50 protein-coding genes and 4 pseudogenes (1 of these 54 running past the window's edge) are annotated in these 56,915 nt (G+C 69.8%); 25 read left to right on the plus strand and 29 right to left on the minus strand.

Features of this window, described 5'->3' with window-relative positions:
* Positions 1 to 299: 299 nt before the first annotated feature.
* The 4 genes and pseudogenes from ABZ707_RS29080 to ABZ707_RS29095 form a co-directional block, all read right to left on the minus strand.
* Complete coding sequence (locus tag ABZ707_RS29080; RefSeq protein WP_360180545.1) at positions 300 to 590, minus strand: hypothetical protein; 291 nt, start codon at positions 588 to 590, stop codon at positions 300 to 302.
* Positions 591 to 686: 96 nt separating this feature from the next.
* Positions 687 to 761, minus strand: a pseudogene (locus ABZ707_RS29085) (hypothetical protein); the annotation flags it as partial.
* Positions 758 to 1,369, minus strand: a complete 612-nt coding sequence (locus tag ABZ707_RS29090; RefSeq protein ID WP_360180547.1) for a ferritin-like protein — start codon at positions 1,367 to 1,369, stop codon at positions 758 to 760. The pseudogene ABZ707_RS29085 and the gene ABZ707_RS29090, both read right to left, overlap by 4 nt.
* Positions 1,370 to 1,721: 352 nt before the next feature.
* The gene (locus tag ABZ707_RS29095) at positions 1,722 to 2,177 is read right to left on the minus strand and encodes a VOC family protein (protein ID WP_360180549.1); all 456 of its coding nucleotides are present in this window, start codon (positions 2,175 to 2,177) and stop codon (positions 1,722 to 1,724) included.
* A gap of 409 nt (positions 2,178 to 2,586) precedes the next feature.
* Between ABZ707_RS29095 and ABZ707_RS29100 the strand changes: the two genes are divergently transcribed.
* A complete protein-coding gene (locus ABZ707_RS29100) occupies positions 2,587 to 3,324 on the plus strand; it encodes a class I SAM-dependent methyltransferase (RefSeq protein WP_360180551.1) in 738 nt (245 codons plus the stop codon).
* Between the two features lie 108 nt (positions 3,325 to 3,432).
* Here ABZ707_RS29100 and meaB read toward each other — a convergent pair whose 3' ends face one another.
* The 3 genes from meaB to ABZ707_RS29115 are packed head-to-tail and all read right to left on the minus strand — an operon-like array spanning position 3,433 to position 8,523.
* A complete protein-coding gene (gene meaB, locus ABZ707_RS29105; protein ID WP_360180553.1) occupies positions 3,433 to 4,422 on the minus strand; it encodes a methylmalonyl Co-A mutase-associated GTPase MeaB in 990 nt (329 codons plus the stop codon).
* A gap of 4 nt (positions 4,423 to 4,426) precedes the next feature.
* On the minus strand, positions 4,427 to 6,649 hold the full coding sequence (gene scpA, locus ABZ707_RS29110; protein WP_360180555.1) for a methylmalonyl-CoA mutase: 2,223 nt from the start codon (positions 6,647 to 6,649) through the stop codon (positions 4,427 to 4,429).
* Complete coding sequence (locus ABZ707_RS29115) at positions 6,649 to 8,523, minus strand: methylmalonyl-CoA mutase family protein (protein WP_360180557.1); 1,875 nt, start codon at positions 8,521 to 8,523, stop codon at positions 6,649 to 6,651. The genes scpA and ABZ707_RS29115 overlap by 1 nt, the downstream gene beginning before the upstream one ends.
* A 386-nt stretch (positions 8,524 to 8,909) precedes the next feature.
* Between ABZ707_RS29115 and ABZ707_RS29120 the strand changes: the two genes are divergently transcribed.
* Complete coding sequence (locus ABZ707_RS29120; RefSeq protein ID WP_360180559.1) at positions 8,910 to 9,782, plus strand: undecaprenyl-diphosphate phosphatase; 873 nt, start codon at positions 8,910 to 8,912, stop codon at positions 9,780 to 9,782.
* A gap of 175 nt (positions 9,783 to 9,957) precedes the next feature.
* Positions 9,958 to 10,122: a hypothetical protein gene (locus tag ABZ707_RS29125; protein WP_360180561.1), complete on the plus strand. Its 165-nt coding sequence runs from the start codon at positions 9,958 to 9,960 to the stop codon at positions 10,120 to 10,122.
* A gap of 32 nt (positions 10,123 to 10,154) precedes the next feature.
* Here ABZ707_RS29125 and ABZ707_RS29130 read toward each other — a convergent pair whose 3' ends face one another.
* From ABZ707_RS29130 to ABZ707_RS29140, 3 genes are all read right to left on the minus strand, one after another.
* Positions 10,155 to 11,138, minus strand: a complete 984-nt coding sequence (locus ABZ707_RS29130; RefSeq protein WP_360180563.1) for an aldo/keto reductase — start codon at positions 11,136 to 11,138, stop codon at positions 10,155 to 10,157.
* On the minus strand, positions 11,135 to 11,968 hold the full coding sequence (locus ABZ707_RS29135) for an amidohydrolase family protein (protein WP_360180565.1): 834 nt from the start codon (positions 11,966 to 11,968) through the stop codon (positions 11,135 to 11,137). The genes ABZ707_RS29130 and ABZ707_RS29135 overlap by 4 nt, the downstream gene beginning before the upstream one ends.
* Before the next feature lie 109 nt (positions 11,969 to 12,077).
* Positions 12,078 to 12,401, minus strand: coding sequence for an L-rhamnose mutarotase (locus tag ABZ707_RS29140; RefSeq protein WP_360180567.1), 324 nt, complete (start codon positions 12,399 to 12,401; stop codon positions 12,078 to 12,080).
* 455 nt (positions 12,402 to 12,856) lie between these two features.
* On the opposite strand from ABZ707_RS29140, the gene ABZ707_RS29145 reads away from it, so the two are divergent.
* The 7 genes from ABZ707_RS29145 (at position 12,857) to ABZ707_RS29175 (ending at position 22,740) form a co-directional block, all read left to right on the plus strand.
* Positions 12,857 to 13,705, plus strand: coding sequence for an FCD domain-containing protein (locus ABZ707_RS29145; RefSeq protein ID WP_360180569.1), 849 nt, complete (start codon positions 12,857 to 12,859; stop codon positions 13,703 to 13,705).
* 164 nt (positions 13,706 to 13,869) lie between these two features.
* Positions 13,870 to 17,136, plus strand: a complete 3,267-nt coding sequence (locus tag ABZ707_RS29150) for a discoidin domain-containing protein (protein ID WP_360180571.1) — start codon at positions 13,870 to 13,872, stop codon at positions 17,134 to 17,136.
* A gap of 127 nt (positions 17,137 to 17,263) precedes the next feature.
* Positions 17,264 to 18,361 (plus strand): enolase C-terminal domain-like protein, encoded by a 1,098-nt coding sequence (locus tag ABZ707_RS29155; protein WP_360180573.1) that lies wholly within the window; start codon positions 17,264 to 17,266, stop codon positions 18,359 to 18,361.
* A 99-nt stretch (positions 18,362 to 18,460) separates the two neighbouring features.
* Positions 18,461 to 19,849 (plus strand): extracellular solute-binding protein, encoded by a 1,389-nt coding sequence (locus tag ABZ707_RS29160; protein WP_360180575.1) that lies wholly within the window; start codon positions 18,461 to 18,463, stop codon positions 19,847 to 19,849.
* Positions 19,846 to 20,778, plus strand: coding sequence for a sugar ABC transporter permease (locus tag ABZ707_RS29165; protein WP_360180577.1), 933 nt, complete (start codon positions 19,846 to 19,848; stop codon positions 20,776 to 20,778). Before ABZ707_RS29160 ends, ABZ707_RS29165 begins: the two co-directional genes overlap by 4 nt.
* Complete coding sequence (locus ABZ707_RS29170; RefSeq protein WP_360180579.1) at positions 20,775 to 21,689, plus strand: carbohydrate ABC transporter permease; 915 nt, start codon at positions 20,775 to 20,777, stop codon at positions 21,687 to 21,689. The genes ABZ707_RS29165 and ABZ707_RS29170 overlap by 4 nt, the downstream gene beginning before the upstream one ends.
* A gap of 127 nt (positions 21,690 to 21,816) precedes the next feature.
* The gene (locus ABZ707_RS29175) at positions 21,817 to 22,740 is read left to right on the plus strand and encodes an alpha/beta hydrolase (protein ID WP_360180581.1); all 924 of its coding nucleotides are present in this window, start codon (positions 21,817 to 21,819) and stop codon (positions 22,738 to 22,740) included.
* Positions 22,741 to 22,820: 80 nt separating this feature from the next.
* Here ABZ707_RS29175 and ABZ707_RS29180 read toward each other — a convergent pair whose 3' ends face one another.
* On the minus strand, positions 22,821 to 23,792 hold the full coding sequence (locus tag ABZ707_RS29180) for an aldo/keto reductase (RefSeq protein ID WP_360180583.1): 972 nt from the start codon (positions 23,790 to 23,792) through the stop codon (positions 22,821 to 22,823).
* Positions 23,789 to 24,538, minus strand: a complete 750-nt coding sequence (locus ABZ707_RS29185) for a pyridoxamine 5'-phosphate oxidase family protein (RefSeq protein ID WP_360180585.1) — start codon at positions 24,536 to 24,538, stop codon at positions 23,789 to 23,791. The genes ABZ707_RS29180 and ABZ707_RS29185 overlap by 4 nt, the downstream gene beginning before the upstream one ends.
* Positions 24,539 to 24,774: 236 nt before the next feature.
* Between ABZ707_RS29185 and ABZ707_RS29190 the strand changes: the two genes are divergently transcribed.
* Together ABZ707_RS29190 and ABZ707_RS29195 are read left to right on the plus strand one after the other, a co-directional pair.
* On the plus strand, positions 24,775 to 25,620 hold the full coding sequence (locus ABZ707_RS29190; protein ID WP_360180587.1) for an oxidoreductase: 846 nt from the start codon (positions 24,775 to 24,777) through the stop codon (positions 25,618 to 25,620).
* Between the two features lie 4 nt (positions 25,621 to 25,624).
* Positions 25,625 to 26,260, plus strand: coding sequence for a TetR/AcrR family transcriptional regulator (locus tag ABZ707_RS29195; RefSeq protein ID WP_360180589.1), 636 nt, complete (start codon positions 25,625 to 25,627; stop codon positions 26,258 to 26,260).
* Positions 26,261 to 26,355: 95 nt separating this feature from the next.
* Here the strand turns inward: ABZ707_RS29195 and ABZ707_RS29200 are convergent, their stop codons facing one another.
* From ABZ707_RS29200 to ABZ707_RS29210, 3 genes are all read right to left on the minus strand, one after another.
* Complete coding sequence (locus tag ABZ707_RS29200) at positions 26,356 to 28,425, minus strand: glycosyl hydrolase family 28-related protein (protein ID WP_360180591.1); 2,070 nt, start codon at positions 28,423 to 28,425, stop codon at positions 26,356 to 26,358.
* Between the two features lie 316 nt (positions 28,426 to 28,741).
* Positions 28,742 to 29,179, minus strand: a complete 438-nt coding sequence (locus ABZ707_RS29205; RefSeq protein WP_360180593.1) for a TIGR03618 family F420-dependent PPOX class oxidoreductase — start codon at positions 29,177 to 29,179, stop codon at positions 28,742 to 28,744.
* A gap of 85 nt (positions 29,180 to 29,264) precedes the next feature.
* Positions 29,265 to 32,015 (minus strand): AAA family ATPase, encoded by a 2,751-nt coding sequence (locus ABZ707_RS29210; RefSeq protein WP_360180595.1) that lies wholly within the window; start codon positions 32,013 to 32,015, stop codon positions 29,265 to 29,267.
* Between the two features lie 367 nt (positions 32,016 to 32,382).
* Between ABZ707_RS29210 and ABZ707_RS29215 the strand changes: the two genes are divergently transcribed.
* The 3 genes from ABZ707_RS29215 to ABZ707_RS29225 all read left to right on the plus strand — a co-directional run bounded on the left by ABZ707_RS29215 (position 32,383) and on the right by ABZ707_RS29225 (position 36,700).
* On the plus strand, positions 32,383 to 33,354 hold the full coding sequence (locus tag ABZ707_RS29215) for a helix-turn-helix domain-containing protein (protein WP_360180597.1): 972 nt from the start codon (positions 32,383 to 32,385) through the stop codon (positions 33,352 to 33,354).
* 323 nt (positions 33,355 to 33,677) lie between these two features.
* The gene (locus tag ABZ707_RS29220) at positions 33,678 to 34,652 is read left to right on the plus strand and encodes an alpha/beta hydrolase (RefSeq protein ID WP_360180599.1); all 975 of its coding nucleotides are present in this window, start codon (positions 33,678 to 33,680) and stop codon (positions 34,650 to 34,652) included.
* 353 nt (positions 34,653 to 35,005) lie between these two features.
* Complete coding sequence (locus tag ABZ707_RS29225) at positions 35,006 to 36,700, plus strand: alpha-keto acid decarboxylase family protein (RefSeq protein ID WP_360180601.1); 1,695 nt, start codon at positions 35,006 to 35,008, stop codon at positions 36,698 to 36,700.
* 141 nt (positions 36,701 to 36,841) lie between these two features.
* On the opposite strand, the gene ABZ707_RS29230 is transcribed toward ABZ707_RS29225, so the two are convergent.
* On the minus strand, positions 36,842 to 38,293 hold the full coding sequence (locus ABZ707_RS29230; RefSeq protein ID WP_360180603.1) for a multicopper oxidase family protein: 1,452 nt from the start codon (positions 38,291 to 38,293) through the stop codon (positions 36,842 to 36,844).
* 280 nt (positions 38,294 to 38,573) lie between these two features.
* Here ABZ707_RS29230 and ABZ707_RS29235 point away from each other — a divergent pair, with 280 nt between their 5' ends.
* Entirely contained in the window at positions 38,574 to 38,942 is a 369-nt protein-coding gene (locus ABZ707_RS29235; protein WP_360180605.1) for a DUF488 family protein, read from the plus strand.
* 76 nt (positions 38,943 to 39,018) lie between these two features.
* On the opposite strand, the gene ABZ707_RS29240 is transcribed toward ABZ707_RS29235, so the two are convergent.
* Entirely contained in the window at positions 39,019 to 40,725 is a 1,707-nt protein-coding gene (locus ABZ707_RS29240; protein WP_360180607.1) for an MOSC and FAD-binding oxidoreductase domain-containing protein, read from the minus strand.
* 250 nt (positions 40,726 to 40,975) lie between these two features.
* On the opposite strand from ABZ707_RS29240, the gene ABZ707_RS29245 reads away from it, so the two are divergent.
* From ABZ707_RS29245 to lnt, 5 genes are all read left to right on the plus strand, one after another.
* Positions 40,976 to 41,572, plus strand: a complete 597-nt coding sequence (locus tag ABZ707_RS29245; protein WP_360180609.1) for a sulfite oxidase-like oxidoreductase — start codon at positions 40,976 to 40,978, stop codon at positions 41,570 to 41,572.
* Positions 41,542 to 42,294: a ferredoxin reductase gene (locus ABZ707_RS29250; RefSeq protein WP_360180611.1), complete on the plus strand. Its 753-nt coding sequence runs from the start codon at positions 41,542 to 41,544 to the stop codon at positions 42,292 to 42,294. Before ABZ707_RS29245 ends, ABZ707_RS29250 begins: the two co-directional genes overlap by 31 nt.
* Before the next feature lies 1 nt (position 42,295).
* Entirely contained in the window at positions 42,296 to 42,577 is a 282-nt protein-coding gene (locus tag ABZ707_RS29255; RefSeq protein ID WP_360180613.1) for a DUF6510 family protein, read from the plus strand.
* Between the two features lie 84 nt (positions 42,578 to 42,661).
* Positions 42,662 to 43,117 (plus strand): nuclear transport factor 2 family protein, encoded by a 456-nt coding sequence (locus tag ABZ707_RS29260; RefSeq protein ID WP_360180615.1) that lies wholly within the window; start codon positions 42,662 to 42,664, stop codon positions 43,115 to 43,117.
* Between the two features lie 134 nt (positions 43,118 to 43,251).
* On the plus strand, positions 43,252 to 44,877 hold the full coding sequence (lnt, locus tag ABZ707_RS29265; protein WP_360180617.1) for an apolipoprotein N-acyltransferase: 1,626 nt from the start codon (positions 43,252 to 43,254) through the stop codon (positions 44,875 to 44,877).
* Here lnt and ABZ707_RS29270 read toward each other — a convergent pair.
* Complete coding sequence (locus tag ABZ707_RS29270) at positions 44,801 to 45,706, minus strand: Gfo/Idh/MocA family oxidoreductase (RefSeq protein ID WP_360180619.1); 906 nt, start codon at positions 45,704 to 45,706, stop codon at positions 44,801 to 44,803. The genes lnt and ABZ707_RS29270 overlap by 77 nt on opposite strands.
* Positions 45,707 to 45,935: 229 nt before the next feature.
* On the opposite strand from ABZ707_RS29270, the gene ABZ707_RS29275 reads away from it, so the two are divergent.
* Positions 45,936 to 46,457: a DinB family protein gene (locus ABZ707_RS29275; RefSeq protein ID WP_360180621.1), complete on the plus strand. Its 522-nt coding sequence runs from the start codon at positions 45,936 to 45,938 to the stop codon at positions 46,455 to 46,457.
* Between the two features lie 684 nt (positions 46,458 to 47,141).
* Here the strand turns inward: ABZ707_RS29275 and ABZ707_RS29280 are convergent.
* The 9 genes and pseudogenes from ABZ707_RS29280 to ABZ707_RS29320 form a co-directional block, all read right to left on the minus strand.
* Complete coding sequence (locus ABZ707_RS29280; protein ID WP_360180623.1) at positions 47,142 to 47,621, minus strand: hypothetical protein; 480 nt, start codon at positions 47,619 to 47,621, stop codon at positions 47,142 to 47,144.
* A gap of 114 nt (positions 47,622 to 47,735) precedes the next feature.
* Entirely contained in the window at positions 47,736 to 48,419 is a 684-nt protein-coding gene (locus tag ABZ707_RS29285; RefSeq protein WP_360180625.1) for a uracil-DNA glycosylase, read from the minus strand.
* Between the two features lie 134 nt (positions 48,420 to 48,553).
* A pseudogene (locus ABZ707_RS29290) lies at positions 48,554 to 48,802 on the minus strand (peptide-binding protein); the annotation flags it as partial.
* A gap of 127 nt (positions 48,803 to 48,929) precedes the next feature.
* Complete coding sequence (locus ABZ707_RS29295) at positions 48,930 to 49,691, minus strand: SDR family oxidoreductase (RefSeq protein ID WP_360180627.1); 762 nt, start codon at positions 49,689 to 49,691, stop codon at positions 48,930 to 48,932.
* Between the two features lie 16 nt (positions 49,692 to 49,707).
* Positions 49,708 to 50,469, minus strand: a complete 762-nt coding sequence (fabG, locus tag ABZ707_RS29300; protein WP_360180628.1) for a 3-oxoacyl-ACP reductase FabG — start codon at positions 50,467 to 50,469, stop codon at positions 49,708 to 49,710.
* 162 nt (positions 50,470 to 50,631) lie between these two features.
* A complete protein-coding gene (locus tag ABZ707_RS29305) occupies positions 50,632 to 51,015 on the minus strand; it encodes a DUF3037 domain-containing protein (protein WP_360180630.1) in 384 nt (127 codons plus the stop codon).
* Positions 51,012 to 51,872, minus strand: a complete 861-nt coding sequence (locus ABZ707_RS29310) for a HipA family kinase (protein WP_360180632.1) — start codon at positions 51,870 to 51,872, stop codon at positions 51,012 to 51,014. The genes ABZ707_RS29305 and ABZ707_RS29310 overlap by 4 nt, the downstream gene beginning before the upstream one ends.
* A 559-nt stretch (positions 51,873 to 52,431) precedes the next feature.
* A pseudogene (locus ABZ707_RS29315) lies at positions 52,432 to 53,216 on the minus strand (IS481 family transposase); the annotation flags it as partial.
* An 89-nt stretch (positions 53,217 to 53,305) separates the two neighbouring features.
* A complete protein-coding gene (locus ABZ707_RS29320) occupies positions 53,306 to 54,235 on the minus strand; it encodes an NUDIX domain-containing protein (RefSeq protein ID WP_360180634.1) in 930 nt (309 codons plus the stop codon).
* Positions 54,236 to 54,476: 241 nt separating this feature from the next.
* Here ABZ707_RS29320 and ABZ707_RS29325 point away from each other — a divergent pair, with 241 nt between their 5' ends.
* Positions 54,477 to 54,638, plus strand: a complete 162-nt coding sequence (locus ABZ707_RS29325; RefSeq protein ID WP_360180759.1) for a hypothetical protein — start codon at positions 54,477 to 54,479, stop codon at positions 54,636 to 54,638.
* 82 nt (positions 54,639 to 54,720) lie between these two features.
* Here ABZ707_RS29325 and ABZ707_RS29330 read toward each other — a convergent pair.
* Together ABZ707_RS29330 and ABZ707_RS29335 are read right to left on the minus strand one after the other, a co-directional pair.
* A pseudogene (locus ABZ707_RS29330) lies at positions 54,721 to 55,074 on the minus strand (type III polyketide synthase); the annotation flags it as partial.
* A 197-nt stretch (positions 55,075 to 55,271) separates the two neighbouring features.
* On the minus strand, positions 55,272 to 55,883 hold the full coding sequence (locus ABZ707_RS29335; RefSeq protein ID WP_360180636.1) for a helix-turn-helix domain-containing protein: 612 nt from the start codon (positions 55,881 to 55,883) through the stop codon (positions 55,272 to 55,274).
* 144 nt (positions 55,884 to 56,027) lie between these two features.
* Here ABZ707_RS29335 and ABZ707_RS29340 point away from each other — a divergent pair, with 144 nt between their 5' ends.
* Both ABZ707_RS29340 and ABZ707_RS29345 read left to right on the plus strand, forming a co-directional pair.
* Positions 56,028 to 56,762, plus strand: coding sequence for an SDR family oxidoreductase (locus ABZ707_RS29340; protein WP_360180638.1), 735 nt, complete (start codon positions 56,028 to 56,030; stop codon positions 56,760 to 56,762).
* Between the two features lie 33 nt (positions 56,763 to 56,795).
* A protein-coding gene (locus ABZ707_RS29345; RefSeq protein WP_360180640.1) for an NAD(P)-binding domain-containing protein crosses the window boundary here: on the plus strand, positions 56,796 to 56,915 show its 5' end (the start). 504 nt of this gene lie beyond the right edge of the window; the window shows 120 of its 624 coding nt (coding positions 1-120); the start codon lies at positions 56,796 to 56,798; its stop codon lies beyond the right edge, outside the window.

A 56,915-nucleotide genomic window follows, 5' to 3' on the forward strand; every position in this document is an offset into this window, starting at 1 on the left:
GCGAAAGGGCAGCCACTTCCTTGCCTTCCTCGGCCTCGCCGCAGCCCTCACCTGCTACAAAAGACTCGCGAAGCTCGCCACGTGAGACATCCTCTTAGTTCTGTCCCGTAATCCCCGGCGGGCGCGCGATGACAGCTACGGCGCCTCGCCGCGTTCCCGGAGCGCCCGAATACATCCCGTATGCGAGCGCCCCTCCGACGCGCGACGCACCGCATCCGACGCCGCGCGCTGATCCACCAGGAAGTACGGGACAGCCCTTACTGTCGAAACACAGCAAGAGGGGAGGCGCGTTGAGCCCTTCAGGAGCGGCCTTCGGGTCCGACGTACTCAAAGGTCGGGCCTGCCGTTGTGCCCTCGCCGTCAGGCATCTGCATCAGGCTCTGAGCCTGCGCCTTGAGCGCGTACATCGTGCCCGTGGCGGCCCCGAGCATGTTCGGACTTCCGTTGAATGCCTGCTCCAGTTGCTGTAGCAACACGCAGTATGTCCGGTTGCACTCCTCCTGGGCAGTTCGGATCGGACTGCCTTGAGGGTGGTCTGCCAGCAGCGGATTGGGGCGCATCGGCAGGACACCGGAGAGGTCGATTGCCACGGCTTCACCCGTTGGACCCGACTGCGGCGTGTCCCCGCGCAGGTATCGCCGACCGAGCTTGAGTTCCTGGAATCGGTAGTAGTGCGAAACCTCGTCACGGTCCGGGTGAAAGATGTCGTGGTCGCCGTCCCAGACTTCGCCCCGTGCCGTTCCCTCGCCCTGTTCGACTATTCCTCCAGCGCGGCCAGTGCCGAGCGGAGATCAGTGACCGCGGCGAGATGTCCGCCGGTGTGGGCGAAGGGGCCGCCTGTCACTTGTCGAGCCGCGTCCCCACTGAAGACCTCCTGCTCACCGAGTTCAGTGGACAAGTGGTGCAGCCCCTGTTCGATCGCGTCATAGAACTGACCGATCGTCTTGTAGTTGTCGCCCTCGGCCGGAGCGCCGGGCAGCGCCGGCTGTTCGAGGCGGAGGAACATCTCAAGCGCCTCTTTCCCGAAGGGAACCAGCGACAGTCGCAGGGAGCGGTCGCCGTGAGGCAGAGGCCGCGGATGAGGCCGCAGCAGGGTCGTCGGGTTCAGGCGCGGCCGTCCGCCGACAGCGTTGAGGAGATTCGCCGCCAGCGCCAGATGGATCATCTCCTCAACGAAGACACCACCCAGTGCTTGGGCGGCATCCGGGTTCCGCGACGGGTCGAGAGAGTAGAGGGCGCAGAGATACGGCGGCAGAGTGGCGTGTTCCAGTTCGATCGCCCATTGGAGGTGCTCGCGGAGACTTTCGAGCGTGGTGATTCGCGCTGTCGCGGGCGTGTGGCCGGACTGAAGGTCGTGTCGCTCATTCACAGTTGTTCCCCATTCGGATGTGGAGTGGTTGAGTGCGGTGATCCCGGAAGCGTCCTGTTGTTTTCCCAACTCGGTCAGGACGTCGCGGTGTCAACCGGTGGGATGGGTCCGCCGGCAGTCGTATCCGGTTCAGTCGCGGAACACCGCGGGCCGGTTGCCGATCTGACCAGTACCGCCGGGTACCCATTGACGCGGCCGAAGGCGCGAATCAGTGGATGCGGTGCGGTTGGGCGTGCCCGCCCCTGCTCCACCCCTCGTGGCGGTCAGAGGTTGGAACTCAAAAGGCCGGCTATCGCGACACGCGGTCGACAAGTAACGCAACGCCCAGTCGAAATGGGAGCGGTCTTGGCGATCACCCCTGGCCCGTGGGCGGTCCGGCCTGGATTCCCCTGATGAGCCCGGTGGACTGACCCACCTCGATGAGATAGCCGTCGGGGTCGCGCAGATAGCAGCGCAGCTCGGACGTGCGGTCAACGGGTTCGGTGAGAAAGTGGGCTCCCCGCGCGACGGCGTGCTCGTAAAAGGCAGCCATGTCGGCCACACGTACATTGAGGAAACTGGACACGCGCTCGCTGCTCCGGGGCGCTTCCAAGGTGACTCCCGGCTTGTCAGGCGTGGGCCCGCCGCCGGGATTCATGATGATCCAGCTGTTGGCGACCTTCACGATCGCCGGATTCTCCTCCATCACGACCTCGCCGCTGAAGACGTCGGCGTAGAAGCGCCGGGAAACGGTCACGTCGCGCACGGTCAGGAAGTGCGTGAGGAGGAGGCCATTCTCGGGTGCGGGGAGGTCACCATGGGGTGTCATCGTTCGTCATTCCTCGACTGCGTCAGGTGGTCATGGATCAAGATCAGGGCGATATGCCTGCCCGTCAGGGCGCGGCGCTCGCATGGGATAGGGCAGTTGCCGCGGCCGGGGCGGTACTCTGCCGCCCTATAGACCGAGCGCGTCGCCGTTCTGTGACATGCGGGCGAAAGCACTCAGTGACCCAGCTCTCTTACGTTCACACCTGCGAAGCGCCGTCAGCCCGTCCTCGCGGGACCGCCAGGAAGCGAGGCTGTGACCGCGACGCGCGAGCGGGGTCCATCAGCCGCTGCGGGCGATCAGGGCCACGTCGGACAGGGCGCTTGAAACACCGGAGGAAGCGAGCTGCTGTCACAAATACATCGCTCGGCCTGTCTTGCTGAATATGCTCAACGTCATATCCAGAACATCAATGACCGCGTCGGCGCAGCATGACGCGTATGCCGTCAGCGCCGAGTTCTACGACATCCTGCAGGCGCAGGAGGACGAGACAGAGGTGCAGCGCCTGTACGGCCACGACGTCGCGAAAGCACGTCTCGGGGTGCTTGATGTCGGCGCCGGAACCGGACGGGTCACAGTGATGAGCCTTCTGCGCTCGGGCGCTGACGTGCACTCCGTGGAGCCGGCACGCGCCATGCGCGCCGCCTTGATGACGCGCCTCGCGTCCTTGCCTGCCGAGCTGAGGGCACGAGTCACTGTGCACCCCGAGAAACTTGATGAGGCGGAGCTGCGTGACGTCGCAGACGTAGCAATCTGCCACAACACGATCGCCTGTCTGGCACCCGCCGCACGCCGCGCCCTGTGGCCGGCACTCGCCCAGGCGCTCGTTCCCGATGGCTCACTGCTTCTTCAGCTGCCGCCCGCTCACCTTCCCGCTCAGGAAACCGTGCGTGTTTTCGCGAAACAGTGGGTTGGGCAGCACGAGTACGGAGGACGGATGGTGATGTCGGTCGAGGCGGGCAGGATCCGCACACGATGCGACTACTGGGTACGAGGCTCGGCGGGGGGGCTGCGTGAGCACACCGAAACCTTTTGGCTGTGGCCGGCCTCTCGCATCGAAATGATCAGCGAACTGGCGGAGCACGGGTTTGTTTTGCGACCCGCCCGGGACGATCCGGCCGTCGTCGCTATGACTCTTGTCCGCAGGTGAGGAGCTTCTGAGCACCTCACCGCGCATCATGGCCCGGGCGCTCCACCGTGAGCAGAGGCATGGGGACGCCCCCGCCGTACGGCATCCCCACAGCCCCGCACCCCCCCGTCAGTCCGGCGAGGACATCGCCTCAATGATCCGCTCCGCCGCCAGCGTCGCCGTCAGCGTGCCCTCCCGTACCTGCTGTTCGAGCACCGGCGCCACCTCCCGTACACCGGGATGCTCGCGCAGCCGGTCCAGGAGGTGGTCGCGGACCATCGACCAGGTCCAGTCGACCTGCTGGTCGCGACGCTTCCGCGCCAGCCGTCCGTCGGCCCCGAGCACCGCGCGGTGCTGTTCGAGCCGCTCCCACACGACGTCCAGACCGGTGCCCTCCCGGGCACTGCAGCTCAGTACCGGCGGTGTCCAGGCCGCGTCCGCCGGATGCATCAGCCGGAGCGCTCCGGCGAGTTCACGCGCGGCGGAGCGGGCGTCGCGCTCGTGCGGGCCGTCGGCCTTGTTGACCGCGATGACGTCCGCCAGCTCCAGGACGCCCTTCTTGATGCCCTGGAGCTGATCGCCCGTGCGGGCGAGGCTGAGCAGCAGGAAGGAGTCGACCATATGGGCGACGGCGGTCTCGGACTGGCCGACTCCGACCGTCTCGACGAGCACCACGTCGTAGCCCGCCGCCTCCATCACGACGATCGTCTCCCGGGTCGCCTTGGCGACCCCGCCCAGCGTGCCCGCCGTGGGCGAGGGACGGACGAACGCCGCCGGGTCCACGGCCAGCCGCTCCATCCGGGTCTTGTCTCCCAGGATGGAGCCGCCGGTCCTGCTGGAGGACGGGTCGACGGCGAGCACCGCGACCCGGTGGCCGAGGCCGGTGAGCAGCGTCCCGAGCGCGTCGATGAAGGTGGACTTGCCGACGCCGGGGACCCCGCTGATACCGATCCGGCGGGCCTTGCCGGAGTGCGGCAGCAGTTCGGTCAGCAGTCGCTGGGCGAGCGCCCGGTGGTCGGGCCTGGTGGACTCCACGAGGGTGACGGCACGGGCGACGTACGAACGGGAGCCGTCCAGGACACCCTTGGTGTAGCTGTCGATGTCGATCCGGGGCGGCACGCGCTCACCGCTCGGGGCCGGAAGCGGCGGGCTCGTGCCCGAGGGCGGCCGCCAGCGACGTCAGCAGATCGTGCGCGGCGTCCGGGATCACCGTGCCGGGCGGGAAGACCGCGGCGGCTCCCGCGCGGCGCAGCTCCTCGATGTCCTGGGGCGGGATCACCCCGCCGACGACGATCATGATGTCCTCCCGGCCCTCCGCGGCGAGCTCCTCACGCAGCGCCGGGACAAGGGTGAGGTGCCCGGCGGCCAGCGAGGAGACGCCCACGATGTGGACATCCGCCTCGACCGCCTGCCGCGCGACCTCACCGGGCGTCTGGAACAGCGGGCCGACGTCGACGTCGAAGCCCAGGTCGGCGAAGGCCGTCGCGATCACCTTCTGGCCGCGGTCATGGCCGTCCTGGCCCATCTTGGCGACCAGGATGCGGGGGCGGCGGCCCTCGGCCTGTTCGAAGGCGTCGACCGCGGCGCGGGTGCGCTCCACGGACGGGGAAGTGCCTGCCTCGTTCCGGTACACACCGGAGATCGTACGGATCTGCCCCGAGTGGCGCCCGTACACCTTCTCCAGGGCTTCGGAGATCTCCCCGACGGTCGCCTTCGCACGGGCCGCGTTCACCGCGAGAGCGAGCAGATTGCCGTCACCTCCCGACGAGGAGCCGGCCCGCGCCGCGGCGGTGAGCGCGCGCAGCGAGTCCTGGCAGGCGCTCTCGTCGCGTTCGGCCCGGAGCCGGCGCAGTTTCTCGATCTGCTGGGCGCGCACCGAGGAGTTGTCGACCTTGAGCACCTCGATCCGCTCGTCGGTCTCCACCAGGTACTTGTTGACGCCGATGACGGGCTGGCGCCCCGAGTCGATCCTGGCCTGGGTACGGGCCGCGGCCTCCTCGACGCGGAGTTTGGGGATACCGGCGTCAATGGCCTGCGCCATCCCGCCGGCCGCCTCGACCTCCTCGATGTGCTTCCAGGCGCGGCGCGCGAGATCGTGGGTCAGTTTCTCGACATAGGCGCTGCCACCCCACGGGTCGATCACCCGGCCGGTCCCGGACTCCTGCTGGAGCAGAAGCTGTGTGTTGCGGGCGATCCGGGCGGAGAAGTCGGTGGGCAGGGCCAGCGCCTCGTCCAGCGCGTTGGTGTGCAGCGACTGGGTGTGGCCCTGGGTGGCGGCCATCGCCTCCACACAGGTGCGGGTGACGTTGTTGAAGACGTCCTGCGCGGTGAGCGACCAGCCGGAGGTCTGCGAATGGGTGCGCAGCGAAAGCGACTTGGGGTTCTTCGGGTCGAACTGCTTGACCAGCCTGGCCCAGAGCAGCCGGGCCGCCCGCAACTTGGCGATCTCCATGAAGAAGTTCATGCCGATGGCCCAGAAGAAGGAGAGCCGGGGCGCGAACGCGTCCACGTCGAGGCCGACACCGAGGCCGGCGCGCAGATATTCCACCCCGTCGGCGAGGGTGTAGGCCAGTTCGAGATCGGCCGTCGCGCCGGCTTCCTGGATGTGATAGCCCGAGATGGAGATGGAGTTGTAACGCGGCATCTTCTGCGAGGTGTACTCGAAGATGTCGGAGATGATCCGCATGGATGGTTTCGGCGGATAGATATAGGTGTTGCGGACCATGAACTCTTTGAGGATGTCGTTCTGGATGGTCCCGGCCAGCTTCTCGGGCGGTACGCCCTGTTCCTCGGCGGCGACGATGTACAGGGCGAGAACGGGCAGCACCGCGCCGTTCATCGTCATCGACACGCTCATCCGGTCGAGCGGGATGCCGTCGAAGAGCTGACGCATGTCATAGATCGAGTCGATGGCGACACCGGCCATGCCGACATCGCCCGTCACCCGTGGATGGTCGCTGTCGTAGCCGCGGTGGGTCGGCAGGTCGAAGGCGACGGACAGGCCCTTCTGCCCGGCGGCGAGGTTGCGCCGGTAGAAGGCGTTGGACTCCTCGGCGGTGGAGAATCCCGCGTACTGCCGGATGGTCCAGGGCTGGTTGACGTACATCGTGGGATACGGGCCGCGCAGATACGGCGCGATGCCCGGGTAGGTGGCGAGGAAGTCCAGCCCCGCCAGGTCCCGCTCGGTGTAGAGGGGTTTGACGGCGATGCCCTCCGGGGTGTCCCAGTCGAGCGCGCCGCCGGCCTTGCCGGTGCGCTCCTCGACTGCCGTACGCCACTGGTCCTCGGTGACCTCGGCGCCTTCGCCGGGGCCGAGGTCGATCTCGGAGAAGTCCGGGATCCGCATCACGCCACTCCCATCCTGTCGAGGACGGAGGTGAGGACGGCGACCGCGTCGTCTCCCGCCGCCACGAATTCGTCGACTCCGGCCCGTAGCCAGGTCTCGCGGTGCTCGCCCGGACGGCCGGCGAGGAACACCCGTCGCGCGCCGGCGGACTTGAGGGTTTCGGCCACGGGGCCGGCCTGCTCCGCGTAGAGCGCGTCGCTGGAGCAGAGGCAGGCGATGTCGGCCCCGCTGCGGGTGAACGCTCCGGCGGCCGTGCCCGCGTCGACGGACACGGGGTCATGGACCGGCTCGATCCCGCCCGCCTGGAAGAGGCCGGCGGCGAAGGCGGCGCGCGCCGTGTGCGCGGCGGCCGGTCCCAGCGCGGCCAGGAAGACCCGTGGCCGGGCGCCGGTGGTGGCGAGATGGGCGTCGGAGCGGGCCCGCAGCGCCTCGAACGCCTCGTCGCGGCGGACCACGGGCAGCCCGCCGCCGGGTGGCGCGGGCGCAGGGTCGCGCTCCACCGGGGGCTGCGAGAGCTGCGGGAACTCACTGACGCCCGTGATGGACTCGCGCCGCCTGGCCAGCCGACCGGACCGGCTCTCCCAGGTGGCGGCGATCCGTTCGCCGATCAGCCCGCCGCGCAGCGCGGCCCGCTGGCCTCCCGCGCGCTCGATCTCCTGGAACCACGCCCAGGCCGCGTGGGCCAGTTCGTCCGTGAGCCGCTCCACGTACCAGGAGCCGCCCGCCGGGTCGATGACCCGGCCCAGGTGGGACTCCTCCAGCAGGATCGTCGAGGTGTTGCGGGCGATCCGGCCGGCGAAGGCGTCGGGCAGTCCGAGTGCGTGGTCGAAGGGCAGTACGGTCACGGCGTCGGCGCCGCCCACCCCGGCGGCGAGTGCGGCGACCGTCGTGCGCAGCATGTTCACCCAGGGGTCACGGCGGGTCATCATCACCGGCGAGGTCACCGCGTGCTGGCGCTGCGCGCCGGCGGAACCGGCGCCGCAGACCTGCGCGACCCGGGCCCACAGCCGGCGCGCGGCGCGGAGTTTCGCGATCGTCAGGAACTGGTCGGCGGTGGCCGCGTACCGGAACTCGAGCTGTCCGCAGGCCGCTTCGGCCGAGAGGCCGGCGGCGGTGAGGTCGCGCAGCCAGCCCACGCCGGTGGCGAGCGAGCAGCCCAGCTCCTGGGCGTCGGAGGCGCCGGCCTCGTGATAGGGCAGCGCGTCCACGGCGATGGCGCGCAGCCCCGGGTAGTCCCGGTGGCAGAGCGCGGCCAGTTCCGCCGCCTCGCCGGTGTGGGTGTCCGTCTCGCGTCCGGTGCGGGCGAGTTGGCCGACGGGGTCGGCGCCGAGGGTGCCCCGCGCCTCGCGGCGGGCGACCCCGCGCTCGTCGTACAGCCGCAGCAACTCCCGTGCGGCGGGGTCGAACTGGTCGCCCGCGTCGAGCGCGATCGGAGCCAGTTCGAGATAGACACCGTCAAGTGCCTTGGCCAGCGAGGACACCGGCACCCCGGCGGCCCCCACCACCAGCCACAGCGAGGTGACGCCGTTCGCCAGGTCGGCCAGTATCGATTCGTTGGTGTCGGCCGGATCGGGCCGCGCGTGACGCTGGCGTACGTCCCAGCCGGAGACGGTGCCGCCCTCCGGCCTGCCGCCCCGGGTGAAGGGCGCGAATCCGGGATGACCGCCCTGCCCGGGAGCGTCCTCGGCGGTGTACAGGGGGCGGGTGGTGAGGCCGTCCTGGAGTGGGGTGGAGAGCGCGTCTTCGGCCGCCGGCCCCGAGACGTCCCGACCCGATTTGCGCAGGACGCCTGCCACCAGGCTCTGCCACTGCTCGCGGGTCGCGTCGGGGAACTCGGCGGCCAGGGGGAGCCCGTCGTCGGGCAGGACCGTCATGCCCCGGATTTTAGGGCAGCCCGCCGAACGAGCATCAGGCCACGCCCATGTGACCTTGCCCTCTCAGGGCGCTCCGGTTCCGGGGTGTCCATCATGCGCCGTGCCCGCGGCGACCGGAAGAGGGCGGGGGGCTGCCGTGGGCGGTGAACCCGCAGACGCTACGCTGCCTCCCGTACGGCACGTGATCGCCACCGCCTGCGCCTGGACGGGATCACTGGACATGTCACCGGCCTCAATGGGCCACGTCAGTGAAGAGCCGGCGTGAGCAGGAGCACACAACCATCCATATGATCGAACCCGCGCATCGCCCGTCAGCCCTCAGTCCGCCACTGCGCCGCGGTTCCACCGGCCAGTGCACGATCATTCCTTGGATGGCGTAGTACCTCATGTCTTGGTTCGAATCTTTCATTCTCGGGCTCGTTCAGGGGCTGACCGAGTTCCTGCCCATTTCCTCCAGCGCGCATCTGCGCCTGACCGCGGCGTTCGCCGGCTGGCACGACCCGGGTGCGGCGTTCACCGCGATCACCCAGATCGGTACGGAAGCAGCCGTCCTGATCTATTTCCGCAAGGACATCGCCCGGATCGTCTCGGCGTGGTTCCGCTCGCTGACGAACAAGGCGATGCGCAGTGATCACGACGCCCAGATGGGCTGGCTGGTCATTGTGGGCTCGATCCCGATCGGTGTCCTCGGCATCACCTTCAAGGACCAGATCGAGGGCCCGTTCCGCGACCTGCGTCTGATCGCGGTCACGCTGATAGTCATGGGCGTCGTGCTGGGTGTGGCCGACCGTCTCGCGGCCCGCGACGAGACCGGCGGCAAACACCGCGCCGTCAAGGTGCGCAAGTCGCTCCAGGAACTGGGCGTCAGGGACGGTCTGATCTTCGGTTTCTGCCAGGCGCTGGCCCTGGTGCCGGGTGTCTCCCGGTCGGGCGCCACCATCAGCGGCGGTCTGCTGATGGGGTACACCCGTGAGGCGGCCGCGCGCTACTCGTTCCTGCTGGCGGTGCCCGCGGTGCTCGCGTCGGGCGCCTTCGAGCTGAAGGACGCGGGCGAGGGCCATGTGTCGTGGGGCCCGACCATCTTCGCGACGGTCATCGCGTTCGCGGTGGGATACGCGGTCATCGCGTGGTTCATGAAGTTCATCACCACCAAGAGCTTCATGCCGTTTGTGATCTACCGGCTCCTGCTCGGTATCGCCCTGTTCGTCCTGATCGGCACGGACACGCTGAGCCCGCACGCGGGCGAGTCGGCCGGCTGAGCGGGGAGACAAGCACACGATCACAGCCGCGGAGGACGGATCCGGGCCTCCGCGGCTTGATCATCTCCCATTCATCTCCCATTTCTCTCCCTCGGGACACCACGGACGACGAGTGTGAGCAAGGACGCGCTCGGATCGGTGTTCGGGCGCCCACCCCTGCCCGTAGGCTTGTCATATGACTTCCGCATCCGCATCTTCGGCCTCCGGTGCCGTCGCCGCCAACGAGCGGATCCGTGCGCTCGTCGACGCGGCCGACGGGACCTGGCCCGCTGAGGCGTACGAGGTTCTGCTGCTGGAATGGGCCGCGGCGCTGCGCGACGGCGTCGACGAAGCCGCCTGACGGGCCGTCGGCCCGCCCGGTGAAGACCCCTGCTATCGGCCCTTCTCCTCGGGCGCTCGGGCAGCCGCGTCGAGGTCCGGCCACAGAGCGTCGGGCAGTTCTTCGCCGGCCCAGCGGGCGGCGGTCATGACCTCGTGGGGGGCGCGGAAACCCGCGACCACGCCGGTCACGACGGGATCGCGCAGCGGAAAGCGGACAGCGGCGTGCGGCAGGACGGTGCCGTGCCGAACACAGACGTCGGCGAGACGCCGGGCCCGGCTCAGCACCGCGCCGGAGGCGGGACCGTAGTCGAAGAAGGCGTCATCGGCGGGGCGGGGGCGGCTGAGCAGACCCGAGTTGAACGGCGCCGCGGCGATCACCGAGACCCCCCGGCGCGCGCACGCCTCCAGCAGCGGACGGGCGGTGCGGTCGATCAGTGTCCATCGGCCGGCCGTCATCACGGTGTCCACATCGGCTTCGGCGACGACCCGCAGCAGCGGCGCCACGGTGTTCGTGCCGACGCCGACGGCGCCGATGACGCCCTGGTCGCGGAGGTCCACCAGGGCCGGCAGCGCCTGGTCGACGGCCGCGTCCAGATGGTCGTCGGGGTCGTGGACATAAACGATGTCCACCCGGTCCAGGCCCAGCCGGGTCAGGCTGGAATCGAGGCTTCGCAGGACGCCGTCACGCGAGAAGTCGGGACGGCGGATCAGTGTGTCCGGCACGGCGAAGCCACCCGCGGCCAGGTCCGACCCGGTGGGCGCGGGGTGGGGTGCCAGCAGGCGGCCGACCTTGGTGGAGACGGTGTACTCCGACCGGGGCCGCTGGGCGAGGGCCGCGCCGAGCCGCCGTTCTGAGAGTCCGAGGCCGTAGTGCGGCGCGGTGTCGTAGTAACGCACACCGGCGTCCCAGGCGGCGTCGACCGTGGCCCGCGCCTGGTCGTCGTCGAGCGGGGTGTAGAGATTGCCGAGGGGGGCGGCGCCGAATCCCAGGGAGCTGACGCGGACGCGCGTACGGCCGAGCCGGCGGCCCGTCATACGGGGATCCCGTACCAGCGTGCGGCCGTCGTGCCGAAGACCGCCTCGCGCTCGCCGGCGCTCAGGTCGCCGGTGAGGGCCTCGGCGACGGCCAGGACGTCGTCGTACTCCGCCGCGAGCAGGCAGACGGGCCAGTCCGAGCCGTACATGAGGCGGTGCGGGCCCACCGTCGTGAGGAGTACGTCCGCGTAGGCGCGCAGGGCGGGGACGGGGGCGGGCCCGGTGCGGGTGACCAGGCCGGAGAGTTTTACGGCGACGTTGGGGCAGCCGGCGAGTTCGGTCAGCAGTGACGTCCAGGGCTCCAGGCCGTCCCCGCCGATGACCGGGTTGCCCGCGTGGTCCAGGACGAAGCGGACGCCGGGCAGTTCGCGTACGGTCCTGACGGCGGCGGGCAGTTGGTCGGGCCGGACGAGCAGGTCGTAGACGAGGCCCGCGGCGCCGACCGCCTCGATACCGCGCCGGACCTCGGGGCGCGCGGTCCAGTCCGGGTCGGGCTCGTCCTGGACCCCGTGCCGGATGCCGACGAGCGCGGAACCGCCGGGCCCCTCGCGCAGTTCCGCCAGGCGGTCCGCGATGCCGGGGTCGGTCAGGCTCGTCCAGCCGACGACCGCTCGGACATGCGGGTCCCCGGATGCCAGGGCGAGCAGCTCCGGTGTTTCCTCCGGCACGGGCATGGCCGCCACGACGACGGTCGCGTCGATGGCGTGCCGGTCGAGCGCCGGCCGCAGTTCGCCCGCGGTGAAGGTCCGGCGCAGGACGGGGATGTCGCGGGTCCATGGCTGGTCGCGTACCGCGAGGTCCCAGAGATGGTGGTGAGCGTCGATACGCACCGTTGATCCTTATGGCTCAGTGAATGGTTTTCCGGACGGTGGCACGCGCCTTCCGTCCGTGCCGGGCGCCGTTCTCACACGGTCGCCGCCATGGCCCCGGCGGGCTGCCTCAGTCGAGGTGGAAGATCTCCTCGGCGGGGGCCCACCACTCCCCCTCGGACGCGCTGTCCAGCGGCTGCTGGCACGGGTCGGTCATCGCCCACCACTCGCGTGAGACCGGGTCGGCCGCGATCAGCGCGGTGTCGGACGCGTAGTCCGTTCCCGTGTACTCCAGGTAGCTGAACAGCAGGCCGTCCCGGAGAAAGATGGAGTAGTTGCCGATGTTGGCCCGCTTGAGGGCCATGAGCACGCCCGGCCAGGCGGCGGCGTGCAGTTCGCGGTACTCCGACTCCTTCTCGGGCCGCAGCCGGATCACGGCGGCGAAGCGCTGCACCGCTCAGCCCTCCTTCGCCGGTGGCAGCCCGCCGGCGATCAGGGGGTGTCCGGCTCCGGCCGGGTCGTGCGCTGCCAGTCTCATAGCGGTCTCTCCCAGGGGGTGCGCGCTCGGAAATCCCACCGCGTGGCGCACCGGCGGGCCGTCCGGCCCCGCGCTCCTGCCGCGGCTCACGCCGGAGGCGGATTCTGGTGGCGACTATGCCGGGCGCCCGTCCCGGCGCCGCCGCACTTCCCCACAAAGGATCTGCTTCATCCGACAGGCAGGACCATAAGGATCAGATCCCTTCCGCGCAATACTTCGGGGTTGGATATCCCTTTTGCCATATTGCGAGCGGTAACGAGGGGGTGCCTGGACGAAGTTTCATCCGGGCTCTTCTCAACGCGTAACGCGGATGTCATAGTTGCCCCGCCGATGAACCTGATTAATTCGAACGCATACGAGGGGGGTACGCCGTGGCAGCTCCATCACAGGTCCCTGGCGGAGGGGACGACGACGCGTCGAGTCGCTACCGGCCCGGTTACGAGCTGGTCGCCGAGCAGCTCCTGAACTACATCGCCGAGCAGAATCTGCGGTCCGGCGACCGGCTGCCCACCGAACAGGGGCTGGCCCAGATCCTGGGCGCCTCCCGCAATGTCACCCGCGAGGCGGTGAAGGTGCTGGCCGCCATCGGCCGGCTGAGCGTGCGGCGCGGCGCGGGCATCTTCGTCGCCGACTCGGCCGGCGGGCTGGTGGACGATCAGCTCTCGCACTTCCGGCCCACCAGCATGGAAGACGTCCTGATGCTCCTGGACTACCGGACCGTGATCGAGTCGGAGACGGCGCGCCGCGCCGCCTCCCTCGCCACGCCGATCGAGGTCAGGGCCATCCGGGAGTGCGCCGAGACATCCCTGGTGGCGGCCAGGGCGGGCGACGGCTACGGCTTCGCCAAGGCCGACACCGCGTTCCACGACGCGGTGGGCGCCGCCGCGCACAATGTGTTTCTGAGGTCGAGCGTCGCCGGTGTGCGGCGCCTGGCGTCACAGTCGGATGTGCTGCTCTTCCACGGTGACGCGCCCGGGTCCCTGGAAGTTGCGGCGGCACAGCACCTCGCCATAGCCGAGGCGGTCGCCGCGGGGGAGGCCGCTCTCGCCGGGGAGCTGATGGTGGAACACATCGCCACCACGCAGAGCCAGTTCGAACGAAAGATCCGCGACAGGCTGTTCAACCTCGACTCCCGCGGCGCCTCCGGCGCACCCGCGCGGCCGTCGAAACCGACCGGTGTCGCGGACGGTCCGCTGTCGGCGGAGACGTCCGCCTCGTAGGGCGCCCCCCAGGGCGGAAAACACGCCCCGGGGTGTCACACCACCGCACGGCTCGCGGACCGAGCCGCCCAACGCCAGAGGGACCCGGAGGACGACCGGGTTCCCCGACGTCACTTCATTCAGGCGATTGGATTTCCGTGTCTGTACCGTCTGCCCGTAAAGGCATGTTCATACCGCTCCGAAGAGCGCTGGTAGCCGCCCTGTCCCTGGCCGCGGCCGCGGCGCCGCTGGCCGCCGTACCGGCCCAGGCGTCCCCGTCGCGCGCACCGGGCCTGGACGTCTATGTCTCACCGTCCGGCCGGGACTCCGGCTCCGGCACCGCCGCGCGTCCGTTCAAGACGCTGGAACACGCACGGGACTATGTGCGTGAGGCCGGGAAGAGGGTCCGCGGTGATGTCCGTGTACGGCTGATGTCCGGTACGTACCAGCTCAGCCGTACCTTCAGTCTCACCGCCCAGGACTCCGGCCGGGACGGCCACCAGGTCGTCTACGAGGCCGCGCCCGGCGCGCACCCGGTGATCAGCGGCGGCAGGCAGATCACCGGGTGGACCCCGGCCGACGCCTCGGGGCGTGTCTACAAGGCCAGGGCCGGTGACCTCGACACCCGGCAGCTCTATGTGAACGGCGAGTTGCAGACCCGGGCGCGCGGCGCGAAGAACCCGCCCGGCTTCAACAAGACGTCCACCGGCTACACCTTCACCGACACCAGCATCAGCGGCTACCAGCGTCCCTCGGACCTGGAGGTCGTCAGCAGCTGGGGCTGGAAGCTCCAGCGCTGCGGTGTGCAGTCCATCTCCGGCAACACGATGACCATGGAACAGCCCTGCTGGCACAACGCACACCTCCAGCAGGGCCAGGAGATCCAGAATCCGACCTGGCTGGAGAACGCCCGCGAGCTGCTGGACAGCCCCGGTGAGTGGTATCTCGACAGGAGCCGGGGCGAGGTCTACTACATGCCCAAGCCCGGCCAGGACCTGTCCACCGCGACCGTCACGGTGCCGCAGGTGCAGGACCTGGTCGATCTGAACGGCACCAAGGGCCACCCGGTCGCCAACGTGTCCTTCCAGGGCATCACCTTCTCCTACTCGACCTGGCTCGCGCCCAGTTCGCCCGACGGCCTCATCGAGGGCCAGGCGGGCTTCCGGATGGTCGGCGAGGGCAACCCCGACTTCGACTCCACCCGGCTGAAGTGGCAGAAGACGCCAGGCGCGGTCAATGTGAGCTACGGCCACAACGTCGGCTTCCGGGACAACACCTTCACCCACCTCGGCGCGGTCGGCCTGAATCTGAACACCGGCACCCAGTCCGCCGCCATCACGGGCAACGTCTTCCGCCAGATCGCCGCCACCGGCATCCAGATCGGCGGCACCGATGTGATCGACGCCCACCCCGACGACCCGCGCGACATCACCAAGGACGTCACGGTCGACAACAACGTCGTGACCAAGGTCGCCGACCAGTACAACGGCTCCCTGGGCATCCTGGCCGGTTACACCGACCACACGGTGATCACCCACAACAAGGTCTACGACCTGCCCTACAGCGGTATCTCCGTGGGCTGGGGCTGGGGTCTGACCGACAAGGGCGGCGACACCAACTACCCGGGCAACTCCGGCGTACCGGTCTGGGACACCGACACCACCAGCCGGGACAACATCGTCACGCACAACGAGATCTCCGACATCATGAAGTCGCAGGCCGACGGCGGCGCCATCTACACACTCAGCACCAACCCCGGCGGGCTCGTCGCAGGCAACTACATCCATGGCGTCCCGGAGCCGGCCTACGGTGCCATCTACCACGACGAGGGCAGCCGCTACTGGCGGAACACGGGCAACGCCCTGTGCGACGTGTCGTACCAGTGGATGCTGATGAACCACGGCATGGACATCACCGCCACCGGCAACTTCACCACGCAGCCCGCGTTCACCACCCAGGCCAACAGCACGGGCAACACCGTCACCGGCAACACCACCGTCGGCTCCTGCGACCAGCTCCCGGCCTCGATCGTGAACAACGCCGGCCTCCAGCCGCGCTACCGTCACCTCGACCCGGGCCCGGACGTCACCGACCACAAGGCGCCGACCGCCCCCGGCACTCCGGCCGCGGTCACCGACTTCCCGACCGTGGCGGACCTCGACTGGCCGGCGGCCGACGACAACACGGGCGTCACGGGCTACTCCGTCTACCGCGACGACACGCTCGTCAGCGCCTCCGGAAAGACATCGGTGCGCCTGTCCGGCCTGACCGCGGGCAAGACCTACAGCTTCCGGATCACCGCCCGTGACGCGGCCGGCAACGAGTCCTCGCAGAGCCCGGCGCTGAAGGTCACCATGCCCTCCGGCACCGACCTGGCGCTGAAGAAGCCGGTCACCGCGTCGTCCGACTCGGAGGGCAATGTCCCCGAGAAGGCGGTGGACGGTGACCTGTCCACCCGCTGGGCCCAGGGCCTCGGCCTGCCCGACCCGTCCTGGATCCAGGTGGACCTCGGCGCCCAGTACGACGTGAACGGCGCGATCACCACCTTCGAGAAGAGCAAGGGCTACAAGTACCGCGTCCAGGTGTCACCGGACGAGGTCAACTGGAAGACCCTGGCGGATCACACCTCCGCGAACACCACGGAGATGACCGACTACGCGCACACCGCCGAACCGGTCGCCGGCCGCTTCGTGCGGCTGACGGTCACCGGGACCAGCGGAAACGGCGGCAGTGTCGTCGACTTCCAGGTCTACGGCACCCGCAGCGCGCCCAGCTCGGACACCACGGCGCCCTCGGCCCCCGGACGGCCCGGTGTCAGGCCCCTGCTGCCCGGCCTGCTGGACCTCGACTGGCCGGCCGCCACGGACAACACGGGCGTGACCAGCTACGTCGTCTACCAGGACGGCAAGCGGATCGCCGTCACCGACGCCACGACCCTGCGGGTCTCCGGTCTGACCCCGGAGAAGGAGTACTCCTTCACCGTCGTCGCCCGGGACGCCGCGCTGAACACCTCCGGGCCCAGTGCGGCGGCCGTCGTCACCACTCCGGCCGACAACGACCTGGCGCTGCGCAAGCCCGTCACCGCCTCGTCGTTCTCGGAGGACAACACACCGGAGAAGGCGGTGGACGGTGACCTGTCCACCCGCTGGGCGCAGGGCCTCGGCCTGCCCGACCCGTCCTGGATCCAGGTCGACCTGGGCAAGGACACCAAGATCTCCAGCGTGGTGACCACCTTCGAGAAGCCCAGCGGCTACACCTACCGCCTGGAGTACTCGACCGACGGGAAGACGTGGTCCAGGCTCGACGACCACACGTCAGAGAACACCGTCTCGGCGGCCAACTACTCGTTCGCCGACGAACCCGTCACCGCCCGCCACCTGCGGCTGACCGTCACCGGCTCCAGTTGGAACGGCGGCAGTATCTACGGGCTCCAGGCGTACGGCGACTTCTGACCCGCACGCGCCCGGGGCGTGTCACGAGTCCCGCCCGGCCCCCGGGCGGACGGCGCTCCTGCCGCGACACGCCCCGGGTCCTCACCCGCTCCCGGGCCGGCCCGCCCCCACAGAAATGAAAGCCAGAATGAAGATCACCCATGTCGAAGTACACCGGATCGATGTTCCGGCGGCCAGTCCGCCCTTCCGCTGGAGGGACGGACTGAGCGGAAGCGCTCCGGTGGGCGACGGCGCGGTCCTGCGGATCGGCACCGACGAGGGGGCCGAGGGCGTGGCTCTGTTCGCCAGGCCGGGAGCCTTCACCACCCTGCGGGACCTGGTGGAGCGGGTCTTCCGTGACGAACTGGTCGGGGCCGACCCGTTCCAGCGGGAATGGCTGTGGCACCGGGTGTGGGAGCTGGACCGTATCCACGAACTCCCGCTCCCCACCCTGGGCCTCATCGACACCGCCCTGTGGGACCTGGCCGGCCGTTACCACGGCCAGCCGGTCTGGCGGCTGCTCGGCGGTTTCCGGGAGGCGATCCCCGCGTACGCCTCCACCTCGACGTTCTCCAGCACCGCGGAGTTCCTCGATGTGGCGGACCAGTGCCTGGAACTGGGCTACCGCGGTATCAAACTGCACGCCTGGGGCGACGCCCGCCGTGACGCCGAGCTGTGTCTGGCGCTGCGGGAACACGTCGGTCCCTCGGTCCCGCTCATGTACGACGGATCGGCCGGTTTCGACCTGCCCGACGCGATCCGGCTGGGGCGTGCGCTGTCCGAGGCGGACTACCTCTGGTACGAGGAACCGATGCGCGAGTTCAGCATCTCGGCGTACCAGAAGCTGGCGACGGCCGTGGACATACCACTGCTGGTGGCCGAGACCTCCGACGGAGCGCATATGAACTCCGCGGACTTCATCAGGGCCGGCGCCGCCACGTTCGGGGTGCGGGCCGGCACCACCCTCCGGGGCGGGATCACCGGCGCCATGCGCACCGCACACCTCGCCGACGCCTACCGGCTGCGTGCCGAGGTGCACGGTTCGGACATCCCGAACCACCACCTGTGCATGGCCATCTCCAACACCACCTATTACGAGTCCCTGGTGACCGCGACGAAGGTTGTCCGCGAGCGCCATGTGGACGCTCAGGGTCTGGTGCACGCCCCCACGGGGCCGGGCATTGCCCTCCCGCTCGACTTCGGCTACGGCAGCGCCCTCCAGCCCTTCGTCGAGCAGCCGCGCTGACCGGAGCGGCGGCCGGCCGGCAGCAGTCCGCCGTCACCGCACCCGGGGCCCCCATCCGGCGCGTTACCTGTCCCACGCAAGAACAAGAAAGGCAAGACAATGAGGTCTTCCGGATCTCCCAGAGCCGGCCGACGCCGCACCGTGCTGCGCACCGCCGCGGCCGCGCTCTCCCTGGCCGCGGCGGCCGTACTGGCCGGCTGTGCCAGTGCCGACACCACCACCGGGCCGTCCGCCTCCTCGGCACCGGCGTTCAAGCCGGCCGCGCAGAAGGACGGTTCACAGATCACGGTGTGGGCCGACTCGACCCGGCTGCCGTCGGTGCAGGCGTACCAGACGTCGCACCCGGACGTGAAGATGAAGATCGTCACGTACGACGGCGGCGCCGACGGCTCCACATATCTCCAGTCGAAGGTGCAGCTCTTCGACCGGACCGGCAGCGGCTGGCCGGACGTGGTGTTCGGCTCGCCCACCGACGTGACCTGGGCGTCCGAGCCCACCAAGCCCGGCGCGCAGCCGTTCGCCGCGCCTCTGGACGACAAGCTCGTACCGAGCGCCACCCTGGACGGTTTCGCCAAGGGCTCTCTGACGCCCTGCCAGTTCAACGACCACACCTACTGCCTGCGCAATGACATCGCGCAGGTGGTCCTCTGGTACAACAAGACCCTCATGGACACGTGGGGATATCCGGTCCCCACCACCTGGGAGCAGTACCAGGCGCTGGGCAAGCGGGTGGCCAAGGAGCACCCCGGCTACCTGGTCGGCTCGGTCGGCGACACCAACTCCCACGAGTCGTACTTCTGGTCCGGCCAGTGCCCGGCGTTCAGCCTGGTGAAGCCGAACACTCTGCGCAGCGACCTGAAGGACGAGAAGTGCGTCCGCATGGCGAACCTGCTGGACGAGCTGATCTCCGCCAAGGCCGTCACCACCAAGGGTTTCTTCAGCCAGGGCTTCGCCAAGGACAGCGGCGACAAGGTGCTGATGGCGTACGGCCCGTCCTGGTACGGCCAGTATCTGTTCAAGGCGGCCTTCAAGGCTCCGGCCAAGCAGATCGCCGTGGCGCCCCCGCTGACCTGGCCGGGGGAGACCGAGCAGGCCACCGGCAATGTCGGCGGCGGTGTGTGGATGGTGTCCTCGCACAGCGCCAACCTGAAGGCGTCCTCGGATCTGGTCACCTGGCTGACCACCTCCGACGAGAACCAGGCGTCCGCGCCCACCTACCCGGCCTACACCAAGGCCGCCGAGGCGTGGCTGGCGAACCCCGCCAACAGCGACTACTTCGCCAACGATGTGAGCAAGCCCTTCCAGCAGGCCGCCGACGAGGTGTGGACCGGCTGGTCGAACACCAAGTTCTCGGATGCCACGGCCTGGTCCAGCGTTGTGCTGCCGGCCCTGACCTCGGGCAAGAGCCTGGCCTCCACGCTGCCGGCCTGGCAGCGGGAGATCGGTAACCAGGCTCGGGCCGAGGGGTACCAGGTGGTCGGCGAATGACCCTGCTGGAGACTGAGCGCGTCGCCGTCTCCACCCTCCGCCGCGGCACTGTGCCGCGGCGGAGGGGCCCCGGCCCCGCGGGCTACTTCTTCGTCGCCGGCTACGCGCTGCTGCTGCTCGCGTTCGGTGTCTTCCCGACCGCCTATTCGTTCTATCTGGCGCTCACCAACGACCGGGGCCAGTTCACCGGGTTCAACCAGTTCGTGAAGGTCGCCCAGGACTACCGTTTCGTCCCGGCCTTCAGCCATATGCTGCTCTACCTCGTCATGTGGCTGATCGTCCTGGTCGTCCTGGTGGTGCTGGTCGCGGTGGTCCTGCGCAGCCGGGTGCGGCCGGGCACCTCGGCGCTCTTCCGCTTCCTCTACTACATCCCCGGCGCCCTCGCCGGGGTCGCGAGCGTCCTGGTCTGGCTGTTCATGCTGGACCCGGACGTCAGCCCGGTGTCCTGGCTGCTCAACAGCATGGGCATGCACAGCTTCGCGGCCGTGCTCGCGCCCGGCAACCTGCCGCTGATCCTGATGCTGATCGCCTTCTGGACCGGCGCCGGCGGCTGGATGGTGGTGATGTACGGCGCGCTGAACAACATCCCGGACGAAGTGCTGGAAGCCGCCCGGATGGACGGCGCGGGGCCCTGGCGCACCGCCTGGCACATCCAGATCCCGATGATCCGGCAGTGGATCGTGTACATGGCGATCATGGCCTTCGCCACCGGCACCCAGCTCTTTGTCGAGCCCCAGTTGCTCCAGACGGCCAGCCTCGGGCGGGTGAGCCCCACCTGGTCACCCAATCAGCTCGCCTATGTCTACGCGTTCCAGCAGGGCGACTTCAACGGCGCCGCCGCCATCTCCGTCTTTCTGCTGGCGCTGGGACTCGTGGCCGCCGGTCTGCTGGTCGCCCGATCGAACCTGTTCAAGTTGGACGAGAAATGACCCAATCCGCTCTCCCGTCAACAGCCGCAGGCCGGCGCGTCCGGCCCTCCCGGGCCGTGTCCTTCCTGGTCGTGGGCGTTCTGCTGGCCGTGCTGCTGGTGTTCTTCGTACTGCCGGTGATCTGGCTGCTGCTCGCGCCGTCGAAGACCGCCGGCCAAGTGGTGCAGGACAATCCGCTGTCCTTCGGCTCGTTCCAGCAGATCGGCACCGCCTGGCGGCACCTGTTCGATTTCCAGGACGGCGCCATGGCCACCTGGCTGCGCAACTCGGCCGTCTACTCCGGCGGATCGCTCGTCCTGACGCTGGCCGTCAGCGTGCCGGCCGGCTACGCGCTGGCCCTGACGAAGTTCCGGGGCCGCAAGACCCTGCTGACAGTCACTCTGGTCACGATGATCATGCCGCAGGCCACCCTGGTCCTGCCGGTCTTCCTGGAACTGAACCGCTTCCATCTGATCGGCACCGTCTGGTCCGTGATCCTGCCCTTCTCCTTCTTTCCGTTCGGCGTGTACCTGGTCTACATCTACTTCGGCAGCAGCCTGCCCAGGGATCTTCTGTCGGCCGCGCGGATCGACGGCTGCACGGAGTGGCAGCTCTTCTCCCGCATCGCGCTGCCGCTGGCGAAACCCGTGGTGGGGCTGGTCGCGTTCTTCAGCTTCGTGGGCAACTGGAACAACTTCTTCCTGCCCTATCTCGTCCTGCCGAGCAGCGAGCAGTTCCCCGTCCAGGTGGGTCTGAACCAACTGCTGACCTCCACCCCGGCGTTCAACCCGGTGGCCGGTGCCGGTCTGAACATCACCATCCCGGAGCTGTCCCTGGCGATTCTCGTCGCCATCCTGCCCGTTCTGGTGCTCTTCCTGTTCTCCCAGCGCACGCTGGTGTCCGGGATGCTCGCCGGATCGACCAAGGAATGAGCGCCTTACGAGCGGACCCGCCGCTGGCCCCCGCCCGGCACCGGCTGCCGCTGGCCCCCGCCCGGCACCGGCTGCCGCCGGGCCCGGGTCGGCGGCGCTCCCCCGCCCGACGACTTCTGGAGCACCCTTGGAATCCGAGCCCGGCCACATCACCTGGCCACCGCCCGAACTCGCCGTACCACCGGTACAGCTTCCACCGACCGCCCCCGCCACCGGCGCCGACGGTGTACGCAGGTACGACGGCCTGAGTTATGCCACCAACTCCGGTTACCGGGCGCGGCTGCTCGATCTGTCCGTACCCGCCGTGACCGGACCCGCGCCGGTGGTGGTGTGGATCCACGGCGGCGCATGGATGGAGGGCGACCGGCGCCATCCCCCGCCGACCGTCAGCGCGGACCTGCTGTTCGGCTCCCTGCTCCGGGCCGGACTGGCCGTGGCCGCCATCGACTACCGCCATGCCCGCGAAGCGCCGTTCCCCGCCCAGTTGCACGACGTCAAGGCCGCCATCCGCTATCTGCGCCACTACGCCGGGCAGCTCGGGATCGACGGGACACGCATCGGTGTGTGGGGCGAGTCGGCCGGTGGTCACCTGGCCGCGCTCGCGGGACTGACCGGCGCGGGCCGTCCTCCGCTGGAGGGCACGGAGGGAGTCGCGGAGGGCGACACGACGGTCGCGGCGGTCGTGGACTGGTACGGGATCTCCGACCTGAGCCCGCTGCTGCCGGACGACCCCGGCCCCGACGACCCCTTCGCGACGCTGCTGGGCGGCGACCGGGCCGACCGGGCGCGCCGCGCGGCGGCGGCCAGCCCCGTCAGCTACGCGCGCTCGTCCGCGCCGCCCTTCCTGCTGATCCACGGAAGCCGGGACACACTCGTCCCGTTCGAACACAGCGAGCGGCTGGCCGGGCTCCTGCGGGCCGCCGGCAACGAGGTGGAACTCGTCTCCGTACCGGGCGCGGAACACATCTTCCTCAACGCCGATGTCGTGCCCCTCGTGGCCCGGAGCGTCGCCTTCCTCGCCCATCACCTGCGCCGTCCCGCGACCGCCTGAGCCGCGATCCGCTCGCCTCGGGAAGGGGCCTGGTCATGAGGGGAGCCGCCCGGCTTCCCCGGCGCCGGGCGGGCCCGCCGTCAGCGATTCAGCGGCGTCATGTCCGCATAGCGATTGCCCAGCGGGGCCGCGATCGAGCTCAGCCGGTCGATCTGCCCGGGGGTCAGCCGTACCCTGTCGGCTCCGGCGTCCTCCTCCAGACGGGACACATGCTTGGTCCCGGGGATCGGGGCGATGTCGTCGCCCCGGGAAAGCAGCCAGGCGAGCGCGACCTGGGCCGGCGTCACCCCGGCGTCCCGCGCCACGCTCTCCACCTCGTCGACGATGCGCAGGTTCTGCTCGAAGTTCCCTTCGGCGAAGCGCGGGTTGGTCCTGCGGAAGTCCCCGTCGGCCAGCTTCTCGGTGGAGCGGATGCGCCCGGTCAGAAAGCCCCGGCCGAGCGGGGAGTAGGGGACAAAGCCGATGCCGAGCTCCCGCAGCGTCGGCAGCACCTCCGCCTCGGGGTCCCGGGTCCACAGTGAGTACTCCGACTGGAGCGCGGTCACAGGACACACCGCGTGGGCGCGGCGAATGGTCTCGGGACCGGCCTCCGAGAGGCCGATGTGCCGGATCTTCCCTTCCCTCACCAGGTCGCCGAGCGCTCCCATCGTCTCCTCGATCGGCGTATCGGGGTCGACCCGGTGCTGGTAGTAGAGATCGATGTGGTCGGTGCCGAGCCTGCGGAGCGATCCTTCGAGAGCGAGCCGGACATTCTCCGGCGAACTGTCGAACCGCTGGGCGTCCGCGTCCGGGTGCGAGATGTAGCCGAACTTCGTGGCCAGCACCACCTGGTCGCGCCGACCGGCGATGGCCCGGCCCACCAGCTCCTCATTGGTGTAGGGGCCGTAGACCTCCGCGGTGTCCAGAAAGGTCACACCGAGGTCGAGCGCCCGGTGGATGGTGCGGATGGATTCCTTCATGTCTGTTCCGGCGCCGGTGTAGTACGCCGACATTCCCATGCAGCCGAGCCCGATGCGGGAGACGTCGAGACCGGCGAGCGAGATGTGTTTCATGAGTGGTGTCGTCCTTGGCGATCGGTGAGCCGTGTGCCGCCACCGCGCTTGCCCGGACGGGTCGACGCGGTGTCTATGCGACGGCCGCTGATACGGGCGGGGAAGATCGACAGCCACAGCGGACGGTCTCCTCCTGCCCAGGGTTCGGTGTATGCCTGCTGGTCCAGGCCGCGGGCGGCGGCGTCTCCGGTGACGGCACGCGCGGTGCCGACGACATTGACGCTCCAGCCCTTGCTCATCGCGTCGTCGATGTGGTCGACCTCGAAGGCGACTTCCTTGTCCGCCGCCTGGGCGGCCGCGGTGCCGGGTGCTGTTCGGTAGGTGACGGCTCCGTCGACGACGATGTAATTGACGGGAATGACGGCGGGGCCCTCACGAGTGGCCACCGCCACCCGGCCGACGCCATGGGTCGACAGCAGCGCCCGGCACTCTTCCTCGCTGAGTGTGATCAGCTCGGCATGGCGGGCCGCCCGGCCGATCCCGGAGGGCAGATCCGTCCCCGTGCCCGTCAATTCCCCGACGGTGGTCTCCAGTGCCTGGGCCAGCCTCAGCAGGAAACCGGTCCCCGGTGCGGCCTGCTGATCCTCGACGTACTGGATGTACTCGGGCGCCGATCCGGCGCGTTCGGCCGTCTCCTCACGGGTGAGCCCCAGTTGCTCACGGCGTGCCACGACCCGTCTGCCCAGGTCGCTGCGTGTCGGACTGGGCGTCCAGTCGTGTGTGTGGCGCTGCGTGTGGTCCGGCATGGTGGGCAACCACTTCCTTCGGGCCGTGTTGCCGCCTCCCCCGATCTCTCCAGCTTCTCGCACCGCATGCCGTGTCGCATGTCAGCGGAGCCCGGCCGTCGAGCCGTCGGCGCGCCGTCCGCTCCGAGTGGCCCGCGGCCCGGACGCGAGTAAACTGGTCGTACAGTTCAGTACCGTTCTGGATGTCGTTCAGCACAGCCGGCACGGCCGGGCCCTGTCCGGCCAAGGAGGTCATCATGAGTGTCTGGTTCATCACGGGAGCGTCGCGTGGTTTCGGGCTGGAGCTCGCGCGGCAGGCGCTCGCCGCGGGCCATCAGGTCGTCGCGACGGCACGCGACGCCGCGTCCATCAAGGATCAGCTTCCCGAGGGCGGCGACGCGCTGCTCGCCGTGGATCTCGATGTGACGGACGAGGCGCAGGCCGGGCAGGCCGTCCGGGCCGCGGTCGACGCCTTCGGCCGGATCGACGTCGTCGTCAACAACGCGGGCCGGGGGCTGCTGTCCGCCGTCGAGGAGGCGAGCGACGAGGCCGCGCGCTCGGTGTACGACGTCAATGTCTTCGGCACGCTCAATGTCCAGCGCGCGGTCCTGCCCGTACTGCGCGCCCAGCGTTCGGGACATCTCATCAACATCAGCTCGGTGGGAGGGCTCGTCGGCTCGCCGGGATGGGGCCTCTACAACTCGACGAAGTTCGCCGTCGAGGGCTTCACCGAGGCCCTCAGCAAGGAAGTCGCTCCTCTCGGAGTCCGGGTCACCCTGGTCGAGCCCGGTTACTTCAGGACGGACTTCCTCGACGGCACGAGCCTGCACACCGAGGGGTCGGTGATCCACGACTACGACGGGACCTCCGGCGCGATGCGCCGCACCGCCACACAGCGCAACCACGAGCAGCCGGGCGACCCGGTGAAGGCCGCCGCCGCGATTCTGCGGATCACCGAGGAGGAGCAGCCCCCGCTGCGCCTGCTCCTCGGCTCCGACGCGGTGACGAATGTGGAGGCCAAGGTGGACCAGTTGCGGGGCGACATCAACACCTGGCGGGAACTCTCCCTGTCCACCGACCACGACGACGTCCGGGCGGGCTGACCGGATGGTACTCGGGGAAAGCCCGGTTGCGGCGAGCGGGGCGCGCGGTATCCTCGCCCACCCCCGCTCGCCGCGCAGTCTGCGCGCGCACGGCGCCGCGATAGCCGCCACCGGGCAACTGCTGGACGAGGGCGGTCTGCCCGCGGTGACGGTGGACGCCATCGCCGAGCGCTCCGGAGTGAGCAAGGCGACCATCTACAAGCACTGGCCGTCCAAGACCGCGGTCGCCGCGGAGGCCTTCGGCACCCGGATGGCCGACGCGATCCCGCTTCCCGACACCGGGTCCGCCCGCGGCGATCTCGCCGAACAGGTCAGGCGGGTCAGCGCCTTCTACGCCAGCCGGGCCGGCACGGTCTTCTCCCAACTGCTCGCCGCCTGCGTCACCGACGCCGAAGCCGGCCCGTACTTCCGGCGGTTCTTCCTCTCGGGACGCCGGGACGCCATGCGCACCCTGTGGGAGCGGGCTCTGGACCGGGGCGAGGTGGATCCCTCCGTCGATGTCGAGACCGCCATCGATGTGCTCTTCGGCCCGCTCATCTTCCGGCTCATCTCCGGACACCGCCCCCTGACCGAGGAGAGCGCCGACGCGATCGCCGACGCGGCTCTCGACGGGCTGCTGAAAAAGCCGTCCTCTGGCTGACGTCGGACATCGGGCACGCGGTGCCCGGTTCGGCCGGCCGCCCGGGTCGGTCCCGGGCGGCCGGCCGGTCGTTCACCGCACGCGCCGGTCGCGCCTCACCATGCGGCGGGCGCGGGCGGTGCGACCACCGGCGGACGGTCGTCGCAGGTGATGGTGTTCGGCAGCTCCCACGGCGCCAGCCACGGCCCGGTGGTGCCGCCTCCGTCATTGCCGCCGAGATCCGTCAGCGAGAACTCCGAGCCTGCGGGTGTGAAGTTGAACGAACCGCAGTTGTTGACACCGACCGCGCCGACATTGCGCGCGTCCACATTCTCGAAGGACGCGGATCCCGCCACCCGGGCGCTGACCACCGAGGTGCCCGTGCCGTCGACCTTGATGTCCTTGAAGTGGACGTTGGTAATCGAGTAGAGGTCCTTCACCGGGAAGTCACTGACCAGCATCACCGCGTTGTAGGTGTTGTCGAGGAAGGTGTCCCCCACGACCTGGATGTCCGCGTCGATGTTCTTCTCCAGGGCGTAGAACCAGATGGCTCCCAGGCCGATGTTCCAGTTCAGCTCGTATGTACCGGCGCGGACCGTGGTGTTGTCGGTGATCCAGAGGTGTCCCCTGAACGCCTCGGCGCCGAAGCGGGAGCCGACCTGGATGGCGCTGCCCTCCCGGACCGGGTCGGCGACGAGGTTGTCCGAGATGGTGTTGTCGGTGCCGCCGTAGACGGCGATGCCATTCGCCAGGACCGGAGTCTGCACGGTGTTGTGGGCGAAGGTGTTGTGGGCGTTCGCGGTCTTCTCGGACCACATGGCGAGGCCGTCGTCGCCCGAATTGCGGATGAGGTTGTTGGACACGACCGAATGCGTGACGCCGGTGTGGAAGTTGAGGCCGTCGGCTATCTGGTCGGTGATGACGTTGTTGGTGATCCGCAGGTTTGTCATCGGGCCGTCGAACCACATGCCCACCTTGGTGTGGTGGATATAGAGGCCGTCGATGGTCGAGTCGCTCATCGCTCCGCCGACGCCGTTCACCTGGTCGGTGTCGACGCGCTCACGGACGTCGCCCTCGATCGCGAAGCCGGAGAGATGGACATTGGTACTGCCGCCGGCCGACGCGTCCTTGCCGTAGAAGCCGACGCCGGTGTGCACCGACCCGTCCGGCGCGGGCGTACCGAGCGCGATCTCGCGGCCCTTGATGATGGTGTACCAGCTACCGGCGCCCTCGATCGTCACCCTGTCGACGATGATGTGACGGTTCACCTGGTAGGTACCGGGCGGGACATACACCGTGAGGTGTTTGCGCTGGGCGAAGGCGATCGCCCTGTCGAACGCGTCGGCGGAGTCGCGCCGGCCGAGCGGGTCGGCTCCGAACGCCAGCACATTCGCCGCGACGAGCCTGGTGTGCGGCGCGCCGACGAGTTCCGAGTCGAGCAGATCGACGACCGTCTCCGTGGCTCCCCTCCCGACGGGCACCGTCAGCCGCACCGTGTCACCCGCGCGGTACTTCCGGCCCAGCAACAGGCGCTGCTCGTCGTAGAAGTGGTTCGGGCGGAACGGCTTGGCGATCGTCGGCGCCGGTGTGGTGGCGCTGGGCACACAGGAGCACTCGGTGATCCACCAGTCCGGTTGCAGCAGACCGGCGTTGGGGTCGTTCGAGAACGGATACTGGTTGTAGAGCCACGCGTACTTCGAGGTGAGGGTCATGGTGGTCCGGCTCTTGCCGTTCACCGTGACATCGAGCGGGGCGGTGATGCCACCGCCGTTGGGCGCGTCCGGGATGCTGTAGCGCACGGTGATGGCGTTGGCAGCGCTCGGCAGGACGAACTCGACGTATGTGCCCGGCGTGAGCTTGACCGCCTTACGGCCGGACGCCTCCGCCGGCAGTGTGTACGCCGTACGGTCCGGGCCGATGACCGTGCCGGTGGTCGTCGCGTTCTCGGCCTCCTGCTCGACGAACCCGAGATCCGCGCCCCGGCCCGCGACAAGCGACGGATCGAGGGCGGCGCGGGTCACCACGGGCGCCGGGGCGGTGTCCGCGCGTCCGTCGGCGAGCGCGGTGCCGCCGGTCTGCGTGCTCAGGCCGACAGTGGCCGCGATCAGCGCCGCGACCACCGTCACCACTCTTCGCCGCGGTCCCCCGGACCGTCTCGCGGCGCTTCCTCTGCTGCTCCGTGACATCGCGTGCTCGTTTCTCTCGGCAGGGTGAACACCCAGACGTCGAGGCGGAGCGGACGCCATGAGGGTGAGGTGACATTAGGACCCCAACACCCCATCCCACAAGGCTCATACAAGGTATTTTCGTACGCTTGCCGCCTTGCTGCAATTATCAGTTGGATTCTTGCAGCGGCTGCTCCGAGTCGTTGCGAAGTCGCCCAGTCGGCGGCCATCGGTGACACGGCAGGTGACGGGCCCCTTGCCCGATTTGGCCCGCTTATGACAATTCTTCGCCGCCCGGGTCACCCGTCCGGGCCCGCGAAGACCGACCGGACAGCTTTCAGTTGCTGTACACCCGGCGCGGCCGTACGAGAACAACGGTGCGGCGCTGCTCGGTCATCACACGGTCGTACTCCTCCCAGTCCTCGTGTTCGCCGCCCGCCGCCACGAACACCGCGCGCCGCAGCAGCCGTAGCCCCTCGGCGTCCAGCCAGGGCTGCGGATCGTCAGGACCGGCGAGCTGGGCGTCGCCCTCGACGGTCGCCCACCGCCAGCCGCTGCGGAAGGTCGCCGTCATCTGCGGTCTGGCCCGGAGGTTGGCCAGCTTCACCCTGCCGTAGGTGACAAAGGCCAGGACGGCCTCGTCCGTCGACGGATGGGCCAGCACTCCGGCGTTGACGAGCGAGGACTGGATGGTGGAGTCGGCCCGGAGTGTCGAGATCACCGCCAGCCCGCTTTCGTCCCGCCCGAGCGCGGCCGCCTCTTCCAGTGTCGTCATCGCTCTCCTCATCCGCGTGGTGGTGCCGTTCGGGGACCGGAGCCCCCGCACTCTCGTTCCGGAGCACACTCTCGTTCCGGAGCATTCAGTCGGCGTTCCTGAGCCGGTCCGGCAACTGCGCCCGGGAGCTTATCCCCAGTTTCGGGAAGATCCGGTACAGATGCGCGCCGATGGTCCGCGGCGACAAGTAGAGCTGCTCGCCGATCTCCCGGTTGGACAGACCTTCCGCCGCCAGACGGGCGATCTGCGACTCCTGCGGGCTGAGCCGGTCCCAGGCGCCCGGGTTGCGGCGCTCACTGCTCTCCCCCGAGGCGCGCAGTTCCTTGCGTGCGCGCTCACCCCACGGGAGGACACCGAGCGCGTCGAAGGACTCCCGGGCGAACCGGAGCGGCGTCCGCGCCTCCGTCGTACGGCGCCGGCGCCGCAGCCAGATCCCGTACGCCAGCATCAGCCGCGCCCGCGCCAGAGGCCAGTGCGTCATGTCGAGGTCCAGGGCCGCCCGGTAGAGCTCCTCCGCGTGTTCGTCGTCGGCGAGCAGGGCGCGGGCGTAGCCCAGATTCACCTGGATCAACTGCGCGTCGCTTCCGGAGACGGCCTTCTCCAGCTTTCTCAGCTCGGCGAGGGCGGCCTCGCGGTGCTCGCCGCGTACCGCGGCCTCGGCGAGATCTCCGATCGCCGCCGTCCGCAGGAACGGATGGGAGGCGGGGTCGGCCGGGGCGAACACGCGCCACAGGCAGTCGTACGCCTCGGACGGGTTGCCCGCGGCCAGGCTGGTGAGGCCCCTGGCGATCTGGATGGAGGCCAGACTGGAGTGGTGGGCCGTGGTCAGGGCCGCGCCCTCCGCCTCTCCCGCCAGGATCCGGGCGGTGTCCAGATCGCCGCGCAACGCCGCGAACTGGGCCTTGGCCGTCTTCGCGCCCGTGAGCCAACGCGGCTGCTGATTCTCCGTCGCGAGCTGCGCCGCCTCCTCCACCGCGGGCATGCCCACCGCCCAGTCCACGGTGTGGACCATGGTGAACGCCAGGGGCACAAGGGTCCCCGCCAGGAGGCCGAGTCTGCCCTGGGCCCGGAATTCGGCAGCGGCACGGCTGAGGAATCCGGCGGCCCGGTCGAAGGCGCCGATCAGGGTGGCCGCCGTGCCGAGTGTGGCGGCCGCGGCGGCGTCATAGCCGTCCTCCCGCGCCAGCCGGTCCAGGCGCTCCCGTACCTCCGTCCCGCGCTCCAGCGGGGTGGCGGCGGCCAGGGCGTACAGCAGGTCGGGGTCCAGCTCGGACACCGGTAGCGCTTCCACGGCCGCCACGATCCGTTCCCGAATCTCCCGGCCGGGGTCGGTCCACCAGCAGCGCTGGGCCGCTCCCTTGAGCAGCCGCAGGGCCAGCGCCGGGTCGCCCTCCGCGGCCGCTCGCCGGGCGGTCGAGATGATCAGGTGCAGCCGGGGCTCGCCCACCGACACGTCCACTTCCAGCGTTTCGCGCAGCAGCAGCCGCCGGGCCCGCTGGAGTGTGCCGAGTTGCAGCGGCTCGGCCTGCCGCAGCAGACCGAACGCCTGCTCGGTGTGGCCGAGTTCAAAGGCGAGTTCCGCCGCGTCGAGGAGTCGCGCGCCACGGCCGGAGGCCCGTTCGCTCAGCCTCGCGGCACGTTCCAGCGCCGTCACCGCCACCGTGATCGCGCCGCGGCCCCGTGCCCGCGCGGCCACCTCGTCCAGTCGTCGGGCCACCGCCTCGTCCCGGCGGCCGGTGGCCGCCGCCCGGTGCCACGCCTGCCGGTCGGGCTGACCGTCGAGCACCTGGGTCAGGGCCGCGTGCGCCGCGAGCCGGTCCGCGAGCGGCGCGGCCTGGAGGACGGCGGAACGGACCAGGGGGTGACGAAAGCTCATCCGGAGTTCGTCGGCGTCGAGCAGCCGGGCCTCCACGGCGGGCGCCAGCGCCTGCTCCGAGACCTTGGTACCGGTGAGAACGGAGGTGGCCGCCAGCACTTCGGCGGACGCGCCCTCCTCGTCGGCGGCGGCGACGAGCAGCAGCCGCCGGGTGTCGGACGGCAGATCGTGGACGCGGGAGGCGAAAGCCTCCTCCAGCCGGGCGGTGAGCGGCACGGGCGTCGAGGTCAGGAAGTCCGCGACGGGCCGGTCGTCGCTCAGTGCGAGGGGGAGCTCGATCAGCGCCAGGGGGTTGCCCGCGGCCGCTTCCAGCACGCGCCGGCGGGCCCCGGCCGCCAGCGCGGGCGCCCGGTCGTGCAGGAGCGCCTCGGCCGCCGCGGGATCGAGGGAGCGCAGTCGCAGTTCCGGGATCCCGCAGACGTCCAGCGGGCCCGCGTGGCCGTCGCGGAGGCCGATCAGCAGGCCGATCGGTTCGGCGCCCAGCCTGCGGGCGATAAAACCCAGGACGTCCAGCGTCGGCATGTCGAGCCATTGCGCGTCGTCCACCACGAGGAGCAGGCGCCCCCGCGTCGATGCCTCGTCCAGCAGATTGAGGGTGGCGAGCGCGATGATGAAGAACTGGGGCACCGCTGCGTCGGCGAAGGAGCCCGCCATGCCGAAGGCTCCGAGCAGCGCGTCCGACTGCACTGGGGGGAGCCCCTTCACACCGTCGAGCAGCGTCCGCACCAACTGGTGCAGACCCGCGAACGGAAGCTGTGCCTCCGACTGGACCCCGGCCGCGGTCAGCACCGTCACTCCGGCGTCCGCGGCGTCCGACGCGGCGCGCGCGAGCAGCGCCGACTTCCCGATTCCGGGCTCCCCGCGGAGCAGCAGGGCGGCGCCGCGCTCCGGCAGCAGCTCGATCAGGGCGTTGACGACGCCGATCTCATGATCCCGCCCGAAAAGCACGCTTCCTGCCACTCGGCCTTCCTTCCTGCGCCGGAATGAGTGGCCGGGGCCCCTGGTCAGCGGCCAGACGCCACGGCCGAGCGGTATGTCCGATCGTACGCCGCCGAAATGGAGGCCCTTCCTCCGGCCGGTGCCGGACGCCGGGCGGATCGGACAGGCCGGGCAGCCGCCGCGACTGATGGTCATTCCCGCGTCGGATGACTGAGGACGGCAGGGTCCCGGCGCGTGCAGGCTCCGTTGCGGGGTCGGCTCTCCGTGCCACGGGGGCCGGCCGAGGCGATGCGCGCCCTTCCCTTTCCGGGACCGGGTCCTTTCCGGGACCGGGTCCCTCCGGAGGCCGGGCCGCCGCTCCACCGTTCGCTTCCGTATCGGAGACCCTGTGAGTTTGCTGTTGACCACCGCGTCCGTACCGGATGAGCACAAAATCGCGTACTGGAGCGCAGCAGTCGACAGAACACTGGGACCCCTGGTGGTGACGCGCTGGGAGCCGGCGCCGTTCGCGGGCCGGATCAGATCCGACCGGCTCGGGCACCTCCGGGTCGTCACCGTCGAGTCCGAACCGCAGCGGATGCGGCGGACACCGGAGCTGATCAAGCGATCGTCCGAGGGGTGTGTCGGCCTCGCCGTTCAGGCCCGGGGCACCGCGTCGCTGGTCCAGGAGGGCCGCAGCACCGTGGTACGGGAGACGGAGCTGGTGATCTACGACACGGCGCGGCCGTACTCCTTCGACTACCCGGACCCCTTCCGGGTCCATGTGATCCATATGCCCCGCCGAGCGCTGGGCGTGCCGGACAGCGAACTCAGGCAGGTGACCGGCACCTCGATCAGTCCGGCCCAGGGCGTCGCCGCGCTGCTCGGCCCGTTCCTCACCACTCTGGCCACCTCGGCACACCCCCACGATCCGGGGGTCGGCGACCGGCTGGCGGGCAACCTCATGGATCTGCTGGCCACTCTCGTCTTCGAACTGGCGAGGCCGGTGGTGGACCGCGACACCACACGCGGCTGTCTGATCCGCCGCGTGCGGCACTACATCAACCGGAATCTGCGCGATCCGGCGCTCGCGCCCGAGATGATCGCCGAGGCTCACCAGATATCCGTGCGCTATCTGCACCGGCTCTTCGAAGGCGAAGGCATCACGGTCAGCCGGTTCATCCAGCGCCGTCGCCTTGAGGAGTGCGGTCGGGAGCTGGCGCGGCGCGGCCATACGAGCCAGACCGTTTCCGCGGTGGCGGAGCGCTGGGGATTCACCAACCCGGCGCACTTCAGCCGCGCTTTCCGGTCGGCGTACGGAATGTCTCCCCGCGCATGGCGGAACAGCCGGACCCAGCAGGGCGATTCCACCCCGTCGTAGCCGCGCCGGCCGACCGCGCCGGAAACGGTGAACGCCACGAGCGGAACACACCAGCGCGGGGATCCGTGGGCCCCTACCCGACCCAACAGCGTTCGCCCAGTGGGTTCCTGAGGCCCGTCCCTCCACCTGGACGGCACAACTCGGACGTTCCACAGGTCAGCGGAGGCCCCCACCGCCGGGGGCTCCGCCGCGCCGTGCACGCAGAGGCAAGTGCCGGGCACTGCACGCATATTTCAGCAGATATCGTGAGTGTGTTCGTGCAGAGGCACGCCCTCTCCCCACTATTTCGCCGCGCTCTTTACGGCGAGTTTCGAGGCAGATACATGTCCGTGAACCCCATTCCGCCGGCTCCGGTGCTGGAGCCCGCCGGCGAAGCGTTCTCGAAGGCCACGGCCAATCCGCCGTACCTCTTCGACCTGGCGCCGGCCGAAGGACGGAAAACGGTCGACGAGGTGCAGTCCGGCGACATAGCCAAGCCGGAGATCGACGAGGAGTGGATCACCGTCGACGGCGGGCCGACCGGCTCGGTGAAGGCCCGGATCGTGAAGCCGAAGGGTGCGACGGGGACGCTTCCCGTCCTCATCTACATCCACGGCGCGGGCTGGGTCTTCGGCAACGCCCACACGCACGACCGGCTCGTCCGCGAACTGGCCGTGGGCGCGAACGCCGCCGTCGTCTTCCCCGAGTACGACCTCTCCCCCGAGCACCGCTACCCCACCGCCATCGAGCAGAACTACGCGGTCGCCCAGTGGGTCGTCAGGGACGGCGCCACAAAGGGTCTGGACGCCTCCCGCATCGCGGTCGCCGGCGACTCGGTGGGCGGCAACATGACCGCCGCCCTCACCCTGATGGCCAAGGAGCGCGGGGACATCCCGCTGGTCCAGCAGGTGCTCTTCTACCCGGTCACCGACGCGTCGTTCGACACCGGCTCGTACCACCAGTTCGCCGAGGGCTACTTCCTGCGCCGCGACGGCATGCAGTGGTTCTGGGACCAGTACACGACCGACCCCGCCCAGCGCGCCGAGATCACCGCCTCGCCGCTGCGCGCCACCACCGAGCAGCTCACCGGCCTGCCGCCGGCACTCGTCATCACCGGCGAGGCCGACGTCCTGCGCGACGAGGGCGAGGCGTACGCCAACAAGCTCCGCCAGGCCGGCGTACCCGTAACCGCGGTCCGCTACCAGGGCATCATCCACGACTTCGTGATGCTCAACGCGCTGCGCGAGACACACGCCGCCGAGGCCGCCATCACCCAGGCGATCGGCACCCTGCGCACGGCGCTGCACCCGGCCGTCTGACAGGGCGCGGACCAACCGGGCCTCGCGGCGAGGACTTTGACCGCCGCTCCGCCCGGCGCACCGGGGCGGGTCTGGACGCATCCGTGTCCCGGCCCGCCCCGGTCGGGCTCCGAAGACCCATGTCGCAGGCCCCCGGCCGACGGCCGCGCTCGGGAAGCGGATCCGCGGCCCCCCTCGCCGCCACGCCACACCCAGAAATTAGGAAGTACGGAAAATCCCCTTAAAGGGTGGTACTGATTGTTCTCCTGTGCTGTTTCCCGCTTTCCCCGCCTCTTGTTTTCCCGATGTCCCGAACCGCCCGTTCCAACGCCCCGCCCACGCGGCGGAATCCGCGGCAAGAGAGGTTTTCCTTCATGGCAACGTGCACCGTCGGTGAGTATCTGCTGATGCGGCTTCGGGAGATCGGAGTCCGCCGCGTTTTCGGTGTGGCAGGCGACTACGTCATGGAGTTCCTGGACCAGATCGAGGCGATGGAGGGCATCGACTGGGTGGGAAATCGCAATGAGCTCAATGCCGCGTACGCCGCTGACGGGTACGGCCGGCTGAACGGAATCTCCGCACTGGTCACGACCTTCGGTGTCGGCGAGCTGAGCGCGATCAACGGTGTCGCCGGCTCGTTCGCCGAATCAGTGCCGGTCGTGACGATCGTCGGCACTCCGGCGACGTTCGTCGTCGAGTCCAGGGCGCTGGTGCACCACACGCTCGGAGACGGCGATTTCACTCATTTCTCGACCTGCATGAGTGAGTTCTCGGTCGTTCAGGCACGGCTGAACCGGGACGGCGCCGCCTCCGAGATCGATCGAGCGCTGCGCGTCTGCTGGTTGCAGAAGCGACCTGTCTATCTGATGCTGCCGTCTGACGTGGCCTATCTGCCGATCGAGCCACCGACCGAGCCACTGCTGTTGTCAGAGCCTTCCAGCGACCCGCGCCGGCTCATGACCTTCACGGAGGAGGCGGCGGGCCGGCTGCGTGCCGCCCGTACGGCCGCCGTCCTGATCGGCCACGAGGTCGACCGGTATCACCTCGCTCCGCAATTGATGCGGACGGCCGAGAAGATCGGCTGCCCCGTGGCCTCACTGAGCAGTGGCAAAGGAATTTTCCCCGAGGACCACGATCAGTACATCGGCGGGTACGCCGGAAAGCTCAGCGAGCCCAGTGTCAGAACGACCATCGAGAGCGCCGACTGCCTGATCACCGCCGGTGTGAGGTTCACCGATTCCACCTCCGGCGGCTTTACGCAGACCATCGACCAGTCCCGGGTCATCGAAATGCATCCGTTCTCCGCGAGTATCGGCCATGTGCAGTACGCGCATGTCTCCATGAAGGACGCCCTGAGCGCCCTTCACGCGGCTGACGCTCCCGCGCACAGCATGGGAGACATCCCGTCGCTCTACCAGCGCGATGTCCGCACCGGTACCGCCTATCGGCCGGAAGAGGCGGCGCCGCTCGTCCAGAAACGGTTCTGGCAGCAGATGCAGGCGTTTCTCAGACCCGGAGACGTGCTTGTCGCCGATCAGGGAACGTCCTATTTCGGAGCCGCCGAGCTCGCCTTCCCCCACGACTGTGTCTTTGTCGGACAGCCGTTGTGGGGATCGATCGGCTATACGCTCCCGGCCTTGCTGGGCACCATGCTCGCGGCTCCCGAACGCCGGCACATTCTGGTGATCGGCGACGGCTCCTTCCAACTGACCGCTCAGGAGCTCTCCACAATCCTGCGGCACCGGCTCACCCCCGTCATCATCCTCATCAACAATGACGGTTACACCGTCGAGCGCACCATCCTCGGCGCGACCGCCGAATACAACGACATCCCTCGCTGGCGCTACAGCGAACTGGTCGATGTCTTCACCACCGCGCCCGACCGCGCCATCGGCATCAGCGCCCGGACCGAGGACGAGTTCGCGGCAGCGCTCGACGCGGCCGGCGAACACCGGGACCGGCTCGCGTTCATCGAGGTGACGATGGACCGTATGGACGCGCCCGAGAACCTCGTCAAGCTGGGCAAGGCGTTCGCGAACGAGGACTACCGCCACGCGCCCGTCTCCTGAAGGCCGTCCCGGTCCACCGGGACACACCGGAGGCCGGCCGGCGGATCACTCCACCGGCCGGCCTCCGTACCGTCTGACCGCTTCCGGCCGGTGACGACTCCGGCGCGGGCCCGTCCACACCCGGGAAGAGCCCGCGGTCCGTCACTTGACGATCTCCAGGACCGCCATCATGCCCCCGTCCTCGTGGTTGAGGATGTGGCAGTGCAGGACGGTTTTCCCGGTGTAGTCGAGGAAGTGATTCCGCACCACGATCCGTCCTCTGGCGGGGACGTTCGCGGTGTCCTGCATGCTGCGGGCCTGGTACGGGCGGCCGTTGACGCTCATGAGCTGGAAGTGGTTGGTGTGCACATGGAAGGAGTGTTCTTCGTCGCTGTCGTTTCTGACGGTCCACTCCTCCACGGTGTTCACTCGGGACCGGACGTCCACCCGGTCCGGGTCGAACCGCTTGCCGTTGATGTAGAACAGCGTCCCCGCCTTGTTCTCGGAGAAGACCATGGTGCGCCGGGCAGCGAGCTTGGCATCGCTCAGATCCACTCTCGGCGCGAAGGCCGCGGGCAGCGCCACCGGTGGCACTTCTTCGCCTTCGGACACCAGGGTGGCCAGTCGCACCTTCGGAAACTGGTTGCCGGCGGATCCGGTGCTGTACGCGAGCGTCTGCAACTGCGTACTGCCGCGCGGCCCGCCCCGTACGAGCACGTCGTACCGGGCGCCCGACGCGATGACGAGCGAGTCCGCCTTCCAGATCCGGTCGACGGGACTGGCGTCCTGGGCGATGACCTGGAACTGCTGCCCCTGTAGATGGACTTTGTAGTAGATGTTGGCGCTGATATTGGCCAGCCGCCACAGTTGGTACTCACCCGGGCGGATGCTGATGGTCGGTGTGAGCTGGCCGTTGACCGTGCGATTGGTCGCTCCGCCGATCCGCAGATTCCTGGTTCTGACCTCGTCACCCTCGACCTGGAAGTCCTTGAGCGCGACGACATGCTCGGTGATGTTCCGCAGGGCGGGCGGCAGATACCGCTTCAGACCCTCGACGACGATCACACCGGACATCCCCCCGGCGACCTGGGGCGCGGACATCGGGTGCGCGTGCGAGTGGTACCAGTAGGTCCCGGGCTTGATGGTCTTGAGGAATTTGTACGCGTAGTGAAACGTCTCGCCGGGGTGGATATGGATGAAGACATTGTCGGAATTGCCGGACGGGGACACATGCAGCCCGTGCACATGCAGATTCGTGTACTTGTCCAGCCGGTTCCGCACCTCCAGCTCCATCCTGTCGCCCGGCTGGATCCGCAGAGTGGGCGGCATATAGCGGCCGTTGTACGTGAGCGCCCAGAGCTTGCGGCCGGCCACATCGACCTTGCGCCTGCTCACATCGAGCCGCGCGCGCAGCACACCGCCGCGGCTCACCAGCTCTTCCGGGTCCTTGAGCGGGGCGCCCGCCCGCACCGGCGTTGCCTCCGCCCGGCCGGCGCCACTGCCGGTGCGGGTGTCCGTATCGGTACCACCGCCACTGCCGCAGCCGCTCACCGCGACAGCACAGGCCAGGAGCAGCCCGGCCACGAGGCGGGTCAGCGTGTGTCGGGACCGCATCGCACCTCCAGATGTCCGGCGGTCCCGGCCGGGGCCGCGACCACGGAGAAGCGGGCCATACGCATGCGTACTCTCCCAACGGTGGACAAGGGTGTCGGGCAGAGCACACCCGATGGGTGTTCCGTGAGTGAGGCATTAGCCCAGGAGAGGGCGCCGTCGGAATTCACCGTGGCTTCCGCGCGCGGACGGCCACATGCCGGGCGCACGGGCTCCCGGCGTTGCGGGGTGCCGGCGGGTGCACGACGCTGGAGAGGGGGCCGGCGGGTAGGAGGAGTGTGCGATGGACACCTTCCGGGTGCGAAGGGTGTACGACGACCCTGATCCGGCCGACGACGGTACCCGCGTTCTGGTGGACCGGCTCTGGCCCCGGGGCGTTTCGAAAGAGCGCGCCGACATCGACGAATGGGTCAAGGAGGTCGCTCCGTCGGAGGAGTTGCGCTCCTGGCTGCACCAGGACGCCTCCCGGTACGAGGAGTTCGCCTCCCGCTACCAGAAGGAACTCGACGACGCCCGGCACAAGGACGCCGTGCGTCATCTCGTGGAGCTGGGCCGGAAAGAGCCCGTCACCCTCGTGACCTCGGTGAAGGATGTGGACCACAGCCATATTCCGACCCTGCTGCGATGCCTTTCCCGGGACGGCCGCCACTGACATGCCGCCGCGACTGACGAGCCGCCGCGACTGACACGTCTACGGAGCCCGGCACGCGAGGGTCACACGTCGAGGGTCACAGGTCGAGAACCACGCTGTCGGTGGGCGACGAACAGCAGATCAGGGCGTTGCCGTCGGCCGGTTCGTCGATCGGCTCCGGCGCGTAGCCGACGGCCCCCGACAGCAGCGCCGTCTCACAGGTGTGGCAGATACCGGTGCGGCAGGACCACCGGGTGGGTACGTCGCAGGCCTCGGCGAGTTCGAGCAGGCTCGTACGCTCCGGGTCCCATCGCACCGTAAGACCACTGCGGGCGAACGACACGGCGGGTCCGGTGCCGGCGGGCCCGGCCGGCGGATGGGGCGGCCGGCCGGACCCGGAGGTCACCCCGGGGGTCAGGGCGGCGCCCGCGCCGAAGGCCTCGGTGTGAATACGGGCCGGGTCGAGCCCGGTGGACGCGAGTGCGGCCGCGAGACCGGTCATGAACTCCGCCGGGCCGCACAGATACGCGTCGGCGTCTTCCGGCAGGCCGAGGCCACCGAGGAGCGCGGCGGAGAGCCGTCCCCGCGTGGTGTAGTCGACGCCCTCCCGGTCCTTTTCGGCGGGACGGCTGTAGCAGACGAGGTTATGGCTGCCGGGCAGCCGGCCGAGGAGTTCCCGGCTCTCCTCCGCGAAGGCGTGTTCGTCCCGGTCGCGCGCTCCGTGCAACCACCACACTTGCCGCCCCGACGCGGCGTCGGCCAGCTCGTGCAGCATGGCCAGCACGGGCGTGGCGCCGACGCCGGCCGACATCAGCAGCACCGGGTTCTCGCTGTCCCTGAGGAAGAACGTGCCACGCGGCGCGGCCACGTCAAGGGCGTCACCGACGCGCACCCGCGTATGCAGCAGGCTGCTGGCCGTGCCGTGCGGCTCCTGCTTCACACTGATCCGGTACTCGGCTGCGCCGGGCCGCCCCGACAGCGAGTAGCTGCGGATCAGCGGCGCCGTGGCCCCCTCCGGGCGCAGCCGCAGCGTCAGGGCCTGTCCTGGCAGCCACGGCGGCAGTGACGAGCCGTCGGCGGCGGCCAGCCACAGGGAGACGACGCTGGGGGTCTCCTCGTGGAGGCGAGTGACGGTCAGCGGGCGGAATCCGGTCCAGGCGGGCGGTGGACTGGTCGCGGCGGTGCTCAGGCCGGCGTTGCCCGCCGCCCCGGGCGGAGCGTTCTCCGCCTGCTCACGGACGGCTTCGAGGGATGTTCTCCAGCCCGGGCTCAGAGCGGGCACCCGCAGGGCGCGATCGATACCGTCCCGGGGATGTCCCGGCAGATACAGCAGCGCGTCGATCTCCGCGACGCTCATTCCCACCGGGTCCGAGGCGATCTTGGTGATCTCCTGCCCGGCCTCGACCTCTCCCTCGACAAGGACCCGCAAATAGAAGCCCGGGCGCCGGTGGGACACCAGCAGAGCGGCCATCTGCGGCTCCCCCATCCGCAGCCCCACCCGGTAGCAGGTCACACGGGGCTGGCTGACCTCGAAGACCGCACCGCCGATGCGGTACCGGTCACCGACGCAGACCTCGTCGTCCGGCAGCCCGTCGACGGTGAAGTTCTCGCCGAACTGCCCGGAGACGAAGTCGTCGCGGCCCAGCTCCTTCTCCCAGTAGCGGTACGAGTCCGTCTGGTACACCAGCACCGCGCGGTGCTCACCGCCGTGTCCCGCGAGATCCCCCTGGCCGTCTCCATCGATATTGAGGCGTCGCACCATCCGGGGACCGGTGACCGCCTGCTTCCACACTCCCGTGTGCACGGTGCGGCCACTCCACCGGACATCCTGCGGCAGGCCCACATTCACTGCGGTCAGCCTGGCCAATGCTCTCGCCTCGCCTCGCGTCGGATCTTTCCACGCTAACAACGCCCGCCGGCTCGCGCGCGGCTCCGGAGCATGGCCGGAGCCGCGCCGGTGCCCGCCGGTCCCGGAGCCCGCTGGTCCCAACGAGTGGTTTACGGCCGTGGCGCCCACAATGGGATGGGGGTGTGGAGCGATCCGGGAGGAGCCCATGGGAATCGTGTCGCGTGGCTTCCACGGCCGGCGCCCGGCCGAAGCCGCCCTGCCGCCGGGCCAGTACCTGGTGCGGGACTTCCCGGTCCTGTCGGCGGGCCCGACACCGCGGGTGCCGCTGGAGACATGGGAGTTCACCGTCACGACGGCCGCCGGTGCCCGGCACCGCTGGTCCTGGCGGGATCTGCTGGACCTGCCCGCCGAACGGCCGACGGTCGACCTGCACTGTGTGACCAAGTGGTCGAAGTTCGGGACCCGGTGGGAAGGGGTCTCGCTGGACACACTGCTCGCCGATGTCGATCTCGACGCCGCTTACGCGATGGTCCACAGCTACGGCGGCTACACCACCAACCTCCCGCTGGAGGACCTGCTGGACGGCAAGGCGTGGATCGTCCACCAGTACGACGGCGAGGACCTGCCCGCAGAACACGGCGGCCCGGCCCGGCTGCTGGTGCCCCATCTGTACTTGTGGAAATCGGCGAAGTGGGTGAAGGGCATCCAGCTCATGCCCACCGACGATCCGGGCTTCTGGGAGAGTCTCGGCTACCACGAATACGGCGACCCATGGCGCGAACAGCGGTATCAGGGCGACTGAGCGGCCGGCTGCGCTGGCAGACGGTGACGCTGACGGACCGGCGCGACGAGACGGCGAGCGCCAGGACGCTCGTCCTCGACGCTCCTGACTGGCGCGGCCATGCCGCGGGCCAGCATGTGGACGTGCGCCTGACCGCCGAGGACGGCTACAGCACCCAGCGCAGTTACTCCGTCGCCTCGGCTCCCGGCGAGGGCCGGATGGAGCTGACGGTGCAGCGGGTGCCCGACGGAGAGGTCTCGTCCTATCTCCTCGACGTACTGGAGCCCGGCGATCAGCTTGAGCTGCGCGGCCCGGTCGGCGGCTGGTTCGTGTGGGATCCGGCCGACCCCTCGCCCGTCCTGCTGGTGGCCGGCGGGTCCGGGATCGTGCCGCTGATGTCCATGATCCGGACGCGCCGGAGCGTCGTGGGCCCCGCGCCCTTCCGGCTGCTCTATTCGGTGCGCACGCCGAAGGACCGGTATTACGTCCCGGAGCTGCGCCCCGACGACGGGCTGGATGTGACCTGTCTGTACACGCGCTCGGCACCGGCCGGCTGGCCCCGGCCACCGGGGCGGCTGGCCGCCACCGACGAGACCGCCTTCGGCCGGCCCGCCGGGCCCGAGCCGATGTGCTTCGTCTGCGGCCCGACGGGCTTCGTCGAACTGGCCGCCGAACTCCTCGTGGCGGGCGGCCACGACCCCGACCGGATCAGGACCGAACGCTTCGGTCCTGTCGGAGGCTGACATGAACCGAATCCAGGGTCCCGACTTCCAGGACGGCAATGTCCTGGCGGGATCGTTCCGTGAGATCTTCACGACCGACATCACCGCGGCGACCGGTACCTGCGCGGGCTGCGGCACGACGGGCCCGGTGGCGGAGCTGCGCGTCTACGCGCACGCGCCGGGGATGGTGGCCCGGTGCCCGCACTGCGACGAGGTGATCCTCCGTGTGGTGCGCGCGCCGAACGCGGCCTGGCTCGATCTGCGAGGCACGACCGCGCTGAGAATCCCGCTCCCCGAGGAGTGAGACCGCCGCCGACGGGCCCGATGTCCCGCACGGCGCGAGTGCACGGCCCTTGGCCCGGGGCTCCCGCTGCCGGAGACTGAGGTGATGACGCAGCGTGTAGATCTCGCGACCGTAATGGACCGGCTGGCCATCGACGATGTGATCACCGGTTACGCGGTGGCCGTGGACGACGCGGACTGGGCCGGATTCCGGGCCCTGTTCACCTCCGACGGCCGGGCCGACTACACCGCGGCGGGGGGCATCGAGGGAACGGCCGCCGAAGTCGCCGACTGGCTCGCCGGGATGCTCCGGCCCTTTCCCGTCCGCCAGCATCTGATCGTCAACCGTCTGCCGCGCATCCAGGACCTCGGTGGTTATCCGGGCGACCGCGCCGAGGTGCGGGCCGAGTGTCTCAGCCCGCTGCGCCACGAGTCGGGCCAGGACCTCATGTGGGGCGGCCGGGGCGTGTTCGGTCTGCTGCGCGGTGACGCGGGCTGGAAGCTGCGCACCGTGGTCATCGAGGAGAAGTGGCGGCACGCCATGGTCCCCGGCACCGGCTGACCGTCCTGAAGGGCTCCGTCCGGGTGCTGCCGGGCCATGCCTTCCAGCGCCGCTTCGATCATTCCTCCGTGCTGCTTCGGTCCTTCGCATTCGGGGAAGGGACTGCAGAACGAGCAGGTCGAGGAGGCGCACGTATGCATAACCCGGTCGGACGGCACGGGTGGTTCGGCCGGCGCAGGGAGTCGTGGTCATGGACATCACCGTGGTGGCGGGGCGTGGCCGCGCCGGCCGCCGGAGCGCTGTCCGCGCTCGCCTTTCCTCAGCCGTCCCTCTGGTGGCTCGCGTATGCCTCACTGGTGCCGTGGATGCTGCTGATGCGCACCGCGCCGACCGGCCGCCGTGCGGCGCTGGAGGGCTGGCTGGGCGGTCTCGGGTTCATGCTCGCCGTCCATCACTGGCTGATGCCCAGCCTGCATGTGTTCATCGTCGTGCTGGCGGCGCTTCTCGGGGCGCTGTGGGCGCCATGGGGCTGGCTGGTCCGTCATATGCTCGGCGGATCGCCGTCCACGCGCCGCGCCGCCCTCGCGGTCGCGGTGGTGCCCTCCGGCTGGCTGATGATCGAACTCGTCAGGTCCTGGGAGGGCCTGGGCGGGCCGTGGGGGCTGCTCGGCGCCAGCCAGTGGGAGGTGCCGCCCGCTCTGCGGCTCGCGTCGGTGGGCGGGGTCTGGCTGGTGAGTCTGCTGGTCGTCGCGGTGAACACCGCGCTCACCGTGCTGGTCTCGGTGGCCGGGTCACGTGCGGTGGGGGCCGTGGGTGTGGTGCTGTGCGCCGTCACGGTGGGATCCGTCGGGAGCTGGGCGCCGGCGCCCGAGCAGTCGGGCCGGGTGCGGATCGCCGTCGTCCAGCCGGGAGTCGTCGGCGGCGCCGGCGCCGTCGAGCGCAGGTTCGCGAGCGGTGAGGCGCTGACCCGCACCCTGGCCGGGCAGAAGGTCGATCTGGTGGTGTGGGGGGAGAGCAGTGTCGGCTCCGACCTGACGGCGCGACCCGATCTGGCGGCCAGGATCGCGGGGCTCTCCCGCACGGTCGGCGCCGGGATACTGGTCAATGTGGACGCGCGCAGCACCGACGCGGCGGGCCGGTCCGGCATCTTCAAACGGGCTGTCCTGGTGGGGCCGAACGGCCCGACGGGCGAGACCTACGACAAGATGCGGCTCGTGCCCTTCGGCGAGTACATCCCGGCGCGCGCCGCGCTGGGTTGGGCGACCTCGGTGGGCCGGGCGGCCGGTGAGGACCGCAGGCGCGGCACCCAGCAGGTGATCATGGCGCTGCCGGAAGGGGACAGGGGCGGGCTGCGCTTCGGTCCGCTGGTCTGTTTCGAGTCGGCGTTTCCCGATATGAGCCGGCGCCTGGTCAGGGATGGCGCGCAGGTGCTGGTGGCGCAGTCCTCGACCTCGTCGTTCCAGGGGAGTTGGGCGCCTCCGCAGCACGCGTCGCTGGGGGCGCTGCGGGCCGCGGAGACCGGCCGCCCCATGGTGCATGCCACGCTCACGGGCGTCAGCGCGGTCTTCGGACCGGGCGGCGAACCGATCAGCGGCGGGATCGGTATGGAGCGCCGGTCCGCCGAGGTGTTCGACGTTCCGCTGGCGCGCGGCACGACCCCGTATGTCAGGTTCGGCGACTGGGTTGTCCATGGCGCGCTGGCACTGCTCGTGGCGCTCTGCGCGGCGGCGGGCGTGCGGTCGCTCAGGCGCCCTGCTCCAGCGCCTCTCGTACCACCCGCTCGCACAGCTCATGAGTCCGAAGCGCGTCCTGTGCGCTGAGCGGCTTCCCGGCCCGTACGGCGTCCAGGAAGCCGAGGACGCACTGTTCGATGCCGCGCTGGCGGGCCACCGGGACCCAGTCGCCGCGCCGCCGCACGCTCGGCTGGCCCTTGTGGTCGATGATCGTCGCGAGATCGTGGACCTCGCGCTTCCTGTCCTGTCCGGACACTTCGAGGATCTCCTCGGTGGAACCGTTCATCCGGTTCATCATGCCGATGGCGGTGAAGCCGTCGCCGGAGAGCTGGAGTACGACATGGTGCAGCAGTCCGTCCCGGACGCGCGCCCGCACATCGGTGTGCTCGACGGGCCCCGGCAGCAGGAAGCGCAGGGTGTCGACGACATGGATGAAGTCGTCCAGCACAAAGGTGCGCGGATCCTCGGGCAGCCCCACGCGGTTCTTCTGGAGCAGGATCAGCTCGCGCGGGTGCTCCAGGCACTGAGCGTAGCCCGGTGCCAGCCGGCGGTTGAAGCCGACGGCGAGGCTGACGCCCCGCTCCTCGGCAAGGCCCACCACGCGCTCCGAGTCGGCGAGTTCGTAGGCGATCGGCTTGTCGACATACGTGGGGACGCCCGCCTCCAGGAGCCGGGTGACGATCTCGGCGTGCACGGCGGTCGGAGCGTGCACGAAGGCCGCGTCGAGGCCCTGGGAGAGCAGGGAGCCGAGGTCGGTGTGGCGCTGCGCGGCCGGGATGTGATGGGCCTCCGCGGTGCTCGTCAGGGTGGCGGGAGAGCGGGTCTGCAGATGCAGTTCGACCCCGGGCAGTGTGGTGAGAACCGGCAGATACGCCTTCCGCGCGATGTCGCCGAGCCCGATGCAGCCGACCTTCACAGGGCCTCCCTGGCGTTGTCCTTCACCAACAGATGGGCGTGCGTCCGCTTGCCGGCCCACTGCCGCGCTGTCCGGGAAGCATACGCGCGCGCCGGGAAGCTCCGGCGTGCGAGCCCGGCCGGACCCCGGCGGGCGGGCGCCCGCCCCGGGGCGGGGCGGGGCGGGGCGGGGCGGGGCGGGGCGAATAAGCCTTGGCGAGGGACCACGCCGGTACGTGAGGATGACGCTCATGACGACATCCGAACGCACCGAACCCTCCACCGTCGCCGGTGAACGCGAGATGCTGGACGGCTGGCTGGAATATCACCGGGAGACCCTGGCCGTGAAATGTTCCGGGCTGGACGGCAAACAGCTCAGGGAGACCTCCGTCCCTCCCTCGGACCTGAGCCTGCTCGGCCTGGTCCGGCACATGGCGGAGGTCGAGCGCAGTTGGTTCCGCAATGTCCTGGCCGACGAGAAGGTCCCGCCGATCTACTACAGCGACGACGATCCCGACGGCGATTTCCATCCCGGTGAGGACGACACCTGGGACGAGGCGTACGCGACCTGGCAGGCCGAGGTCGCCCGCGCCCGCGAGCTGGCCGCCCCGCACGGCCTCGACGACCTGGGGGCGGGCCCGCGGCGTGAGCGGACCACCGGGGAGCCGTACAACCTGCGCTGGATCTACATCCACATGATCGAGGAGTACGCCCGGCACAACGGGCACGCCGATCTGATCCGCGAGCGGATCGACGGCGCGACCGGCGACTGACCGTCCGCGGCCGGGGCGGGCGCCACGGTGGCGGTCCGCCTGCCGTCTGGTCCGGTGCCGCCGCACACAGAGCGCCCCGATCCGCCATTCGGCTCCGGCCCGGCGTCACCCGTCCGGGCCAATCAGCGGTCTTCAGCTCGCCCGGCACCACCCGCGCCCAGCAGAGTGGCGCGGGTGCAGCGAACGAGAAGCGCAGCGATGCTCCTGATGGGAGCGGCGGTCACGGCCGTCTGCGGATGTGTGACGGTGGAGGCGCCCCGGCCCGAGCCCGGTGCGGTGCCACGCCCGGGGGTGAGCAGCAGCACCGCGGGGCCCGGGAGTGTCGATTCCCAGATTGTCCAGGGCCCGGCCCGCGAGGCGCTGGCGCCGATCGCCTCCTCCCCGGGCCCGGAACCGGCAGGCTCCCCCTCTCCTTCCCCGGTCCGCGGGACCGGCCCGGAGGGGGACTCCGGAGACGCATGGGCACCGGCCGCGCCACCCCGGCAGCCGCAGCAGGGTCCCCGCGAGCAGCCGGCGGTCCAGCGGCCTCTCGCGCCCGCTCCCTCCGGCACGAATGTCTGCGCCCTCGGCGAGACCTTCGGCCGCTGGCCGGCGGACAGCCCTCAGGCCCGTATCTGCCGTAACACCTACGGAAGATGACCACGGGCCGCGACGGGGGCAGGGGGCTCCGCCGCGGCCCCGTGCTCATCTCCCCCGCAGCCGCCGCTCCAGCCGGTCGATCCCCGCCCGGACCCCGTGCCCGCATCCGTCCTCGCCCAGGACGTCCGCCGCGTCGCGCGCCCGGTCCAGGTGGAGGCGCGCCGCGTCCGGCCGCTGGAGCTTCGCGTAGTCGGCGGCGAGATTGAGATGGAGCGACGGGTAGAAGGCGCGCACCGCCGGAGAGTCCTTGGACCGGGCCGGGCCGTCCCCGCTCTTGTCCAGCCCGTCCGCGGCGGTCAGCGCCCGGAGATCCCAGGCGAGTTCGTCGCCGGGGTCGTCCTGGGTGTCCGCCATGTAGTGGGCGAGCGTGCAGCGGTGAAGGGCGTCGCCGGCCTCGCAGATCTCCGTCCACAGTTCACCGAAGCGGTTGCGCGCCTCCTCACGGTCGCCGCCGTGGAGGAGCATGACCGCCTGCCCGATCCGGGTCATGACGGCGTCCTCCGACGCCTGCTGCTGCTCCATCACTGCCGCCTTCACTGTCCGTCCGATTAATCCGATAAACACGACGCTAGCTGTCGTTCCGGACAATCCCCTTCAGGCTCGGGCACAGGGCCCGAGCCAGTCGGACGGCGTCACGGATCAGCCGAGGTCGGGGATGCGCCAGTCGATGGGCGCGTGGCCCTGGGCGGCCACCGCCTCATTGATCCGCGTGAAAGGGCGCGACCCGAAGAATTTCTTCGCCGACAGCGGCGAGGGGTGCGCGCCCGTCACCACCGCGTGCCGCTCCGCGTCGATCAGCGGGAGCTTCTTCTGGGCGTAGGCACCCCAGAGGACGAAGACCGCCGGGTCGGGCCGCTCGGCCACCGCGCGGATCACCGCGTCCGTCACCTTCTCCCAGCCCTTGCCCTTGTGGGAGTTGGGCTCGCCCTCCCGGACGGTCAGCACCGCGTTGAGCAGCAGCACGCCCTGCTGGGCCCAGGGCATCAGATAGCCGTTGTCCGGCACCGGATGTCCGAGCTCCTCCTTCATCTCCTTGTAGATGTTCCGCAGGGAGGGAGGTGTCTTGACACCCGGCCGCACCGAGAAGCACAGGCCGTGTCCCTGCCCGGCGCCGTGGTACGGATCCTGGCCCAGGACCAGCACCTTGACCTGGTCGTACGGAGTGGCGTCGAGCGCCGCGAAGACCTCTTCACGCGGTGGGTAGACCGGCCCCTTCGCCCGCTCCTCCTCGACGAAGTCCGTCAGCTCCTTGAAATAGGGCTTCTGCAGTTCGTCGCCGAGGACGCCGCGCCAGGATTCGGGCAGCATGTCGGTGTCGGTCACGTCAACAACCTCCGGTAAGCGATCACTTGTCCGCCACTGAACCTACCGGTGGCCACTGACATCGATACGCGTCGGCGGTTCCGGCGGTCGTGGCCCCGGCACCGGCGGACGCCCTGCTGGGCTGTCCACGGCCCCTACCAGCTTCTTTTGCGGCTCAGCTCCCACATCTGCATCACCGTCTGCGGGTCCAGCGCACGCTCGCCGCCTCCGATGTCGTCGGTCGAGGCCACATACAGCTTGCCCTGCCACAGCGGGAGGAGCCGGACATCCTCCACGAGGATGTCCTGGGCCCGCGCGAACTGCCGGCTCACCGCACCCCGGTCACTCACCCCGCGTGACCGCGGCAGCAGGTGCTGGGTGATCTCGGGGCTCTCATAGGGCGTGCTCAGCGCGTTGTGCCCTTCGCGCAGCCGGCACCCAGCCATGGATCGGCAGACCGTACCGCAGTGCCCGCCGGATCGAGAGGGAGATCCGGCGGGGCTCTTCGGAGCGTCTCGGCCCCGAACCTCCTTATCCCACACCGGCGTTGAGGAAGATCCCGCCGTCGACGACCAGGGTCTGGCCGGTGATCCAGTCGGACTGGTCCGAGGTCAGGAACGCGGCGGCGCCGCCGATGTCCTCCGGCACCCCGAGCCGGCCCAGCGGATAGGCGGCAGCGGCCTCGGCCTCCCGGCCCTCGTAGAGCGCCTGCGCGAACCTGGTCTTGACCACGGCCGGCGCGATGGCGTTGACCCGTACGGCCGGCGCGAACTCGTGCGCGAGCTGGAGGGTCAGATTGACCATCGCCGCCTTGCTCATGCCGTACGCGCCGATGAACGGCGACGCCGAGACCCCGGCGACCGACGCGATGTTCACAATCGCGCCGCCATTCTCCTTCTGCCAGGCACGCCAGGTCCGCTGGGCGAAGCCGAGGGCCGAGATGACATTGGTCTCGTACACCTTGCGGGCCACGTTCAGGTCCAGTTCGGCGATCGGGCCGAAGACCGGATTCGTCCCGGCGTTGTTGACCAGGAAGTCGACCCGGCCGAACGCCTCCATGGTGCGCTCCACGGCGATCGCCTGGTGCGCCTCGTCGTGCGCCTTGCCCGGCACGCCGATCGCCCGGTCGGAGCCGAGCTTCTCCACCGCCTCCTTGAGCGCGTCCTCGCCGCGCCCCGTGATGCACACCCGGTCGCCGCGGGCGACGAACGCCTCGGCCACGCCGTATCCGATGCCGCGGCTGGCGCCCGTGATCAGGGCGACCCTGCCGCTGTCCTGTATCCGCTGTGTCATGTCAGTGCTCCCCGGTTCAGTTGAGCGGTCCGCCCGCGACATACATGACCTGGCCGGAGACAAAGCCGGCCGCGTCGCCCGTGAAGAAGGCGATGGCGTTCGCGACGTCCTCCGGCCGTCCGACGCGCTGGACCGGGATCTCGGTGGCGGCCGCGGCCTGGAACTCCTCGAAGCCCATGCCGATGCGCGCGGCGGTCTGAGCGGTCATCTCGGTGACGATGAAGCCCGGTGCGACGGCGTTGGCGGTGATGCCGAACTTGCCGAGTTCCTTGGCGAGGGTCTTGGTGAAGCCCTGGAGGCCGGCCTTGACGGCGGCGTAGTTGGCCTGGCCCCGGTTGCCCAGCGCGGAGCTGGAGGAGAGGCTGACGATCCGCCCGAACCGCGCGTCGACCATGTGCTTCTGGCAGGCGCGGGCCATCAGGAACGCCCCTTTGAGGTGCACGTTCACCACGGTGTCCCAGTCGGACTCGCTCATCTTGAAGAGCAGATTGTCGCGCAGTACACCGGCGTTGTTGACGAGGACGGTCGGCGCCCCCAGCTCCTCGGCGACCCGCGCGACGGCGGCCCCCACCTGCGCGCTGTCGGAGACGTCGCAGCCGACGGCGAGCGCCGTGCCGCCGGCCGCGCCGATCTTCTCGACGGTGTCCTTGCAGGCCGTCTCGTCGAGGTCGAGTACGGCGACGGCGCGGCCCTCCGCGGCCAGCCGCACGGCGGTGGCGGCGCCAATGCCGCGCGCCGCCCCGGTCACGATGGCTACGCGCTGCTCGGTGGTGGACATCCCTGTTCTCCTCGCCCTAGAATCCCGCGGCCCCTCGATCGCTGAGCAACCGCTTAGTAGCTTCGGCAGACGAGACGCTAGAAGCCCCGGCACCCGGTGTCAACGGGCCACGGGCGGGGCGTGGGGATCGGCCGTGGATGTCACATCGGAAGGCCCCGTCCGTCAGAGGACCAGCAGGTCGAGCAGCCGCTCCGCCTCCGCCTTCGGATCGGCCGTCAGCCCGGTGTGCACGGGCCCCGGCTGTACGACGGTCGAGCGCGGCGCGATCAGCCAGCGGAAGCGCCGGCCCGGGTCGTCCCCGGCGGCCTGCCCCGCCCCGTCACCTCCGCAGCAGACACTCTCGACCGCGCGCAGCGCCGCCCGTACCCCGGCGATGTCCGCGTGCGGGTCGAGCGCCTTCAGTCTGGACTCGTCCAGATGGGTCCTGGCGGCGACATAGGACCGCGCGCGGCAGTAGACCAGCACCCCGGCGTTCATGCACTCGCCGCGCTCCATGCGCGGCACCACCCGGAGCAGCGCGTACTCGTAGACGTCCCTCGTACTCACCGGCCGCCGTCCTTCGTGTCGTTCGTCCCCCGCGCCTGCTGCGGGCGGGGCGCGAGGCGGTCGGCCAGCCAGCCGGGCGCCGCCGACGGCTTGGGCCTGGCGGGCGCGTCCAGGATCACCCGTTCGTGGATCGTCGCGGCACGCGCGAGCAGCGGCTCCACATACGCGCGGCGCAGCGCGTCCGTCGAGTCGAAGCCGGGCTCGTCGACGAGCCACTCGTCCGGTACGTCGGCGGTGACCTCGGTCAGCAACTCCTCGGTGACCAGCGGCGCGAGCTCCGCCGCGGCCGCCGCGATGTCCGGGGCGAAGGGCGCGAGCGCGTGGTCGGACGCGTTGTACGGCTTGGCCGCGGAGGCCCCGGCGCCCGGCCAGTTGTGGTGCCAGATCATGGTGGCCCCATGATCGATCAGCCACAGGTCGCCGTGCCAGACAAGCATGTTGGGGTTGCGCCAGGAGCGGTCGACGTTGTTGATGACCGCGTCGAACCAGACGATCCGCCCGGCCTCCTCCGGACCGACCTGGTAAGCCAGCGGGTCGAAGCCGATCGATCCCGGCAGATAGTCCATGCCGAGGTTCAGCCCGCCGCTCGCCTTCAGCAGCTCCTGTACCTCCTGGTCCGGCTCGGAGAGTCCGATGACGGGGTCGAGCTGCATGGTCACCAGCTCGGGGACGCGCAGGCCGAGTCTGCGCGCGAGCTGACCGCAGATCACCTCGGCGACAAGCGTCTTGCGGCCCTGTCCCGCGCCGGTGAACTTCATGACATACGTGCCCAGGTCGTCGGCCTCGACGATCCCGGGCAGCGATCCACCCTCCCGCAAAGGAGTGACATAGCGGGTCGCTACAACTTCTTCCAACACTTTCCCAGGCCACCCATCTCTTCATCCTTACAATCCACGGACAACCTCTCCGGGGTGTAGAGGCAGAAATCACCGGTCAACGGCGCTGGGGAGAATCTGGGGAGTCTCGGCCGGCGAGGCCGGTCTCCCCGCTCCCCAGCAGACCGTCGATCGCGCCGCGCCCCTTGCTGCCAGCTTCCGGCATGAAGTGAGCATAGTAACCGAGGGTGATCGCCGGTGAGGGGTGTCCGAGCCACCGAGCCTTCGACGCGACGCTTGAGTTCCTCGGCTACCGAGGGGGCAGATCCACCGTGCGGATCTTCTTCCCCTTCGGCAGGGCGAAGTACAGCCTTCCGTGAATCGCCCGTACTTGGCGCCGGACGTGAAGCATGCCGCGTACATAGTCGACATCCTCCGGACTCACCTCACCCTGGCGGAGCCCGCACCCCAGGCCAACCACGACAGCGATCCTGTTCCGCTCATTGATGGCATCGCGGACCCGCAGTGCCGTAGCCATCGACCACGCGTCGCGTCGCCCCCGCGGCGACTTGGGCCACCGCACAGATTTCGCGTGCACCGCCAGGGCTTCGGTGCGTTCAGCGTTACTGGAGTACGGGCGCACGTATGCCCATTCGTCGAGCAGGGTGCGATTCAAGCGCTCCACCTTGCCGTTCGTCTACGGGCGAGAGGGGCGCGTGCGCTTATGGACGATATCGGCGGCGCTGAGAGTCTGGCCGAACAGGCGGGGGGATCTGCAGCAGGAGCCATTGTCGGTAAGGACGCGCTCGACGGTGATGCCGTGCTCGGCGAAGAAGGTGTTCGCACGCTGCCAGAAGGAGGCCGCGGTCTCTTTGCGTTCGTCGGTCAGAACCTCGCTGCACGCGAGCCGGGAGTGATCGTCGACGGCTGTGTGGACGAAGCTGTAGCCGGTCACGGGACTGCCGCCCCTATGCGCGTCGGTTGTGGCCTGCCGATTGCCGGCGGCCTGCTGGCGGGGCATGATCCGATGTCCGCCGCCGTCGGGAATGTTGCTGAGCTTCTTGACGTCGACGTGGACCAGTTCGTCGGGACGTGATCGTTCGTAGCGTCGGATGACCGTGGGCCGGTCCATCCAGCGCAGCCGGTTCAGGCCGTGGCGGGTCAGGACACGGTGGACCGTCTAGCTGGGTATGCCCAGGATCGGCCGATCCGTGCGGGGCCGAGCTTGCGGTCGCGGCGTAGCTCGCAGATGCGATTCTCGACATCGGCAGGGGTTCGGTGCGGTGTCGTCAGGGGTCGGCTGGAGCGGTCATACAACCCCGGATCGCCTTCGGCTCGCCGGCGCCGTACCCATTTGTGGGCTGTGGTACGGGAGATGCCCATTTCTCCGACCGGCTTCCCCTTACCCATAACGTGCCGCCAACCTTGATCACGTCTCCGCCGCCCACTGTTAACAACGCTCGTGGTCAATACACCTAGGTTGGTTCCGCGATGCGGGCGTGGCGTTGGACCAGGTCGAGGGTTTCTCCGCCGAGGCGAAGGCGGGGCACTGTGGCTGGAGGGAACCAGGCGAGCATCACGCCCTCCGTGAGTGGAAGCCGAGCCGGGTCGCCTTCCCAGAGTGCGGTGAAGATTCGGACCGGCACGGTCAGGCCGTCCGGGTCGCGGACTTCTTCGTCCAGGAATGTCTCCAGTCGCTGGGGAATGATGCCGGCTTCCTCCGCCAGTTCGCGCCGGATCGTGTCCTCCGGAGTGCGGTCGCCGGGCTCGTGGCCGCCGCCGAGCAAGGCCCAGCACCCCGGAGCCCAGATACCCTCCCGCATGTCCCGTAGGTGCAGCAGGTACTCGCCGCGGGAGTTGCAAATCAGCGCCGAGGCATTGAGCGGGTTTACCTGTCCGTCCAGACCGGTCACCTTGGCCGCCAGCTCCGTAAGGGTGACGTCTGCTGCGGGCTGCCAGAGCGCCTGGGCGTTGGGCTTGTTGGGCTTGTGGGCGACGTAGAAGGTGTAGCGGAGATCGGCGATCGGTGCGCCGGAAGTCCGGCTGACTGCGCCGGGACCCGGTGCGATGTCGATCGGGGCGTGGAGGAATTGCGGGGTGAGGCAGAGGTCGCCGGGGCGGATGCCGGTCTGGTCACGTACGGCGCGCAGGGCGGTGGCCAGCGGACTGCGGTCCCCGTCCTGGTGTTCGGCGCCCGGCAGGCCGGAGCCGGCGGGGGCGTTCTGTGTGTGCAGGACGAGGCGGTCGTGGTCGATGACGACGGCACTGCACGTCACCGGTACCGGGTCCGGTGTCCTGTGTGCTGCGTCGAGGGCGGCTGCCACGGGGGCGAGGCGGGTGCTCTCGGTGGGGTGATGGACCAGGTACGAGGTGAGAACGGTACGGAGATCGCTTGGACTGAACACAGGTGGACCTCGGGGTGATGCGGGTGGTGGCATCCGGCAGGTTCGGGGATCGTCCCACGGTCGTGTTCACGATGAGGTGGGAACGCGCTCGCGGGGGTCTGGGTCGGTGGCCAGTCGGGCGTGGAGGTGGGGAGTCGTGACGGGCGCCGGTGTTGTCGGTGGTGGCCTGCCGCATGGTGCCCTCCAGCAGGAGTCCGGCCTTGGCCGCAACGGTGCATGAGGCCGGATTGTCGGTGGAGTGGTGCATGAAGCGGGTGCGCAGCCACTGGGCGGCACGTTCGTCGGCGGGCAGGCGGTGCAGGTGTGCCCCGGTGGCCCAGCGGACGATCTCGGCGTCGGCGAGGGCTCGGGCGACGTGCTGCTCGTCGTCGGGGGAGAGCGGGCGCAGCGTGAGCCGACGTGATTACCTGGCCGGCCGACGACAACAGATGCGGAACGGGCTTGGCCTCGCCTTCCCGCTCCCGGGCCAAAAGAGCAGGCCGGCAGGTGAGAGCCACGGCGGCGGCACCGTCACCGAAGAGGGAGTTGACCACCGTGCGCATAGTTGAGTCGAAGACGTACGCGGCCGAGCAGACCTCGGCGCACAGCACCACCGCGACGGACCCGGGATTGGCCACACACCATGACCTGGCAGCGGTAAGGCCGTTCATGGCCGCGTGGCAGCCCATTCCCACGATGTCGAGACGCTGAACGGTCGGCGGCAGCCCCATCTCCCGCAGCAGCAGCGCGCTCAGCCCGGGGGTGAGCAGCCCCGTCGTCGTCACACAGCACAGATAGCCCACCTGCTCCGAGGCGAGACCGGCCCTCACCAGGCAGGTACGGATCGCCCGGCTGCCCATGTCAATCGCGATCCGGCGGGGCTTGCCCCGGAGGTCGCCCGCGCTCTCCTCAATCGGGCGCCCGTCGCTGCCCGGATCAGGAAGTGTCAGAAAGCGGCGCCGGATCCCTCCGGGCCCGGGCCGGGCGGCTGGTGTTGTGTACCAGCGGGTGCAGCCGCGACCGGCAGCGCGTCCAGCCCGGCCGAGGGAGTGCCACGTTAACTCGACACTTCCTCCCGTCGCCGGTCATCGCCGGCCGTGACGGGAATGGCGTTGTCGATGAGGACGGCGGCGATGGCGGCGGCGGTGGGGAATGCGTCGGCGTTCAGGACCCGGGTCCGGGCCGCGGCGCCGTCGATGAGCAGCGCGAGCTGCTCACCGAGCTGTTCAGGGTCGGCGGCGCCGGCTTCGCGGGCGGTGTCGGCGAGCCGCGCGGCGACGGCCTTTTTGTACTCGCGTGCGTACTGGGATGCGGGGTGCTGGGGGTCGTGGAGTTCGACGGCCGCGGCGATGTAGGGGCACAGGGGGGTGGTGGGGGGGATGTCGAAGGCGGCGAGAAGCCGTTCGCGGGGCGTGAGGTCGGTGCGGTCGAACACGCCGGACAGAACGGAGGGGTCGAACCGGCGCAGGTACTCGGCGACGAGTTCGTCCTTGCCGCTGAAGTGCTGGTAGGCCGTGCGCTTGGACACCTCGGCCGCGGCGCAGAGCTGGTCCATGCCGGTGCGGTTGATGCCCTGCTCGCGGAACAGCCGCTGGGACGCGCTGAGGATGCGCTCGCGGGCGCCCCGGCCTCGGCGGCGGCCCGTGGGGCCCTTCTCCAACTCTGTCATGCGTTCATGGTACCCCAGCTAGGTAACGACCGGTGTACATAGTTTGCACACCACCCGCCCGCCCCGTACCGTAAGCACACAGGGCGGTGTACATAACACCGTCTCCCCAGGTGCGCACGGCACCACCGACTCAAGGGAGCAACCATGGGAAAGCTCGACGGCAAGGTCGCGGTCATCACCGGCGGCACCACCGGCATGGCGCTGGCCGGCGCGAAGCTGTTCGTCGACGAGGGCGCGCACGTCTTCATCACCGGCCGCCGCCAGGACGCCCTGGACGAGGCCGTGAAGCAGATCGGCCGCAACGTCACCGGCGTCCAGGGCGACGCCGCCAACCTGGACGACCTGGACCGCCTGTACGACACCGTCAAGCGGGAGAAGGGCAGCCTCGACGTGCTGTGGGCCAGCGCAGGCGGCGGCAAGCCCGCTCCGCTCGGCGAGATCACCGAGGCCCAGTTCGACACCTGGTTCGGGCTCAACGCCCGCGGCACCCTGTTCACCGTCCAGAAGGCCCTCCCGCTCTTCAACGACGGCGGCTCCATCCTCATGACCGGCTCCAACGCCTCCCTCGGCGCCTTCCCAGGCTGGAGCGTCTACGCCGGCAGCAAGGCCGTCCAGCAGGCATGGGCCCGAATCTGGCTCAACGAACTCAAGGACCGCCGCATCCGCGTCAACGTCCTGACCCCCGGCCAGGTCGCCACCGCCAAGCAGGAAGAACTCTTCGACGAGGCCACCAAGCGCCAGTTCGAGTCCCTCATCCCCCGCGGCCAGATGGGCCGCCCCGACGAAATCGCCACCGCCGCCCTCTTCCTCGCCTCCGACGACTCCAGCTACGTCAACGGCATGGAACTCGTCGCCGACGGCGGCACCACCGCCATCTGAACCGAACAACACACGATCGGGGCAGGACAATTCATGAGCAAGATCAGCATCATCGGCACCGGGAACATGGCCCGCACCATCGGCGCACGGGCGATAGCGGGCGGCAACACCGTCGAGGTCATGGGCCGCGATCAGTCCAAGGCCGCCGACCTG

The sequence above is a fragment of the Streptomyces sp. NPDC006923 genome (genome assembly GCF_040635655.1).
Taxonomy (GTDB): domain Bacteria; phylum Actinomycetota; class Actinomycetes; order Streptomycetales; family Streptomycetaceae; genus Streptomyces.

Coding starts and splice junctions, on each gene's coding strand:
- ABZ707_RS29165 (WP_360180577.1), top strand. CDS start 19,846: ATGACCCTGCTGGAGACTGAGCGCGTCGCCGTCTCCACCCTCCGCCGC.
- ABZ707_RS29225 (WP_360180601.1), top strand. CDS start 35,006: ATGGCAACGTGCACCGTCGGTGAGTATCTGCTGATGCGGCTTCGGGAG.
- ABZ707_RS29115 (WP_360180557.1), bottom strand. CDS start 8,523: ATGACGGTCCTGCCCGACGACGGGCTCCCCCTGGCCGCCGAGTTCCCC.
- ABZ707_RS29255 (WP_360180613.1), top strand. CDS start 42,296: ATGAACCGAATCCAGGGTCCCGACTTCCAGGACGGCAATGTCCTGGCG.
- ABZ707_RS29220 (WP_360180599.1), top strand. CDS start 33,678: ATGTCCGTGAACCCCATTCCGCCGGCTCCGGTGCTGGAGCCCGCCGGC.
- ABZ707_RS29295 (WP_360180627.1), bottom strand. CDS start 49,691: ATGACACAGCGGATACAGGACAGCGGCAGGGTCGCCCTGATCACGGGC.
- ABZ707_RS29130 (WP_360180563.1), bottom strand. CDS start 11,138: ATGACGGGCCGCCGGCTCGGCCGTACGCGCGTCCGCGTCAGCTCCCTG.
- ABZ707_RS29230 (WP_360180603.1), bottom strand. CDS start 38,293: ATGCGGTCCCGACACACGCTGACCCGCCTCGTGGCCGGGCTGCTCCTG.
- ABZ707_RS29250 (WP_360180611.1), top strand. CDS start 41,542: ATGGCGCGAACAGCGGTATCAGGGCGACTGAGCGGCCGGCTGCGCTGG.
- scpA (WP_360180555.1), bottom strand. CDS start 6,649: ATGCGGATCCCGGACTTCTCCGAGATCGACCTCGGCCCCGGCGAAGGC.
- ABZ707_RS29155 (WP_360180573.1), top strand. CDS start 17,264: ATGAAGATCACCCATGTCGAAGTACACCGGATCGATGTTCCGGCGGCC.
- lnt (WP_360180617.1), top strand. CDS start 43,252: ATGCATAACCCGGTCGGACGGCACGGGTGGTTCGGCCGGCGCAGGGAG.
- ABZ707_RS29170 (WP_360180579.1), top strand. CDS start 20,775: ATGACCCAATCCGCTCTCCCGTCAACAGCCGCAGGCCGGCGCGTCCGG.
- ABZ707_RS29150 (WP_360180571.1), top strand. CDS start 13,870: ATGTTCATACCGCTCCGAAGAGCGCTGGTAGCCGCCCTGTCCCTGGCC.
- ABZ707_RS29120 (WP_360180559.1), top strand. CDS start 8,910: ATGTCTTGGTTCGAATCTTTCATTCTCGGGCTCGTTCAGGGGCTGACC.
- ABZ707_RS29235 (WP_360180605.1), top strand. CDS start 38,574: ATGGACACCTTCCGGGTGCGAAGGGTGTACGACGACCCTGATCCGGCC.
- ABZ707_RS29335 (WP_360180636.1), bottom strand. CDS start 55,883: ATGACAGAGTTGGAGAAGGGCCCCACGGGCCGCCGCCGAGGCCGGGGC.
- ABZ707_RS29200 (WP_360180591.1), bottom strand. CDS start 28,425: ATGTCACGGAGCAGCAGAGGAAGCGCCGCGAGACGGTCCGGGGGACCG.
- ABZ707_RS29180 (WP_360180583.1), bottom strand. CDS start 23,792: ATGAAACACATCTCGCTCGCCGGTCTCGACGTCTCCCGCATCGGGCTC.
- ABZ707_RS29100 (WP_360180551.1), top strand. CDS start 2,587: ATGACCGCGTCGGCGCAGCATGACGCGTATGCCGTCAGCGCCGAGTTC.
- ABZ707_RS29275 (WP_360180621.1), top strand. CDS start 45,936: ATGACGACATCCGAACGCACCGAACCCTCCACCGTCGCCGGTGAACGC.
- ABZ707_RS29125 (WP_360180561.1), top strand. CDS start 9,958: ATGACTTCCGCATCCGCATCTTCGGCCTCCGGTGCCGTCGCCGCCAAC.
- ABZ707_RS29245 (WP_360180609.1), top strand. CDS start 40,976: ATGGGAATCGTGTCGCGTGGCTTCCACGGCCGGCGCCCGGCCGAAGCC.
- ABZ707_RS29340 (WP_360180638.1), top strand. CDS start 56,028: ATGGGAAAGCTCGACGGCAAGGTCGCGGTCATCACCGGCGGCACCACC.
- ABZ707_RS29260 (WP_360180615.1), top strand. CDS start 42,662: ATGACGCAGCGTGTAGATCTCGCGACCGTAATGGACCGGCTGGCCATC.
- ABZ707_RS29095 (WP_360180549.1), bottom strand. CDS start 2,177: ATGACACCCCATGGTGACCTCCCCGCACCCGAGAATGGCCTCCTCCTC.
- ABZ707_RS29195 (WP_360180589.1), top strand. CDS start 25,625: ATGGTACTCGGGGAAAGCCCGGTTGCGGCGAGCGGGGCGCGCGGTATC.
- ABZ707_RS29160 (WP_360180575.1), top strand. CDS start 18,461: ATGAGGTCTTCCGGATCTCCCAGAGCCGGCCGACGCCGCACCGTGCTG.
- ABZ707_RS29185 (WP_360180585.1), bottom strand. CDS start 24,538: ATGCCGGACCACACGCAGCGCCACACACACGACTGGACGCCCAGTCCG.
- fabG (WP_360180628.1), bottom strand. CDS start 50,469: ATGTCCACCACCGAGCAGCGCGTAGCCATCGTGACCGGGGCGGCGCGC.
- ABZ707_RS29190 (WP_360180587.1), top strand. CDS start 24,775: ATGAGTGTCTGGTTCATCACGGGAGCGTCGCGTGGTTTCGGGCTGGAG.
- ABZ707_RS29205 (WP_360180593.1), bottom strand. CDS start 29,179: ATGACGACACTGGAAGAGGCGGCCGCGCTCGGGCGGGACGAAAGCGGG.